The sequence below is a fragment of the Paenibacillus polymyxa genome (assembly GCF_015710975.1).
Classification (GTDB): Bacteria; Bacillota; Bacilli; order Paenibacillales; family Paenibacillaceae; genus Paenibacillus; species Paenibacillus polymyxa.
The window spans coordinates 1,755,001-1,812,671 of record NZ_CP049783.1; the positions used below are offsets into that span (position 1 = coordinate 1,755,001).

Genomic DNA, 57,671 nt, shown 5'->3' on the forward strand with positions numbered 1-57,671 from the left:
CGGAATTAGAGTATATCATTCTGGATTTTTAAATGCAAGTTTTTTTATTAAATTGTTTTCACACCTATATGTTTGTAGCTGGGCCCTAGGCTTTTGTTCAAATGGTTCCTAGATTGTATATTCATTTTTTCTTTAATATTGATGATTTGACAAACAAAGGATGGGTATAAATGATAAGGAACGCCCGCGCCATTCCCCTCAGCCTTTAATAGTGAAAAGGTAGATACTACGGAATTCCAACTTAATGTTTACATGAAAGTTCATCATGAACCAACCACACCAAAGCAATTTTACCTCATATGAAATAGATGTTGTGAATTGAATAATGACCTTATAGAGGAGTAGATGTTATATGAAACAACGAAGGCTGACCTGGACGAAAGTTGTGTTTTGGGTTATCTCTTGCTTACTGCTTGTTGTTATCTCTGGATTTGTGTATGAGTGGATTGCATCCAAACATGATAAGTCGCAACATCCTCCTCTGGGGAGAATGGTCGACGCTGGAGGTTATCGTCTCCATATTCATAAAATGGGTGCCGGCTCTCCAACGATAGTGCTTGAATCAGGGAGCGGGGAAAGTAGCCTTTCTTGGAGAGATATTCCCGAGAAGCTATCATCCTTTGCCACCGTTGTATCCTATGATCGGGCAGGCTATGCATGGAGCGAAGAGGCAAATACTCCACGTACCGGCGAAAACATCGTTCGGGAGCTTCATACCGCTCTAAAAAATGCAGACATCCAAGCTCCATATATCCTTGTAGGCCATTCCCTCGGAGGGATGTACTCAAGACTCTATGCACAGACGTACAGAGACGAAGTCGCAGGATTGGTTCTGGTGGATGCTAGGCCTGAGAATGATGCCCGGCGGACAAATAAGATCTATGCCAAAGAACGGCCTAAGGTCAATCCCTCGCCGCTCATATCCATTCTCCTAGAAAGATCGGGGGCTTTTCGTCTGTTCCCCAACTTAATGCTAAACGGTCGGGTGGAGTATCGAGATAGAAAATCTTTCGTGAACATTGTTGCTTCCCCCAAGTACTTTCGCTCTGTTGCCGAGGAGGGTGATCTGGCGAGCACTACCGAAGATGCCATACGCGGCCAGCATTTGGGCAACCTCCCTGTACGCGTAATTGCCCGAGGCATTCAGCAAAATTTGACTCAGTTCGGTATAAGTAAGCGTGGAAATGATCAGATCGAACAAAGCTGGCAAATCGGGCAGCGCGAGATGCTCCACATCTCTAACAACAGCAAGCTTATTGTCGCCAAAAAGAGCGAACATATGATTATCCATGATCAACCTGAGCTCGTCATTCAAGTCATCCGTGATCTCATCTCCAATATCCATTATTCTCGGTCAACCATTGCTAAAACAAACACTGATCATTAAGGGCACTACTCTCTGCATGTTGCGGATTTCATAAAATAAAAAGGACGCCCGGGTTCCTTTATAAAGGAACCCGGGCGTCTTTGTTGCCCACTACTATTCTGGTTGATTGATATTAAGACAAAATAGGCTTGTTTTTAGATGAGGCTTCTGCAATTTTACCAAGTATCTGTCTCAGTACTTTAGCATTCTCTCCAACAAAACCGGAATCAAGCAGCACATCGTGCGTTCCGATGACCCCGTATTCTTTGTATTGGCCAAGTGTTGCCTGTTGCCATAACAATTTATCTAATGATGTATCCGGACCAACACTATCATCCTCTGCAATCATAGCATGGATATTCGCATGAACTTCACCTGCGTTAATAAGCTCATCGCGGTAGCTGGAGTAAACCAACATTTTGTCCATGACTCGCTCCCTGTCGGCTGGATCGGCCAGGAATGCTTTGTACTGCTCCCTAATGCTGTCCAGCACCGTCTCGACAATCTCTTCAAGCTCCTCAGGTGTCGATTCATCCTTGGACATCTTTCTCATAGCATCTACCATAATAATGTCCCCAACATGGTAACCTCGGCTTTCCATGGCTTTAGCTACCTCAAAGGCAAGATTTCCTCCAAGTGAGTATCCCAAGAATATATATGGACCCTCTGCTTGAATATCTACGATGGCATCGATGTATCGATCCAACATATCTTGACCCTGGAAACGGTCGCCGATAAATTCCATCCCGTACACCTCGCAAAGCCCATCCAGCTCCTTGGCCATCTCATAGTACCCCAGAGAGTGACCTACCCGAGGAGGGAAGCAAAATACTTTAAGCGTTCCTTTTCCTGGGAAGTGGATAATTTCCATTTCTTGTTCATCGGCAGCAGTTGTTGCCTGCAGCTTGAAAATTTCATGCGCCATTTCTTCCACAGTCGGCAGATTAAATACGGCTTGAAGTGGGAGATGAACACCCATACTGGACGAGATCCTTTGGATCAAGCCCAATACTTTCAGGGAATGACCGCCAAGTTCGAAGAATTGATCCCTGATCCCGATTTCCTGTACTCCGAGCACCTCGGACCAAATCTTAGCAAGCTCTACTTCTGTCTGCGTACGCGGCGCGATATACTCGGCTGTGCTCCGCAGAAGTGTTTCCGGTGCCGGTAGCGCTTTGCGATCCAATTTGCCATTCGGATTCAGCGGCATTTGCCCCAACTGCACGAAAGCAGATGGAATCATGTAGCTTGGCAGCTCGCTGGCCAGTGCCTCGCGTAGTACGCCCGCTGCGAGCGCCTCCTCGGCCACAAAGTATGCACAAAGCTGAGTACTTCCGCTGGAGTCAGCCAGTGCTAGAACAACCGCTTCCTGCACCGATGGTACCTTCAGAATTTGTGCTTCCACTTCTCCCAGCTCAATGCGGTAACCGCGGATTTTTACCTGGTGATCAATCCGTCCCAAGTACTCAATATTCCCGTCAGGCAACCACCGAGCCAAATCGCCCGTTCGGTAAATCCGTTCACCCGACTTGTACGGATGAGGAATGAACTTCTCTGCTGTCAGTTCCGGCTGATTGAAATACCCTCTCGCTACCCCTTCACCTGCAATGCAGAGTTCCCCCGGCACACCTACTGGGGATACCTGAGAAGCGCTATCCATCATCCATACTTGGACGTTAGCGTACGGTTTGCCGATAGGCACATGCGTTAGAGTCGCAGTCTCACGACTCGTTGTATATCGAGTCGCATATACAGCCGCCTCCGTAGGACCGTAGATGTTCTCCAGTACGGCATAAGGAGACACTTTATAGTACTCTTCCACAAGTTTGGCAGGCAGCGTCTCGCCGCAGGCAAACAGATATTTCAGAGTAAGGAATCCTTGGGTACTGCTTTCTTTCAAATATTGAACGAGCACACTGAGCATCGAAGGTACCAAATTAAGATGCGTGATTCGGTTCGCATCCACAGCCTCCAGCAGTGCGACCGGATCTTTGTCCACGCCCTGCGGTAGGATCACGAGCGTCCCCTGTCCAAAGAACCAACAGAACAGCTCCGGTACGGAGAAGTCAAAGGTGAATGTCGTTTTGAGCAGGAATCGGTCACCTGCCAACATAGGATATTCAGCTTCCAACTGACTCAGTGTATGGACGGCGGAGCGATGCTCAATCATTACACCTTTCGGCTTGCCGGTTGAACCCGACGTGTAAATGATATACGCCAGATGTTCTGGTCCTGCAATTGGCTCCAGATTGGAGTCATCCGCATGATACGCCTGCGGATCATCCAGTGCCAGGATCGTGCCAGTGAATGGGAAACGATCCTTGAGATGGCTCTTCGTCAGCAGAAGCTTCGCTCCCGAATCCTCCAGCATGTGGTGAATACGATCCTCAGGGAATTCCGGATCAATCGGAACATAAGCGCCGCCCGCTTTTAGAATGGCATGGATACCTATGATCATCTCAAGCGAACGCTCGACCATGATGCCGACTGGCTGATCTGGTCTGACCCCTTGCGCGCGGAGCGTACGTGCGAGGCGGTTGGCCTGCTGATGAAGTTCTCCGTAGGTAAGCTCCGTTTCGCCGAAAATAAGTGCTGTATGATCCGGTGTGAGTGCAGCTTTTTCCTCAAATATGCCGTGAAGGGTCTTCTCACGCGGATAAGGAGCTGCTGTGTCTCCCCATACCTCTATAATTTGTGATTTCTCTTCTGGCGTTATCAGCTCCAGCTCATCAATACGGATAGCAGGTTGTACAGATACGTTTGTCAGAATTTTCGTCAAGTGCCCTTGAATCCGTTCCACGCTCTCCCGGTCATAGACACGGGCATTATAACGATACAAGAACTCCAGACTACGTCCCGGCAGCACAATGAGGTTAAAATCATAATTTGTCTGTTCAAACATCTGAACATCCGTAATTTTGTATTCAGCCTCATCATTGGCAATTTTCTCTTCCATATGCTCTTCTACCGGGTAATTCTCAAATACCATGATATGGGAAATCAAATCTTGCTTTTGTTCGCTCTGTGCCTGAATCTCATAGAGCGGATAGGAATCATAAGCATGCCCAGCCAAATATAATTCCTGCTGTCTCTTCATCACATGAGAGAACGTTTCGCTTCCTTCGGCCTGAACTCGAACTGGAACTGTATTAATGAAGAGACCGATCATGCTTTCGATGCCTGGAATCTCGGCAGGTCTCCCCGAAACCACACTTCCGAAGACGACATCCTGACTTCTATTGTAGCGTTGCAATACGATTCCCCAAGCAGCTTGCATCAGCGTGTTCATCGTCACTTGATGCTGTTTGGCCACTTGTTCCAAGCGCTCAGTCAAATCTGCATCCAACGTGAATACCAGCTTCTCCGACACGTAGGCTTCTGCTTTTGCCGATGGCTGTGTGATGGCCTGTGGCAGCTTCGTCTGCTGCTCGTAGCCTTCCAGATACCCTCTCCAGTAGGAGGATGCCTCTTCCTCGCCTTGTTTCTCTAACCATTGAATGTACTGGCTGTACGATGCTGCTACAGGAAGTTCAGGCTCCCTTTGCTCACGCAGAGCTCCGTACGTTTCAAACACTTCCTGGAGCACAAGAGGCATACACCAGCCATCCAAAATGATGTGATGAGAGCTCCACAATAGATGGTAGTGCTCTTTTGCAGTACGTAGAATAGCAACACGCAGCAAGGCTTCATTCGCAAGATCAAAACCTCTCGCTTTGTCCTGGTCCATATAAGCTGCAAGACGCGTTTCCATTTCGCCCGGTTCCAGCTCATGCAATTCCTCGTATACGAAATCGCATGCTCTTTCTTTGAACACAATCTGTATAGGGAAGTCGCCCCATCCAGCATGGAAATTCGTTCTCAGTATGGCATGCCGTTTCATCAGATGCTGTAAGCTGCGTTTGAAATCCTCAGGATAGAATACTCCCTGAATTTCAAATGTGGCCTGCTCAAAGTAGACCTCTGAATGAGGCTCCAGCAAGCTGTGGAACAGCATTCCCTTTTGCATCGGTGTCAGTTTATACACATTTTCAATGCTACCGATGTGCCGTGTCTGCTCTTCCAGCTCCTCGATTTCCTCCAAGCTGATATCGTTAAGGAGTACATCGCTTGGTGTAAGCTCGGTTCTATCCTTGCGTGCACAGTGTCCAATGACTTCACTGAGACGTTCCTTCAAGATACCGGCAAACTTTTCTACCGAATCCACATGGAACTGTTGATGGTTATAGCTGACCGAAAGCTGAAGCTGTCCTTCGGTAATCAGTCCATTAATATTCAAGGCCTGATGCTGCACCATCTCCTCACTGACCTCAGTTCCTGCTGAGTAAGGCGATACCTCCATCGTTCCCTCTGCAAGATCCTGGTCAAACTGCCCCAGGTAGTTGAAGGTAATCTCCGGTTCTGCCGAGAAGGAGGAGCCAGTGGATACGTCACTCAAATATTTCAAAATACCATATCCTACACCTTTGTTCGGGATACGACGCAGGCCTTCCTTAATACGCTTGATTCTGGCGCCGATCTCCATTTCGCCTCCCATCTCAAGGGCGACAGGATACTGACTTGTAAACCAGCCTATTGTGCGAGTGATATCTAATTCCGGTACAACAGGCTCCCGTCCATGTCCTTCGAGCACGATGCCTACACGTTCGATCCCTGTCCACTCGTGAACAGCCATACCTAGGGCCGTCAAGAGCAGATCGTTAACTTCCGTATTGTAAGCGCGATTCGCCTCTTTCAGGAACTGCTCTGTCTCTTCTGGCGACCATGTTACCGTAACAGCCTCGGTGTCTTTTATGAGAAGAGCGCCGTCTACCTTGTCTTTTGGAAGAAGGGCAAATCCCTCTCCTTCTACCTCTGCCCAAAAACTACGTTCTTGTTTAGCCGCCGGGCTGTTGGCATATTGCGTAATCCCATCAACCCATGCCCGGTACGAATCTGTCTTTTGTGGGAGCTTGACCGCTTCTCCACGTGCTGCTTGTTCGTAGCCTTCCTGCAAGTCCTCAAAGAGAATACGCCAGGATACGCCATCCACAGCCAAATGATGAATAACGATCAACAAATGTTCGCCTTCCGCACAGCGGAACAAACCTAGTCTAAAGAGAGGCCCATCCTCCAGAGAGATGCTGCGCTGAATGGCTTCTGCACCAGCTTCTATTGCCAAAGCCGGGTCTTTTTCATCCTGCAAATCGTGGATTTGGAGGCTATACAGCTCACCTTCGCCCAAACTGCGGTTCCACGCTTCTACTCCGTGCTCTCCTTGGCGGAATACCAGTCGCAGCGCATCATGGTGTTCTGCAATTTTTTGAATAACCTTGGCGAGCGCATCGGTATTAAAGCCTTCGCGTCGGTACAGCATGACCGACTGATTAAAGTGATGTAGATCCTTTGACTGCTCTTCGAAAAATCTGCGCTGGGCAGGTCCCAGTTTTACCGTTCCGTGTACCTCGCCCTGATCTGCAATTCGGCTGACTGCGCTAACACGCTGAGCCAGTTCCGCAATTGTTGGATAGCTGAATAAATTCTTCATCTCCAGTTTGTAGCCTGCGTGGAGAAGTCTTGATGAAACCTGAATCGATTTGATCGAGTCGCCTCCAAGTTCAAAGAAATTATCATGCATGCCAACAAGCGGTACGCCGAGCACACCTTGCCAAATCGAAGCCAAAATATTCTCCACATCCGTCCGCGGAGCAGCAAAGGCGGCTCCTGCTTTCACACCCAAGTTTGGTTCAGGCAGTGCCTTACGATCCAGCTTGCCATTTGGTGTCAAAGGCATTACGTCCATTTGGACAAAGTAAGACGGAATCATATATGCAGGCAGCTCGGCAGACAGTTCATTTCTCAGCTCGCTGACAGACATTTCCCGATCAGCTACAAAGTAAGCACATAGAGACTTCTGTCCATTGGCGTCTGCCCACGCAACAACGAGAGCTTCCTCCACAAGTGGCATATCCAGCAACTTGGCCTCAATCTCACCAAGCTCAATACGATAGCCCCGTATTTTAACTTGATGGTCAATACGCCCAATGTACTCAATGTCTCCATTAGGAAGGCGACGAGCCAAATCTCCGGTCCGATACATATTTCCTTCCGCAGCGAACGGATCCCTAATGAATTTTTCTGCGGTAAGATCCGGACGATTCAGGTATCCACGGGCTACTCCGTCCCCGGCGATGTACATTTCGCCCTCCACACCTAACGGTACAAGACGAAGCTGTTCATCCAGGATATGAATGTATATGTTGTCGGACGGCAATCCAATCGGTACAGATTCCCGTGTATCCTTCGCAGGATCGTACAGGTGAATCATGCAGCCAACGACGGTTTCGGTTGGGCCGTATTCATTGTAAATTTTGATGTTGCCGCCAAAGAGATCGGTAATCGTTTTGGACAAATGAGTGGTCAGATTCTCTCCACCCACAATAAGCTGCTGAATACGACTCTCCGCTGGAATGGTCATGTCTTTTATGAGACTGAGATGCGTCGGCGTCAGCTTGAGAATATCGACCGCATTTTCGCGCAAAATATGCTGAACGACCTCTGCCTTATCTATACCATCATAAATCCGTACTATTCCTCCGTTTATTAACGGAGTAAACATTGATGTCATCGTCAAGTCAAACGAAATGGATGAGTACAGCGGGAAGTCCGTTGGTTGCCCTGCACAATAGACCTTATTGGCCCACCAGATGTAGTTCACGATCCCTTTATGGTTAATCATGGTTCCCTTCGGATTCCCTGTTGTACCTGAGGTATAGATTAAATACACTAGGTCGTTTCCTCTTACAGGAATATTAGGATTATCCACTCCGGTTCCGTAGATGTGCGGAGAATCCAATTCCATAACCATTCCCTCAAAGGAGGCCAGCTTCGTCAGGTGGCTCTGTGTGAGCAGAATCTCAGCGCCGGAGTCCTTCAGAATATACTGAATCCGCTCCTGCGGATATTCAGGATCAATCGGTACATAGGCTCCGCCCGCTTTGAGTACACCCATGATGGCAACCAGCAGTTCCACTGACCGATCCGCCAACAGACCCACTACTTGTTCACTCCGCAGTCCCTGGTCTATCAAGGTCGAAGCCAGTCTGTTCGCCCGCTCGTTCAACTCCCGATACGTGATCTGGATATCGCCGCTTACTGCTGCGATCTTATCTGGCGTACGGACAACCTGTTCCTCAAACAAGGTATGCAGACCCTGATCACTTGGATAGGCATGAGCCTTGCCACCCCAGTCAAGCAGCTTCGTCCGTTCCTCCGGTGTTACAATCTCCAGCTCCTGTATCGTCGCTTGTGGACGAGTAGCTACCTGATCGAGCATTTGCAACAAATGTCCTCCGATTCGCGCAATGCTTTCTTGCTCATAGACCGAAGCGTTGTAGCGAATGCAGACCTTAATGTCCTCGCCTGGAATGACAACGAGGTTAAAGTCATAGTTGGTTTGCTCAAACATGGCGAAGTTGGCGACTTCGAGATTGTCCTCTGTGTGATTACCCGACTGTTCTACCTGTTCGTCGAGCGGATAATTTTCAAAGATCATAATATGAGAAATCAGGTCTTGCTTTTGGGTTGTTTTCCCCTGAATCTCATACAGCGGATAGGTGTCGTAGGCACGACCAGCCAACGAATGTGCCTGTGTACGTTTCATCACCTCGACAAAGGCCTCGTCTTTGGATGACTGTACGCGGATAGGTACTGTATTAATAAACAGACCCACCATATTCTCGATCCCTGCAATCTCAGCAGGTCTACCTGATACAACGCCACCGAAAACAACATCCGAGCTGGCATTGTAATGTTGGAGAATCAGGCCCCAGGCTGTCTGCATGAGTGTGTTGACGGTCACATGATTGCGCTTCGCGACAACATCCATTTTATGGGTCAAGGACGCGCCCAAATGGAGAACATGCTCATTCAGAACGTAACCCTCTACTTTAGCTTGAGATTTCGTTTTAGCTTCCGGCAATACAGTATTACCGTCATAGTCTTCGAGATATTGGCTCCAATATGTTGAAGACTCTTGATCATCCTGTGCATCAAGCCATTCTATATAACGGCTGTAGGGCTGAGCCGGTGGTAGTACAGGCTGTACTTGCTGACGCAGGGCAGAATAATAATCGAACAGCTCCTGTGTAATAATCGGGATGCACCAGCCATCCATGACAATATGATGGAAGCTCCACAATACAAGGTGGCTTTGTTCCTTTTGCATGACAGTCACTCGCATCAGCGGATCTTCTGACAAGCTGAATCCCTTAGCCATATCTTCAGTAGTATAAGCCTGAATTTGGGCTTCTTGCTCCTGCAACGTACCGGCACGCAAATCTACGTAGTTCAGAGGGATTGGCCGTTGCTTAAAGACAACTTGCAGCGGTACATCAGTGATATTGTTGTAAAAGCCGGTACGCAATATGGCATGTCGTTGCGCCAAAGCCTGGAAGCTCTCGAAGAAGATATCTACATCGAAGCTGCCACGTAGCTCAAACGTTGCCTGCTCAAAGTATGAAGAGGAGTCCGGCTCCAGCAAGCTGTGGAAGAGCATGCCCTTCTGCATTGCCGTTAGCTTGTACACATCCTCAATCTCTCCAATATGGGCCGTTTGGGCTGTGAGTCGATCAAGCTGCTCCAGGGTCAGTCCTTGGAACAGAACATCACTCGGCGTAAGCTGCGAACGCTCCTGAGTCACACAATGCTGGATGACCTCGCTAAGACTTGACTGTAATAATTCAGCAAAATGACTTACCGTCTCCTTACGGTACTGCCTGTTGCTGTACGTAATCGTCAGTGATAGCTGGCCTTCGGCAATCATGCCATTCACATCCAGAGCATATTGCTGTGGTGTGTGATCACTGAGCGCCTTACCGACTGAATGTGTAGACAGGCTAAGAGCATTGCCTTCCAAATCCTGATCAAACTGTCCAAGGTAGTTGAAGGAAACCTCCGGTTCTACGCTGAATCGAGTACCTTTTTCCGGTGCCATATACTTCAGCAGACCGTAGCCGATGCCTTTGTGCGGAACTTCTCGCAAATTCTCCTTGATGCGCTTGATTTGGGCAGATACTTCCTGCCCACCTTGCAGGTTCAGCAGAACAGGGTATTGGGTGGTGAACCAGCCCACGGTGCGGGTAATATCCAGATCTGGTACGATCATTTCCCGGCCATGCCCTTCAAGGTTAACCAAAATCTGTTCCATGCCTGTCCAGCGCTGAATAGCTGCTCCCAGCGCAGTCAAGAGCAAATCATTCGTCTCCGTATGATAAGCCCGGTTTGCTTGTCGCAACAGCAGGTCTGTTTCTTCAGCAGACCACGTTACCGTAACCGACTCGGTATCCCGAATGGTGCCCGGTTCCTGATCCTCATCCTTTGGCAGTGGAGCCAGCATCGTCTCCTCAATCTGCTGCCAGTATGAACGTTCCTCGTCCAGGGCAGGGCCTGCTGCATACTTCGCCGCTTGCTCGGACCATACAAGATACGAATCGGTCTTTTGCGGAAGAACAATCGCTTTTCCATTCAATGCCTGCTCGTATCCTGTTGCAATGTCTTCAAACAGGATGCGCCAGGATACGCCGTCAACCAAGAGGTGATGAATGACAATCAACAAATGATCGCCATCATTACAATGGAACAAGCCTAGCTTGAACAGAGGGCCGTCTTCCAAGTGGAAGCTTGCCTGGATGGCATCGGCCTGGGCTTGAACAGCAGCTGCCTGGTCTTCTACCTGTCTCATATCGACGATGTCCAATGTGTAGAGTTCGCCTTCGTCAATTCCCCGATTCCAAGCTGCATATCCAGCTTCTGTAGACCGGAAAACCATACGTAGCGCGTCATGATGAATCGCAACTTGGTCCATTGTCAACCGGAGTGCAGCCTCATCAAAGCCGTCTTTCCGATGGAGCATGACAGCATGATTGTAATGATGTGGCTCCGCTGTGTGACGTTCAAAGAACCAGCGCTGAATTGGCATTAACTCCGCTGCACCTTTGATTTCACCCTGCTCTGCTGTGCGTCCGGCTACTTGAAGATACGGGCTTAGCTCAGCAATTGTCGGATATTTGAAGAGATCCTTCATCTCTAATTTATATCCTAATTGGAACAATCTAGAGGACACCTGAATCGCCTTAATGGAGTCACCACCCAGATCGAAGAAGTGATCATGGATGCCGACCTGCTGTGCTCCTAACACACCTTGCCATACAGAAGCCAAAGCTTCCTCAGCTGTGTTCCTCGGCGCTTCATAAACCGCTCCAGTCTGCACATTGGTCTCAGGAGCTGGAAGTGCTTTGCGATCCAGCTTACCATTTGGTGTCAACGGCATCTGTTCCAATTGCATGAAGTAAGACGGAATCATATAAGCCGGCAGCTCAGCAGCCAAGGCTTTTCTCAATTCGCCTACTGTCAGCATCTGATCGGCAGTGAAATAGCCCACCAGTACTTTTTGTCCACTTCCATCCTCCCGGGCAAGCACAACGGCCTCCCTCACAGACGGAGCATGGAGCAACTTCGCCTCCACTTCTCCCAGTTCGATACGGTAACCCCGGATTTTAACCTGATGGTCAATCCGTCCCAAATACTCCATGCTGCCATCCGGCAACCAGCGTGCCAAGTCACCTGAGCGGTACATGCGCTCGCCCGCTTCAAACGGATGAGCTACAAACTTCTCTGCCGTCAATTCCGGTCGGTTCAGTTAGCCACGCGCCAGGCCTTCGCCCGCCACATAGAGTTCACCCGGAATGCCAATCGGTTGTGGACGGCGTTGTTCATCCAGAATGTACGCACGTAGTGTCGGAATCGGGATACCGATATTGCTGCGGCCCTGTCCAATTTCCAGTTCCGTAATTTCCTTATACGTTACATGCACGGTCGTTTCCGTGATGCCATACATGTTGATGAGCTGTACTTGCGGATATTTCGCTCTCCAGTCCTTGAGCAAGGCCGGGCTTAATGCCTCCCCGCCGAAGATAATCATGCGAAGACTCAATTCTGCAGCGCGATGACTAAGTTCTTCTTGTAGTAACTGATAGAAGTATGTTGGCGTCTGGTTCAACACGGTAACCTTCTGGTCCTTAAGCAACTGCAAGAAACGCTCTGGGCTCTTCGCAGTAAGCGATGGAACGATGACCAGACGACCTCCGTTCAGCAATGCCCCGTACATCTCCCATACGGAGAAGTCGAAACAGAATGAATGGAACAGCGTCCACGTATCCTGAGGACCGAAATCAAACATATTTTTATCATTAAAGAGCAAGCGGACTACATTTTTGTGCTCGATCAGCGTTCCCTTTGGCTTGCCTGTCGTACCCGATGTGTAGATAACGTAGGCAAGATGATTCGGTCCAGCCGTAGGCTCCAGATTTGAGACATCTTCCTTGTAGGAAGCCGCCTCGTCCAGATTAACAATGTCCCCGGTGAAGGAGATACGTGTCTCCAGATGCGCTTGTGCCAGCAGCAGCTTGGCTCCCGAATCCTCAAGCATAAAGCGAATGCGGTCCTCTGGATATTCAGGGTCGACAGGGACATAAGCCCCGCCCGCCTTCAAGATGGCCAAAATCCCAACGACCATTTCAAGGGAACGATCCGCCATGATTCCAACCAAACCGTCTGGTTGCAGACCACGCTCGCGGAGCGTTCTGGCAAGTCCATTGGCCCGCTCATTCAGCTCGCTATAGGACAAGGTTGCCTCTTCACATACGACCGCTACTGCATCCGGATTACGGACAGCCTGTTCCTCGAACAGTGCATGAATCGTTTGGTCACGAGGATAATCTGCTTTGGCTTCGTCCGCATCTTTCATCAGCATCGACTTTTCCTGCGGTGTCACGATATCAAGGGATGACAACGACAATCCCGGATTGGCGATAGCTTCCTGAATAAGCTGTACAAAGTGGCCTGCCATCCGCTCAGCGGTCTCCCGCTTGTAGATTGCAGTCGCGTATTCCAACGTGCAGTTCAATGCCCCATCCGCTTCACTCACTGTCAGCGTGAGGTCGAACTTGGCAGCAGGATGGCCCTGATCGTAAGGAGTGAAACGCAATCCCTCTATTTCTTGTTCTCCCTGCTCGATATTTTGCAGAACAAACATAGTATCAAATAGTGGGTTACGACTCAGGTCACGCTGAAGCTCCAGCTTCTCTACCAGCTCCTCGAACGGATAATCCTGATTTTCATAGGCCCGCAGTGCTGTTTCCTTCACTTCCTTCAAGTAAGCCTCGAAGGACTTTTCGCCCTCTGGATAAGTACGCAGTGCCACTGTGCCTACGAACATACCGATGAGTCCTTCGAGTGTGGCATGGGATCTTCCCGCCACTGGTGAACCTACAATGACATCTTCCTGCCCCGTGTACTTGTGCAAGAGCGTCGTATAGGCTGCCAGCAGCACCATGAACAGCGTAGAACCTGTTCGGGTAGCCAGCTCCTGGAGTGAAGCGCTCAGAGAAGCATCAATCTGGAAGTCAATCCGATCTCCCGCAAAGCTTCGTACCGCAGGACGAACTTCATCTACTGGTAAATCCAGCACTGGCAAGCTTCCGCGGAATGCATCCAGCCAGTAAGCTTCCTGGGCTTTGAGACGCTCGCTTCCGAGCTGCTCTTGCTGCCATACCGCATAGTCTGTGTACTGGATCTGCAACGCAGGCAATACGTCCTCTTCTTGGTAGAAGTGAAGGAACTCTTCTATGAGAATATTCATAGAAACCCCATCCGAGACAATATGATGCATATCGAACAACAGTAAATGGCGCTCGTGTGCAATTCGAATGAGACCTACCCGCAGCAATGGTGCTTCGCCAAGGTCAAAAGGATGAACAAACTGCTGAAGGGCAGCTTCTGACTCTGTCTCGCTCAACTCCGCATATTCCACCGTAAACGGAACATCCGGTAGGATCTGCTGTACAGGTTCACCGTTAACAGTCACAAAACGGGTTCGCAGTGAACCATGACGATGAATCAGACGACGGAATGCCTGCTCCAGTCGTTCCCGATTCAGGGCTCCCTCAACCATAAGAATACCTGGCATATTGTAGCTCAGCTCTCCGCCTTCCAGCTGGCTAAGGATAAACAGCCGTTTTTGGGCTGAGGACAATGGGTAGTGCTCTCGCGCTCCCGCTGTAGGAATTTCTTCAAAATTCAGCGGTGTATAGCCCTCAATGGCACGAGCCAAGCCTTCAATGGTAGGCGACTCGAACACTTCTCTTAGGCTAATCTCACGGTTCATCTCCTTACGAATTCGTGAGACTAGCAGAGCTGCACGCAGTGAATGGCCTCCAAAATGGAAGAAATTATCCTTTACTCCCGCGCTCTCTACACCCAGCACCTCTTGCCAGATTTCGGCTAATTGAATTTCTACAGGTGTCTGTGGAGCCTCAGATGAAGCAACTGCCCATCCTTGCTCACCCTGCAGCGCTTTTCGATCTATTTTTCCGTTCGACGTCAGAGGCATGTCCTCCAGTTGTACGAAGCGGGAAGGGATCATATATCCAGGTAACATCTCCGACAGAACTGCCCGGAGCTCCGATACCTCAAGCTTCTGAGCAGCTACAAAGTAAGCGACTAGATCTTTGTAGCCATCCTCACTTTCCACAGCCAAGGCCACGACTTCCTGAACGAACGGCACTCTGAGCATGTGTGCTTCGACCTCGCCCAGCTCGATCCGATAGCCACGAATTTTGACTTGGTGATCTATCCGACCTAAGTACTCGATAGTTCCATCTGGTAACCAACGAACCAAATCACCCGTCCGATACATACGCTCTCCTGGAGTAAACGGATTGTCCACGAACTTCTCATCCATTAACGCAGGCTGGTTATGATAGCCCCGGGCTAACCCGATACCTGAAATGCATAGCTCTCCAGCTACGCCGACAGGCAGCACTCTGAAATGGTCATCCAAGATATACACACGATGGTTAGCAATGGGTTGTCCAATGGACACCCGTTCCATCGTTTCTTCACTGTCCGGGACAGTCCACATTGTGGTGCATACAGAATCCTCTGTTGGGCCATAGCCATTGAAGTACTGTACGTGCTTCCTCCATTTTTCGATCAACTCGACCGATGTGGCCGATCCGGCGGTTAGCAGGCATCGCAGTGCTGGCAGGCGCTCCGGCTCAAGGTGAATAATGTAAGCTGGTGGCAGAGTCGCTATCGTAATTGCCTTGCTGTTCATGAACTGCTCGAACAGGGCATGATCTAAAATATCTTGCGTAGAAGGAATGCATAGAGTAGCCCCGTGGCTCAGTGCCGTTATAATCTCGGAAACCGATGCATCGAACGACAGACTTGCAAACTGAACGATCCGATCCTGCGGTGTAACTTCGAAGAGTCCCCGATATACGTCCGACAGATTTCGTAGTCCGCGGTGCTCTACTAACACGCCCTTAGGCTGACCCGTCGTGCCCGAAGTATAGATCACGTAAGCCAGGTCATCAGAGTTGGCCGTATCCTTCAAATTCGATTCATCGGCATCATAGGTCGACGGTTCTTCCAGCAACAGGACATTTCCCATCCAGTCTATATGCTCCAAAAGATGCGCTTGGGCAAGGATCATCTTCGTCCCCGAATCTTCGAGCATGTAGTTGATTCGCTCTTTCGGATACTCTGGATCCATTGGAACGTAGGCGCCCCCGGCTTTCATAATGCCGTACATCCCAACGATCATATCCGTTGACCGTTCAACAAGCAGCCCCACCAGGTCTCCCGTCTTGATTCCCTCAGCACGCAGTCTTCTCGCCAATCCATTGGCTTTTGCGTTCAGCTCGGCATAGGTCAGCATCTCGTTCTCAAACAGAATGGCAGTCGCGTCCGGCGTTCGAGCCGCCTGTTCCTCCAACAGCCCGTGAAACGTGGTACGGTGTTTGGAGCTGGCTTCCGTTTCTCCCCATACGCTCAGAATCTGTTCTCTCTCCTGCGGCGTAACCAATTCCAGAGCATCCACGGAAATTGCAGGATTCTCCACAATTTGTTCCATGAGGTGAAACAAGTGACTCTTGATTTGTTCAATCGTGGCTGAATCATAGACGAGCGCATTGTATTGGAACAACAATCTCATCTCTTTGCCCGGTAGAACAATTAAGTTAAAATCGTAATTCGTTTGTTCAAGAAGCTCCGCTTCCTCAATCTCAAAGGCAGCCTCGCCATCTCCTAGACGCTCTACTTCCTCTTCCACAGGATAATTCTCAAATACCATAATATGTGAGATTAGATCCTGCTTTTGGTCCGTCTGAGCCTGAATTTCAAACAACGGGTAGGTGTCATACATATGAGAAGCCATATATTGCTCCTGCTGTTGCTTCATCAGGACTGTGAAGGGGAGATGTCCTTCCGTCTTCACACGAACTGGAATTGTATTAATGAACAAACCGATCATCCGGTCAATTCCCGGAATTTCAGCCGGTCTGCCTGACACTACACTTCCATATACAACATCCCGACTACCGTTATAGCGTTGAAGCGCAACGCCCCAGATGGACTGCAGCAATATATTCATCGTGACATGAGCATCTCTGGCCACCTTTTCCAGACGTTCAGTCAATTCCCTGCTGACAGGATAGTTCAGCTTTTCTGCTACATAGCCTTCTCCTTTGACTGCTCCACCGACTTGAGGTAAAAGCGTCTGTTGCTCATAACCGGCCAGATATCGGCTCCAATAGTCGGCCGCAGCTGCTTCATCCTGCTGTTCCAGCCATTCAATATATCGGCTATACGGCTGGACCTCTGCCAGCTGAGGCTCTCTTCCTTCCAGGAGGGCAAAATAGTGTTCAAACACCTCCTGTGTAATTAATGGAACACACCATCCATCCATGACGATGTGGTGGAAGCTCCACAAGAGACGGAAGCTCTCTTCATCTGTTTGCAAAATCGATACACGGAGAAGCTCATCTTCAGCCAGGTTGAAGCCCTGTGCTTTGTCCTCAGCGGCAAATGTCTTTAGATAAGCTTCACGCTGTGGTGCATTCATCTCACGCAGGTCTTCATACACCAGTTTGGCGCCTCTGTGCCGAAATACGACTTGTAAAGGCTCACTGCCCCAACCACTGTAGAAGTTCGTGCGCAGAATGGCATGACGCTCCACCACTGCATCCAGACTATGTCCGAAAGCGGTCGGATCAAAACTACCCTTAAAGTCAAAGGCAGCCTGCTCAAAATAAGCACCTGTATGCGGCTCGAACATATCATGAAACAGCATGCCCTTCTGCATCGGCGTCAGGCTGTATACATTCTCAATATCGCCTATGTGGCTGGTCTGCTTAGAAAGCTCCTCCAGATCAGCAATGCTCAGCCCCTTGGCAAGCACATCGCTTGGTGTCAATACAGTTCTTTCCTGGGTTACACAATGCTGAAGAAGCTGCCGTAGGCTTTCTTCAATATATCCAGCGAGCTGTTTCATTGTAGATGACTTATACTGTTTTCCGTTATAACTCATCGTCAGAGTCAAGGCTCCGTCTGTCACCATGCCATTAATATCTAGCGTATAGGCTGGCTCTCCCAACAGGCTTTGCGCGCTTCCGGTCGGATAAGGAGAAACCTGCAACGAGCTTCCTTGCAAATCCTGATCAAACTGCCCCAGATAGTTAAAAGAAATCTCAGGCTGCAAGCTGAAACTGTCTGCGTCCTCCTGACTCGCCATCGTTTTGAGCAACCCATATCCGATACCTTTATTCGGAATACGGCGCAGCTCTTCTTTCACTGATTTGATTAAGGCTGACAACTCAAGATCATTTCCCAAGTCTAAAATGACTGGGTATTGGCTTGTAAACCAGCCAACAGTACGGGTAATATCGATATTCGATATAATCGGCTCACGACCGTGCCCCTCAAGATTCACAGCGATCTTACCAATACCAGACCATTTGGATACCGCCATGCCTAGAGCAGTCAATAGCAGATCGTTCGTCTCCGTTTGGTAAGCACGATGGGCTTTTCTCAGCAGTTGATCGGTTTCTTCTACCGTCCATTGTGCTGTCACCACTTCGCTATCCTGCAATAAAAGGCTTTCCACAGCCTCATCCTTCGGCAACTGCTCGAGTGGCTGATCCCCAAGCTTGCTCCAATACGCCCGATGCACCTCGATTTCTGGTCCTTCCGAATAACGGGCAATAGCGTCTCCCCAATCACGGAAGGAATCCGTTTTCTGCGGAAATGTCAGTGCTTGTCCTTGGATCACCTGTTCATAGCCTGCTGCGAAGTCCTCGAACAAAATCCGCCAGGATACTCCGTCCACCACTAAATGATGGATCACGATCAGAAGGTGGTCTCCATCCTGACAATGGAAAAGCCCTAACTTCATCAGTGGACCTTCTGCCAGATTGATGCTGCGCTGGATGTCATCCGACAGCGTTGTAATGGCTGCAACCGGATTAGATTCGCTCCGTAAATCAGCAGTGATCAGGCTATACAGCTCTCCTTCTCCAAGATCACGGTTCCAAGCCTCGTAGCCCTGCTCGGTCTGACGAAAAGCCATGCGAAGGGCATCATGATGCTCTGCCAATTTTCTCAGCACTTGATGCAAGGCCGTTTCCTCAAATCCCTGTTCACGATACAGCATAACTGCTTGATTGAAGTGATGGGGCTCTGTCTGCTTCCGCCCAAAGAACCACTGCTGGACTGGAGTCAAGCGAGCCGCTCCACGCACAACTCCCTGCTCAGCCATATGCACGGCTGTTTGTATTTCTGCACCTAGCTCGGCAATGGTTGGGGATTTGAACAGTTGCTTCATCTCTAACCGATAACCAGCTTGCAGTAACCGTGACGACACCTGAATGGCCTTGATAGAGTCTCCACCCAATTCAAAGAAATTGTCATGGATCCCCACCTGTTCGGCACCCAGCACTCCTTGCCAGACAGATGCCAAAGCTTCCTCAGCCGGTGTACGAGGAGCTGTATACTTCCGTCCTGTATGCGCACCTACTTGCGGAGCTGGCAGAGATCTGCGGTCCACTTTTCCGTTCGACGTTAATGGCATTCGATCCATCTGGATAAAGTAGGATGGCATCATGTAGCCCGGAAGTACCTGCGATAGGGCAAGGCGTACTTCGCCTGCCGTGAGCGTACGATCTGCCACATAATAAGCGCAAAGCTGCTTCTCTCCAAGCTCATCCGCACGAACGACGACTACGGCTTCAACTACTGACTCCACCTTGGCTAATTGAGCCTCGATTTCGGGGAGTTCGATACGGTAACCGCGTATTTTGACCTGCTCATCAATTCTTCCCTTAAATTCCAGGTTCCCATCTGGAAGCCAGCGAACCAAATCACCAGTTCGATAGCAGCGTTCCCCTTCCTTAACAGGACTAGGGACAAATTTTTCTGCTGTGAGGTCAGGACGATTGAGGTATCCGCGCGCTACACCTTCACCACCGACAATCAGCTCGCCCCAAGCACCAATGGGCTGTAATTGCAGCGATCCATTGACTACATAAGCGGTCGAGTTACTAATCGGGCGCCCAATCGGCACGCCCCCTTCAACACGACCCGGAATCTTGTAGGTGGTGGAGAAGGTCGTATTCTCTGTCGGACCATAGCCATTGATAGGGACAAGATCAGGATTAGCCTCAATGACACGGTTTATATGAGATATGGACAGTACGTCACCACCTACCAGCAATGCTTTCAGTCCTCTGAACAGGTACTCGTCCTGCAGTGAAAGCTGATTGAAAAGCGGTGAAGTAAGCCACATGGTCGTAATTCCGTATTTGGCAATAGCTGCTTTGAGCCGATCGGCAATCAGGATATCGTCGTTCTCTACGAAATAAAGCTGTCCACCATTAAGCAACGCTCCCCATATCTCAAAGGTCGAGGCATCGAAGGCCACGGCTCCTGTCTGCAAAATTCGCGTGGATTCGTTCAGCTCCACATAATTGGTTTCTTTGACCAGACGGACCACGTTCCGATGTTCAACCATAACGCCCTTCGGTCTACCTGTCGTACCCGAGGTATAGATCACATAAGCGAGTCCCTGTGGTCCCTGAACTGTCTCCTCAGCTTGGACAGGATCAGACGCATAAGCCTCTTCACTGCTGAGGTCAACAATCGGTATACCGTAGTCTACATTTATAAGCTCGCCCTTTTGTACCAGTAGTAGCTTGACATCGGAATCTTCGAGCATATAACGAACCCGATCTTCCGGGTAATCAGGATCGATTGGCACATAGGCTCCACCAGCCTGAAGCACGGCGAGCATACCAACCACCATCTCGATACTCCGTCCGCCCATAATAGCCACCGGTTGCTCCCTTAGCGTCCCCAAACGACGCAGTGTTTGGGCCAAGCGGCTCGCCTTGTCTTCCAACTCAAGGTATGTTAACCGGACATCGCCGAATACCAACGCCGTCTGCTCCGGTGTATGCTTGACTTGTTCCGCGAACAATTCATGAATGGTCTTATCCCTTGGATAAGGAGTAGCTGTCGCGTTGAATACTTCAATGATCTGTACTTTCTCCTCCGGTGTGATCATTTCAATTTCGGCCAATTGCAACTGAGGATTGGCCGCGACTGCATGCAGAACCCGAAGCAAGTGGGTTGCAAGTCGCTCTACAGTTTCCCGCCGATACAAAGCTGTACTATATTCGAGGCCAAAGGCTAGTTCAGCGCCCTTCTCCTCTACATTAAGGGACAGGTCAAATTTGGCTGTGACGGTGTCCATCGGGTAAGGAGTAAAGTGCACGCCATCCATGTCTTGCTCTTCCTGCTCCGTATTTTGCAATACCAACAGGGTGTCAAAGAGCGGATTGCGGCTGACATCACGTCCTACGCCCAGTTTTTCGACCAATTTCTCAAAAGGGTAATCCTGATGCTCGAACGCCTTGAGCGCTGTTTCCTTGACTTCCAGAAGATAATCCTGAAAGGTTTTTTCTCCTGCCGGGTAGCTGCGCAAAGCCAGTGTATTGACAAACATACCAATGATGCCCTCAAGCTCCGCTTGTGGTCTGCCGGCTACTGGAGAACCTACGACGATGTCCTTCTGCCCTGTATATTTGTGCAGCAGCACCGAATAAGCGGCCAGCAATACCATATACAGTGTAGTACCTGTACGGGATGCAAGCTCTTGTATCGCCTTATTGCCAGACTCGTCCAATGTAAAATCAATACGGCTGCCCTCGAAGCTCCGAACCGAAGAGCGCTGGAAGTCCGTAGGCAAATCCAATACCGGCAACTCTCCTTCAAAGGTTTGCAGCCAATACGCTTCAAGGTCTTGCCATTCTCTTTCCGACTGTTCCCGTTGCCATACCGCATAATCCTTGTATTGAATATGCAGTTCTGGTAGTTGTTCTCCTTGATATAATTGCGTGAGTTCCTCCACTAGTATTTGAATGGAAACCCCATCTGAAATGATGTGGTGCATATCAAACAGCAACAGATGACGCTCCTCCTGCAGCTTCACTAAGCTAACACGAAGCAATGGAGCCTGGCTCAGATCAAAGGCACGGGTAAAGCTGTGAATGAGCGTATCCGTCTCCTCCGCTGAAGCCTCTGTATAGCCCAACGTGAACGGAACATCCTTATGCACATGCTGAACAAGCTCTCCATCCTGCATATAAAAGCAGGTTCTCAGCGATTCATGGCGCTGGATCAGTGCCTTGAACGCAGACTCCAGCCGCACGCGATCCAACGGTCCGTCCACGGTGAAGGCACCTGGCATATTGTAGCTGAGCTCTCCCCCATCCATCTGTCTCAGCACGTATAACCGCTTTTGCGCTGAGGACACTGGGTATGCTTCGCTTTCTTCAGCCTGTGGAATGGACTCGTACACGGTTGGAATGCGTTCCTTCACCAGTCGCGCCAGGGATTCAACCGTAGGCGATTGAAATACTTCACGCAGCGAAATGCTGCATCCCAGCTCTTTGCGAATCCGCGTAACGAGCAATGTTGCCCGCAAAGAGTGACCACCGATCTCAAAGAAATTATCGTGGACGCCAACGCGGGCGGCTCCCAGGATATCCTGCCAAATAAGCACCAGTTGTGCTTCCACTGCAGTTCTTGGAGCCAGATAATCCTCGCCGGATTGTACGCTACCCTCAGGAGCCGGCAACGCGCGGCGATCCAGCTTGCCATTAGGTGTAAGCGGCATTTGCTCCAACCGAACAAAATAAGAGGGAATCATGTAAGCTGGTAATTCCGTTGCCAGCTGAGACCGCAATTCCCCTGGCGAAAGATCGCTGGAGGCTACATAGTAGGCGCACAGCAATTTTTGTCCCTGTTCGTCGTCCCGGGCGAGGACAATCGTTTCCCGTACGCCCGGAGCTTTGAGAATTTGGGCTTCGACCTCGCCCAGCTCAATTCGGTAGCCGCGAATTTTGACCTGATGATCGATCCGGCCCAAATATTCAATATTGCCGTCAGGCAACCAGCGAGCCAGGTCCCCAGTTCGGTACAGGCGTTCTCCCGCTCGATACGGATGTTCTACAAATTTCTCAGCCGTCAAATCTGGCCGGTTCAAATACCCACGGGCAAGACCATCCCCCGCAATGTATAGCTCTCCCGGAACCCCGACAGGCTGCAAGCGTCTGTGCTCATCAAAAATATAAGCGCTAAGCGTTGGAATGGTTCTACCAATATTGCTTTTGCCTGCTTCTATCTCATGTTCTGTGATTTCCTTGTAAGTGACATGAACCGTCGTTTCCGTAATTCCGTACATATTAATCAGCTGCACATCAGGATACTTTGCCCGCCAGTTTTTCAGAAGAGATGGGCTCAAAGCCTCTCCGCCAAAAATAATTTTTCTAAGGCTAAGTTCTGTGGACGATTGTGCCAATTCTTCCTGTATCACCTGATAAAAATATGTCGGCGTTTGGTTTAAAATGGTGACTCGATTGTCCTTCAACAGCTCTAAGAAAGCTGCCGGACTCTTAGCTGTAAGGGATGGGACAATTACCAGTTTTCCTCCGTAAAGAAGCGCCCCATACATCTCCCAAACAGAGAAATCGAAGCAGAACGAATGGAATAGAGTCCATGTATCATGGGAACTGAAATCAAATAAATTGTTATCGTTAAAGAGCAGACGAACTACATTTTTGTGCTCGATCAGCGTTCCCTTCGGCTTGCCAGTTGTACCCGATGTGTAGATAACATAGGCCAAATGGTTCGGTCCCGAAATGCTCTCCAGATTAGAAGCATCTCCTGTATACGTTGCCGCTTCGTCCAAACTCACAAGCTTTCCGTCAAAAGTGGTACTCTCCCATAGATGGCTTTGGGTGAGCAATAGACGGACTCCCGAATCCTCTAGCATGTAACGAATGCGTTCTTCAGGATATTCAGGATCAATTGGCACATAGGCCCCTCCTGCCTTCAAAACCGCCAACATGCCGACGACCATATCTAGGGAACGATCCGCCATAATCCCCACGAGTACATCTGCACCAACGCCTTCGGTGCGCAAATATCTCGCAAGCTGGTTAGCCTGCTCATTTAGAGCTAGGTATGTAATGCTCTGCTCGCCCATCTGAACAGCTACGTGGTCCGGCGTGCGCTCAGCTTGTTCCTCGAATAAGCCATGAATGGTCTTATCACGCGGGTAATCCACTACATCGCCTTCCGAAAGAGCCAGAATGGATTGCTCTTCTGCTTCTCCCAATAGATTTACTTCTGCAATGGAAAGCTGCGGTGTATGAATGATCTGCTCGGCGATCGTAAGCAGTTGGGACACCATGTCCGTTACTTCACTGCGTTCGAACAGCTCTGTCCGATAATCGATATCCAGTACAAGCTCGCCTTCATCCAAGATTTCCACGATATGAAGCACGAAATCATTCACTTCATCGCCGCAAAAATCATAATCCGTCAAAATGCGCACGTCATCCAAGTCAACCCAGTTGATAAGGCGGTATTCCATGGAAACACCAAAAAGCCGCTGAATATCCTTGTTGCCGTGCATTTCTCTAAGATCCTGAATTAACTGATTGTATGGATATTTCTGATGCCGCAAGACTGACATTTGGTCCCTGGCTACTTCCTGCAGGAAGCTTAACACCTCTACATCCTTGTCAACGTATGTTCTGGCGGCAGCCGTGCTGACAAACATACCGATCTTTTGCTTCTCTTTCTTGTTCCCCCGGTTAGCGAACGAGGTACCGATCACCACATCTGGCTGATTCGTCACTTTGTGTATGTAGATATACATCGCACCCATGAAGAATTGGAACAGAGAAATCCTGTTTTGTTGGCAAAATGCCTGTAGCTCGTTATATAGCGTCTCCGGCACAGTAAAATGTTCTCGAACAGCTTGGGTACTTAGCGATAACGGGTTATATGACTTCCAGCCTGTGAGTTCAGGCAAATCGGAGAATTTATCCAGCCAGTATGCCTTATCCTTTTGGTACCTGTCAGAAAGCTCATATGCGTTCTCATCTGCAATATATTCAATATAAGAGCAATCATCGCTCAGCTTAGGTTCATTTCCTTGAATTAAATCCATATAAAAGGCTGTCAGTTGATTTCCATAAACCACCATAGAGATCCCGTCAGAAATAATATGATGCATTTTGATATTAATCCAATACTCTTCCTCACTAATCTTCACAATCAAAAACTGGAAGAGTTCAGAGTCCAGCAATGGCAAAGGTTTGCTTTTGTGCTGCTCAAGTAAGGCTTCCACCTCGGAAATACTATCGATATGAGTAAGATCCAAGCACTCCAACTGTCTTTCTTCATAAGGAACGACATACTGCTGGGGCACTCCATCCACTGAAGTAATACGAATGCGGAACGCATCATACTGTTTGATAATCAAATTGATGGACTGCATGAAGGCAGCGATATTGATGTGACCCTTCATCTTGGCTGTACCGGATAGCTGTGACACGGATGTATCTGGATAGAGTAATTCGGTATACCATATACGCTTTTGCGCATTCGTTAAATCAAATAACTGCATGTTATTCATCTCATTTCACTCCTATTTCCGTGATGTGAATATCCTCCCGCTGCACTTGGCAGTCAGGAGGACAAAAAGACAGTTTAACGCGCGCTTCCACCCCGTCATTGATCAAGTGAAACAATTTCTTCCGCCTCAGCCACCAATCGTTCGCCTACGGTAGCCCGGCCACTTCCGAGAATATAACCACGCCGACGCTTGACCACTTCAAAATAGAGATCTATTCGGTCCCCAGGCTTCGCAAGGCTATGAAAGCGAACGCCATTGAGGTTGGTTAGGTATGAAATACCTCTTTTGTCAATCGCAGCGAATGCCGCTAATTGTGCAAGCGACTCCACGATCAGCATAGGAGGCATGTATGGATTAGCTTCTGTAATAAACCATTCGCTTGAGGTAACAAGCTTGTACCCCTTTGCCCATTGCGACGTTTCGTACCCGGTCACGCCATCGAGCAGAAGAAATGGGGACCTGTGCGGAAGCACATCCTGGATATGGATTAGCTCTTCGCTCACAGGCTTATACCCCCTCCCACTTACGAACGGCAAGACAGACGTTGTGTCCCCCAAAACCAAAAGAATTACTAATCGCCGCACGGACTTCACGTTCCTGATATACATGCGGTACAAAATTCAGTTCAGGGGCTTCGGGATTGTCACAATTGAGTGTCGGTGGTACTTTGCTGTGGATCATGCTCTGTACCGTTGCAATTAATTCGACTGCCCCAGCACCGCCCATTAAATGGCCTGTCATGGATTTAATAGACGATATTGCCAACCGAGGCGCATGCTCTCCGAATACTTTTTGAATAGCATTAATCTCCATGCGATCATTAAATGGCGTACTCGTACCGTGGGCATTGACATAGTCAATCTCCTGCGGTGTTAAGCCCCCATCTTGCAGCGCTATATTGATCGCTTCTGCCGGGCCGGAGCCCGAGGGATCTGGAGCCGTGATATGATATGCGTCCGTTGTGCATCCATAACCCGCTACTTCGGCCAAAATGGTTGCGCCCCGGTTCAAGGCATGTTCCAACTCCTCCAGCACTAGAACCCCTGCCCCACCACCGATGACAAAACCGTCGCGATCCGTATCAAACGGGCGACTGGCTTTCTGTGGCTCTTCATTACGTCTGGAAAGAGCGTGAATATTCGCAAAAGATGCCAAATCAAGCTGACTAAAGTTGGCCTCTGCTCCTCCAGCCACTACGACATCAGCTGTGCCGTACTGGATCGTACGTAATGCTTCACCGATGGCATTGCTTCCTGTGGCACAAGCAGTGACCACAGCAAACGAAGGTCCCTTAGCACCAATGGCAATAGAAATTTCGCCAGGCGCGGAATTAATCATCATCGAGGAAACAAAATAAGGAGAGACCCTTTTAGGACCAAGCTCCGTTAATTTTCTGTAGTTCTCCTCTATGACATCGAGGCCGCCTGCTCCAGAGCCGACGATGACACCCACACGACCTGCATTTCGTTCGTCTATGACTAACCCCGATTGCTCGACTGCCTGACGGGCAGCCGCCAAAGCGAATTGAGTGAACTGTGCAACCTTTTGGGCTTCCTTTTTGCTCATATACTCCAACGGGTCAAAGCCCGTAACTTGTGCACCAATTTTTGTTGGTATATTTGCTGTATCGAAAACAGTGACAGGTCCGATTCCACTCTTTCCTTCCAGCAGTGAATTCCAGAAATCTGTAAGATGAAGCCCGATCGGCGTTACGACTCCCTGTCCTGTCACTACAACACGTCTTCTCACCATACCCACGTCCTTCGCTGAAATTAATTCTTGGAAGCCTGTTGCTCGTAGAGAGGAAAGTCGCCATATACATGACTAATTTTCTCATGCACATCTGCAAGATCAGCAAACACCTCGACGACCACAAGCTTGTTCTCCTTGTATTTTTGCCAAGCAAGCTGAAGCTGCTCCCGAGCCTCCCCCTTGCTGCGGATTGCCAGACTTTCGACAAATTCATACTGGGGAATTTGGATTCCTGTCTTGACCGCCTCCGAAACAAATGGGAAGGCTTGTCCTGAGATATGCTTATAATTCATCTGGTTTTGCAGCCAACCGTAGCCGCCATTATTAAGTACAAGATAAATTACTGGTATTTGATACTGTACCGCCGTCATAAAATCTGAACAAAATAGATTGAATGCACCGTCACCTACAAGCGCTACTACCGGGCGTTCTGTCGCCACACTTGCCCCCAGAGCAGCGGCCGCACCGAATCCAAGACTCGTTTGGTCACTGGGAACAATGGAAAGTGAGCCTGAGGTAAAACGGAAATATGGATAAAAGTAGGACCACATATCCTGCAATCCGTTCTCTTGTAGAAGCACTAGGTCTTCAGGAAACTCCGTCTGAATCATGTCCAACAGTTCTGGAACATGGATGCCGGGGGCCTTTTTCAACCCTTCCAAATAATTAGTCCTCTCTGAAAAAGCCTTTTGTTTACATCCTCTGATCGTTTCAAGCCACGCTCCACCGGGCTCCTGTCCGCGCCGTTCTAGCCATTGCTCCACTGCCGCATATCCATCGCCAAGCACCTTGATGCCTCTGAATTCGTGCGCAAAATCCTCCAGCTCTACATTGACTTGAATTAAAGGCGTATCCTGTAGCAAAATATCCCACTCGAACGTAGCCGTTTCTTCCAATCGACTACCAAGCGTAATGACCACATCGGATTCCTGCCAGATTTGTCTCAGACTAAGATCGGTATAAAGACCGGCAACACCACAGAAAAGTTCATGGTCTTCATTCACTACACCTCGTCCCGAGGCAGTTGCGAACACAGCCGCTCCATGTTGGTTAGCGAACCGCTCAATCACATCGCTTGTCCCTGACTTCATTCCGCCTCCGACTAGAACGAGTGGTCTACGGGCATTCTCAATGATGTTCCATGCCGCATCCAGTTCCCGAACAGACGGAGAGCACGAGAGCTTTTCTGGCGGGGCAAACTGAATCCCTGTTGGCACAGACTGGTCCATCAGGTTCTCGGGTAATTCTATATAGACAGGACCTGGTGCTCCATTGATAGCCAAAAAGGCAGCCCGCTCCATCGCCCATACAAGCCGATCCACATGCTCAACACGATAAGCCCATTTGACGAGCGGCTTCACGAGTGAGATTTGATCGGCTTCCTGAAAGGATCGGGTACCCAGCTTGTCTCCTCCGGTACCGAGCGCCAAAAGCAGGAGCGGGGCACCCAGGTTCTTGGCTTCCAGTAGCCCCGTAAGTGTATTGCTGAGCGCAGGACCTTTTCCCACAACACATACGGACATCTGGTTAGTTGTGAGCGCATAGCCTGCAGCCATAAACACAGCATTACGCTGATCTTTGCACAAAATAAAATCCATACCGGATGAGGGGAGTGACGCTACAATATTGAGATCGTCACTTGGTAATCCAAAGAGGTGCTGGGCCCCAGCCGATTGTAAGTAGCCAATGATGGCATCCCAGGGGGATATGCTCGCGGTCATACCAAACTCCTCTTTTCTGACAAATATTCTGCGACAATTTCCGAGATCAAGATCGGCTTCGAAACGAGCTTATAATCGTAAAAAATATAGTTCGACATCGTGCCATAGCCACCAAAAGGCTTATTGCCTTGATCCACATCCTCAAGGGTTTGATTAATGGTCAATGTGTGCTTCTTTCGTAGAACGTCTGCCAGATGCTCTGACCCGTATAAGCTGCAACCCATTGCCCGTTCGCTGAAATAACTGGAGGAAATGCGCTTGATCAATTGCTCGTCGTCTTGGTAGCTAACTACATTGAACACAGGCGAAAAATACTCAATAATCTCCAAGTTCTGATCCAATTCGCTATATACAACCGTTGGCTCCATTTTTTTCGTACGGAAATCAATGCCGCCGCCGTAAATAATAAACTTATCGTTCGTATTAAAATATTCAGAAACCGAATATAGCGTGTCTTTATAGAATATAGGGGAGTAGTTCGCGTTCGGATCATTGTTGGCCCCAAATACGAGTTCGTCAATCCGTTGAATCAGCAAGTTTTTAAATGGCTCGCTCACCTCTTGATGTACCAGGATGATGTCGGGTCCCAGGCAGTCCTGTCCAGAGTTGAACAATCTCATGCGGATCACATCGGTAACCGCCAGCTCCAGATCGGCATCTGGTCCAATGATGAAAGGATTGATCCCTTGTCCATAAAAAATGTAGAGCTGATCCTTGCGAATCTGTTTTTTGATCTTCTCCGCATTGGTATAGCTCCCGGTGAACACCACAATATCAGCTGGCATCACGGAATTCTCCATGAACACCTTCTGGCTAACTTTGCGAATATAGATAGGTAATTGGTGTACTGCTTGCAGCTTTTCATGCAGCATATCGACATACTCGTTTACGTGAGAAGAAGGACGAAAGTCTATATTTTCAACGTACAGGGATGGAATCAAGAGGTATAATGCATAGGAGTACAAAATGACGTTGGAGGGCATGAATACAGCCATAGATCGTTGCCAGCTTGGCTGATGGGTCTGCACTTCTTGCAATGCACCTTGAAGTGTGAGGATCGTGGAGTCAATTTCTGCATTGGCGGCCCGATAGGATGAAAATTGTGTGAGAATATCCATCACTTCTTGCCGATTTTCAATCAAATAATTGAGGCATTTCAGAATAGATTCATGCCTTTTCAAAAACAGCGTGTTTTCTGCCAGTTCTGGATTTATACTCATGGCACATTCTCCCTTTCCTATATGCGATTTTGGTAAATATCTTGTTATGCTTTGCGAGAAGCAGCTTTCTCTAGAGCAGTGCGCTCCATCTCCAGACGATCTACTTTTCCATTGCGATTTAAAGGAAAATGGTCGAGCGGAAGCAAAAGATCGGGAAACATATAAGAAGGGAGTACCCGATTCATCTCTTTGCGGAGCACAGGTAAGACCTGTGAGGATTCACTTTCGATGAATGCAACAAGCAAGGTCCCTTTTGCCTCATCCTCCAAAGTAATCACACAGGATCGGTAACCTAGTGAACCAATCCGGTCTTCGATATAGACTGGGGAGACCATGTAGCCCATCCGGTTGACTGTCTTACCACTGCGACCAATAACATACAGCATTCCGTCATCCAGATAGCCTAGATCTCCCGTCTTAAACCAGCCATCCTGGAGAACAGATTGTGTCAGGTCGGGACGATTCAGATAACCTTCCATGCATCCGGCACTTCGTATCCACACTTCGCCTACGATACCGTCCACCTGATGGTTGCCAGTAGAATCAAGTATTTTCAAATCCACACCAGGTAATGGTTTGCCACACCCCTTCGGACACTCCAGCGTCCCCAGCGTGACGTTGCCCAGTTCAGAAAGGCCATAACCATTCAGCAGGGGCTGTCCAAATATGTTGTTAAATTTCTCTTCGAGGTCTTGAGTAAGTGGAGAACCGCCTACGCACCACATGCGGACTGGGGATTGCTTGATCAATTCCAGTTGTTCGGGTTTTCGGCTTAGCATACGCAACAAGGTGTAAAAAGCAGAGGGGTTAGCGTCTACGACCGTCGCCCGGTCTTTCGTAATACTTGCAATGACGCTCCAGAGTTTTTTTGGATTGCAGATGATGAGAGAACATGAGGTTAACCACCAGGAGAAGATAAGTGAAATTCCATAAAAATGAGAGAAAGGCACTACGGGGAGCATATGGTCAGACGGTATGTAGTTCATAGCGTGTATGGAATGTCTGATATTCTCCATAAAAGCTGAACCAGCTTTCACGATTCCCTTGGGTTTTCCCGTCGTACCTGAAGAATACAGAATGAGCGCATCCGGTCTCTCGCACCACTTGTTAAAGTCGAGGGCTTCGGGCTTTGGCTCTCCCACCCAATGCGGGTGTACTGCTTCTTCTTGAATGAGATCTTGAATCAGAATAACGAGAGCATGAGGAACTTCTAAATCGGAATCCGTCAGAATGCAACAGGCACCCGCCTCATCATAGATTTGGGCCACCTCATCAATTACCGTCTGCTCGTCCACCACAGTTACCGAAACTGCGAGATGACACAGGGAAAACAGAGAAACAACAAACCAATAGGAATTGGCCGCTTTCAGAATCACTCTACCGTCTTTAGGAATTCCTCTGAGAGCCAACATCCGTGAGAAGATCGTCACATCCCGCTCCAGACGTTTCCTGCTCATAATTCCTTCAGGTGAGATAATACGGCAATCCGTATGCGTAATAAGCACAACGTTCCCTCCTTACATCCCCGTAATATGGTATCCAGCATCTACATGGATAACTTCACCCGTAATGCCTCTCGATAAATGGGAAAATAGGAATAACGCCGTATCTCCGACTTCAGACGTATCGACCGTCTTGCGTAGGGGCGTAGTTTCTTCAATATGCTTTAGCATTGTGTTAAAATCTTTAATGCCATAGGCGGCCAAAGTACGTATAGGACCAGCCGAAATCGCATTTACACGAATGCCGTAAGTACCCAGATCATTCGACAGATAGCGCATGCTGGCTTCTAGTGAGGCCTTTGCTACACCCATAATGTTGTAATTCTTGATGGCTCGTTCTGCGCCGATATACGTCATGGTGACGATACTTCCACCCTCCGTCATCAGCGGGTATACGCGGCGGGATACAGCAGCCAGAGAATAGGCACTGATTTCTTGAGCAACCGCGAATCCCTCGCGAGAAGTATCGACGAACGAGCCTTCCAAATCCTCAGCCTTAGCAAACGCAACACTGTGGAAATATCCGTGTAAGACGCCTACCTTCTCCTTGAGAAAGTCCGCCAGTGCATCCAATTCTTCATCGCTCTGTACATTGCAAGGACAGACAATGGAACCCGGAATGGTTTCAGCGAGCTTTAGCACCCGTTCTGCAACCCTCTCATTTTCGTAAGTAAAAATGAGATTTGCTCCTTCCGCAGCTAAAGATTGGGCTGTCCCCCAGGCAATACTCCTGTTATTAGCCACACCCATAATCAAAATGTTCTTTCCACTCAGTAGTACTGCCACAGAAACCACCTTTCCTTTTTACATTTTTAAACATAATAACAACTTAATTGAGTTTGTCTACATATATAGACATATATAATCTTTCCTGGAATATTATCTCGTCAGTTGCCAAACTTATATAGGCGCCGTTTTAGGCAGATGGCAAGAATATTTTAAAAATTGTGAATGTGGTTTCTGTTGGTCTGTGTTCAAATCGAAAGGAGTCCATGCGTGTGAAAAAAGTGGTGAGGCAACGATAAGATGACTGTCAAAGCGATTTTAATATAAAAATATCATACTCTTATAAATATTTCCATTCCGACGATAGACTCATCCCATTATCGAAAGTAACCACTTCATTTCACCATCAATGACTCTCCCGATTTGAACATCCTGAGTGACCAGCCTGATTCGTTTCAAGCTTGCGGCTCTATTCCTCTTGGCTAAGCCTTATGTTTATGTTTTTTAGGAGCTAAGGTATAGCTGAAGGAGACAACAAAGTCGATTGCCAGAACGATCGCCCATGTTTGCATGATGCCCTCCAGTGCCGCCGTACGCTGCGCATCACCTACATATACAATGATGGCGAGCAACAAAGCGTTGCCTATAGCCCAGCCCAACAGGTGAAGCAACCAACCTATACGCTCCTCTTTTGCATGAGCAGCACCATACTTGCGTTCAGGCTTGGGTCCTTTACCAAACCAATGAGAGAATCGTACATCGGCCCACTTAATTAACCTATGACCAAATGCCACTGTAATACCAAAATAACAGGCTGCCAGGCCAGTAGCAGTCGTAATCTCCATGCCACTTCTCACCGTGATGAACACCGCAATCAGCAACAGGATATCAATAATTGGGGTAAAGAGTAAAAGAAGGCCCCCTAATTTCTTCAACCCAAACATATACCTTGCGACTAACCCTGCAACAACAAAAACCCAAAATAAAACCTCAGCACTAATAATAAATAAATACATAATGGACGATTCCTTTCAAATTTGAAATTGGTATTTCCCTAAGTCCCCCCCTTCATGCCCACTATCATACAATATTATACATAATATTCCTAGTATTTTGTCTATAATTACATAAAAGGAAACAAATAGCCGTTTTTTTACAATAAAATTGCAGCTATTTAGTCCATTTCCTCTTATTCTCAAATTGGGCATTTTTCATAATATGCAACAAATAAAGGATTATGTTATGTGCAATAAAAAAAGATGCTCCCCTGTCATCAGCACGGGTGCATCTTTTATATAGATAAACTATCCAATTACAATATGTCCTTCAGGACGACGGTACAACGTCTTGGTCGAACGTGGGCGAATGGCATAGGCAATCGTAAGAGGACCAATTCGACCAATAAACATCGTCACACACATAATCAGCTTGCCTGCGTCAGACAATCCTGGCGTCACTCCTACAGACAGCCCCACCGTTCCGATGGCAGAAGCCGCCTCAAATGCAAGAGAGAGAAATGGGGCATCCTCGGTCATTAAAAGCAGTATCACCACAATCGAGAAGATAAATAGCGCCATTACAATAATGGTCAATGCCCGCATCATGATATCCTGAGGAACCCTATGACGGAAAAACACAATTTCCTTCTGTCCTCGCATGACGGCAATTAACGCACCTACCATAAGCAGAAACGTAGTTGTTTTAATTCCTCCTCCAGTAGAGCCTGGAGAAGCACCGATAATCATCAGCAGCATAATAAAAAATTGACTGGCCTGCCTTAACCCGCTGATGTCGACCGTGCTTGTTCCCGATGATCTCGTGGAGACGGATTGGAAGACAGCGGCATATACTTTGCCTTCCCAGTTCAGTCCACCCAAGGTTCGTGCATTGGTAAACTCAAAAATAAATATAACCAGCGCACCAATGACAATGAGCGCTCCCGACACGCTTAGCACCATTTTAGAGTGTAAAGTCAGTCTCCGGGTACGACGAAAATCGAACAAGTCGCTGAGGACAAGAAAACCCAATCCTCCCGAAATCACAAGCACAGATGCAATCATATTGAAAACAAAATCTCCAGCGTATTGCTGGAAGCTAGTTCCGAACAGATCGAATCCCCCGTTATTAAAGAGGGATACGGAATGAAAAATCCCATAATATATCGCCTGTCCGACCGGCATCTCTCGCATCCACCGCAAAGCTAAGACGACAGCCGCGATCGCTTCAATTGTAAAAGAAAAGATCAGCACCTTGCGAATAATGCGCACGATCCCTTCCATGCTATCGGCGTTAATCGCTTCCTTAAGCAGCAGCCGATCCTTCAACGATAGCCGTCGTCCCATCAACAGCGCAAACAAGGTCGCTAAGGTCATAAACCCTAGCCCACCTAGCTGCATCAGCACCAAAATGACCGTTTCTCCAAATACCGTATAGGTCGAATCGACGTCAACGACGACCAACCCTGTGACACAAGCAGCAGAGACGGACGTAAAAAGCGAATCAATCCAATGCGGAGCATGTCCACCATGATTGGCAATAGGAAGCATCAGCAGCAAAGTACCCGATGCAATAATCAATACATATCCGATGACCAATATAAAAGGAGGCGATGCGAACCGACTAAGCTTGACGCTGCGTTTCATCAGAACTATTCCTCTCCATCCGTTCTTATGAAAAAGAGGAACAAGACACGGGAACCCCGGCTGATCCTCTATATTCATAATGTGATGTTATTCTACTGTACGGTTACGCATATGCGGGAAAAGCAGCACATCGCGAATGGAAGGCGCATCTGTCAGCAACATAACCAAACGATCGATGCCGATGCCCAGTCCGCCTGTTGGCGGCATACCGTATTCCAAGGCGCGGATAAAGTCATCATCCATTTGATGAGCTTCATCATTGCCATGCTCACGTTCCAGCAATTGCGATTCAAAACGTTGGCGCTGGTCAATTGGATCATTCAGCTCAGTGAACGCATTCGCATGCTCACGAGCGACCATGAACAGCTCGAAGCGATCCGTAAAACGCGGGTCCTGTTCATTTTTCTTCGCCAATGGCGAGATTTCAACCGGATGTCCAGTAATAAAGGTCGGCTGAATAAGCGTTTCCTCTACAAAATGCTCAAAGAATGCATTCAGGATATGACCAAATGTCATGTGCGGTTCAACCGGAACCTTATGCTCTTTCGCAAGGCGATGAGCTTCTTCATTACTCATTTGCACACTAAAGTCTACGCCTGTTACTTCTTTAACAGCATCGACCATGGAAACTCTGCGCCATTGCGGCGTCAGATCGACTTCCTGACCTTGATACTGAATGTGCTGTGTGCCCAGTACTTCCTGCGCAATATGTGCAATCATGTTTTCCGTCAATTGCATGATATCTTTATAATCAGCATATGCCTCATACAGCTCAATCAACGTAAACTCAGGGTTATGACGAGTCGATACACCTTCGTTACGGTATACACGTCCGATCTCATATACTTTCTCCATTCCGCCAACAATTAGTCGCTTCAAATGAAGTTCAATAGCAATACGCATATAAAGCTGCGTGTCCAATGCATTGTGGTGTGTAATAAATGGCTTCGCCGCCGCCCCGCCAGCAATGGCATGCAACGTTGGAGTTTCAACTTCCAAATAACCGAGCGAATCCAGATAACGACGCATGGATTGAATAATACGGGACCGCATAATGAACGTTTTTTGTACTTCTGGGTTCATAATCAGATCTACGTAACGCTGACGATAACGCAATTCAACATCCTTCAAACCATGATATTTCTCCGGCAATGGATACAAGGATTTGGACAAGACTTCAATATCCAATACTTTGATCGTCGTTTCGCCTGTCTTGGTTTTAAAGAGCACGCCCTTAACACCAACAATATCGCCGAGATCCAAAATACCAAATGCTTTATAATTCGCTTCAGGTACAGTGTCTTGACGAACATAGATTTGAATACGTCCGCTAAGATCCTGTATATGAGCAAAGCTGGCTTTCCCCATCACTCGTTTAGCCATAATGCGGCCTGCTATGCTAACTTCAATATTTTTTTCTTCCAATTCTTCCTTGGTCAAGCTGTCATACTTGCTCAGTAGTACGCCCGCTTCATCCGTGCGTATGTATTTGCGTCCAAAAGGATCAATGCCCAATGAGCGAAGCTCGTCCAATTTGGCACGACGAATTTGCAATAATTCACTTAATTCCTCGCGATTTTCCTGTAATTCCTGGTTAGTAGTTTCATCCGACATGGTGCTAAATCAGCTCCTTCAATATGAATAGACGGGCCGGGGTCCGTCTCGGGTGTAGAGAAAAAAAGCTTCCACAAGGAAGCTTTTACATTAAATTCCAAAGTCCGTGTTTTTATTTCTTGATATCCACGATTTTATATTGAATAACACCTGCTGGAACGGTTACATCTACAACAGTTCCTTTTTTCTTACCGAGAATAGCCTTGCCAACCGGGCTTTCATTGGAGATCTTGTTTTGGAGCGGGTCGGATTCGGCAGAACCTACGATAGCATACTCTGTAATATCCCCGAATTCCAAGTCTTCAACGGTTACAGTTGCCCCTACTCCCACAACATCGGTGTCAATTTCATCGCTATTGATAATACGGGCATTACGTAGCATCTTCTCTAAAGTAATTACACGGCCTTCAATAAAGGCCTGCTCATTCTTCGCATCCTCGTATTCGGAGTTTTCACTAATATCTCCGTATCCGATGGCTACCTTAATCCGTTCAGCCACTTCGCGGCGTTTGACAGACTTTAAGTTCTCAAGCCATCTTCGAGCTTTCTAAGGCCTTCCTGTGTCAGAATGACTTCTTTATCGCTCATCTCAACCGATTCTCCTGTCATGGGAAAAGTTTAAAAGTGCATCGGAATGCACGCTTTCAAAACATAATATGCCACTCTGAGGGAATGAGAACATTTCCTGCTGTTGTCTTGAGAGCTGCATACAATTTGTAGTATACATCAAGATTTTATACTGAACGATTATAGGGCAAGCAATTGGAAAAGTCAATCGCATGCACAAGCCGGAACTGCTTCCTTATTGCGCAACAGTAACAGGAGAAGCAGCGCTTGTAGAAGACCCCTCGTTTTCCACCATGTGCAATTGAGATACAAATTGATTCAAAATACGTACCATATCGTCGCGCTTTGTTTCTTCCATAATTACATCCTTAATACGTGCAGAACCTTTAATCCCCTTGAGGTACCAAGCCAGATGCTTGCGCATTTCACGAACAGCTACTGCTTCGCCTTTCAGCGCCACCAGACGGTCCATATGCAGAATGGCAATACGGATTTTTTCTTCCGGTGATGGATCGGGCAACAGCTTACCCGTCTGCAAATACTCAATCGTACGGTACAGCATCCATGGATTCCCCAGAGCGCCGCGTCCAATCATAACGCCATCACAATTGGTCAAATCCAACATTCGGCGGGCATCTTCCGGAGTTAACACATCACCATTTCCAATGACAGGAATGGATACTGCTTCTTTAACTTCTTTTATAATATCCCAATTCGCATGCCCCGTATACAATTGCTCACGTGTACGGCCATGTACGCTGACGGCCTGACCTCCGGCACGTTCAACAGCACGAGCGTTCTCTACAGCGTAAATATGCTCGCTATCCCAACCGATACGCATTTTCACGGTAACCGGCTTGCTCACGGATTCCACTACCGCCGATACCATTTCATAAATCTTGTTTGGATCGAGCAGCCAACGAGCACCTGCATCACATTTGGTCACTTTGGGAACCGGGCAGCCCATATTGATGTCAATAATATCTGCATTCGTCTCCTGGTCTACGACTTTCGCTGCTTCCACCAAAGATTTGCGGTCGCCTCCGAAAATTTGCAAGCTAAGCGGCTTCTCGCGCTCATCTACAAACAGCATCTCGCGTGTACGCTTGTTGCCGTGAATGATGGCCTTATCACTAACCATTTCTGCACATACCAAGCCTGTACCGAATTCCTTGGCGATCAAGCGAAAAGCAGGGTTGCACACGCCTGCCATTGGTGCCAGGACGACTTGGTTTTTCATTTCAATGTCGCCGATTTTCAGCATATCCGTTCCCTCCTTTACTCCTTCTTTATATATCGTATATTTATCTTCATTCCGTCAATTCCCGGACTTCAATCTCTAGCGTTTGGGCAATGATGTTTAGCATGTCTGGGTCTACTGCACGGTTACCTCGCTCTACAGCACCTAATACAGTCAAAGATATGCCCGTTCGGTCTGCCAACTCCTGCTGGGTGAACCCTTTTAGCTTCCGAAAGGCGCGGAGTCGTTGCGCCAGCTGCAAGTTTTCCAAAGCTGTATGCCGTCCTTTCCATCCACAGAATTCAATGCAGTATGCACGATACTGTACAGACCGGACGAATCTTGGTTCGGAACAATGTCAGCCAAGGGAACCAGCACAAAAGCACGCTCCAACATACGAGGGTGAGGAAGCTCCAAATCCGTCGTAGCCAGTTGTTCCGCTTCCATCCACAACAAGTCCAGATCAATGGTTCGTGGACCGTTAGGAATATGTCTTACCCTTCCCAGACGACTCTCCACGTCCAGCATATAAAACAAAAGCTCCTCTGGAGCAAGTGTTGTCGATACGGCTACCGTCATATTCAAAAAAGAAGGCTGATCCAGATATCCAACAGGCTCTGTTTCATACAGACTGGAGCAGCGTAGCACTCGTATCGCCGGATGTTCGTCCAGTGCGGTAATGGCTTCATACAGGGTATGCTCACGCTCCCCCAAATTAGCCCCTAAAGCAATATAAGCCTCTGATGCCTCAGAGGTCGAATGTGCATTCATGTATCGTTCCTACTTTCTTGCGCGATAAAGCTCAACCGTCACACCCTGAAAATGAATATCAAACGGCGGATGCGGCTTCGTCACTTTGACAGTCAGTGCATTGACACTAGTATAAGTGTCCAGTAGGGAAGATGCAATACGTTCGCCTAAAGCTTCAATCAATTGGTAAGATTCCTTTTCTACGATATCTTTCACGGTATAATGCACCTCAGCATAATTAACCGTTTTGTCCAAAGCGTCCTGCTCCCCTGCTTCACGCAGATCAAGCTCCAGTTCCAAGTCAATATAGTAACGCTGTCCCAGCTTACGTTCCTCGGGAAAAACGCCGTGATATCCGTAATACTCCATGCGATGCAATTTCATTTTATCCATCTTAAGTAAGTCCCCCTGTTTTTTTGATTTTATCTATATAAGTTCCACATAAAGGATTCGTGAAGCGGGCTTTACCCACCATAACTCAGTGGATTTTTAGACCCGTACACCATCGCATCACACATACGTACAGTGCGCTTGATTTGTGCCACATCGTGTACACGCACAATCTGGCACCCTTGGGCAATCCCAAAGGCCACGGTAGCCGCAGTTCCCTCCACTACATCATCCACTGGCAAATCCAGAGCTGTACGGATAAATTTTTTGCGCGACGTAGCCAACAACAGCGGAAATCCCAGCTGACTTAATGTATCAAGAGAAGTCATGGCATGAATATTTTCATCATAGTCTTTGGCAAAACCGATGCCTGGGTCTAAAATGATCTGCTCCTTACGGACCCCTGCTTTCAGTGCTAATTGGATACTTTCTTGTAAATCGGACAGCATATCAGAAACCAAATCGGTATAGTTACGGTCGTGACGATTATGCATCAAAATGACCGGACAATCGAATTCAGCTGCTACTCGTGCCATATCGGGATCTGCCTTAAACCCCCACACATCATTAATGATGTGTGCGCCTGCTTCAAGCGCCTGTCTGGCTACTTCAGCTTTGTAAGTATCCACAGACAATGGGATATGCGGTGCAATACGATGGATTGCCTGGACGACCGGAATGACCCTAGCCAGTTCCTCTTCCACACCTACTGGTTCATGACCCGGACGGGTAGATTCCCCACCAATATCAATGATATTCGCTCCATCCTCCACTAGCTTCAGTGCATGTAAAACAGCAATCTCTGGATTATAATGTAAACCTCCATCCGAAAAAGAATCCGGGGTCACATTAAGTATGCCCATAATCTGGGTGGAATGCCCGAGTGTAAGCTTGGCATCCCTCATTTGATAGCTGCGTTCATAAAGAGTTGGTATATTCACTTCATCCCTGCTTTCTGCCTATAATCATGCAACAGCAAAGCTGTTATGGACTCGGTCTGCGCCAAGGGCACCGATAAGTGACTTGCTACGCCTCCCGGCTCCAACAATAAATCCACGGGTCGTATTTCTTGTATAGAGTTGGTCATAAAAATTTCATCAGCCTGTTTCAGCTCATCCCAGTGGTATAACCCTTGCTCACATGGAATGCCCCGCAGGTTCGCCAACTCCAAAATGAACTCACGTGTAATGCCTGGCAGAATTCCTGTAGCCAAGTCAGGGGTATACAGCGTATTATTCCGCACAAAAAACAGATTGCTAACTATTCCCTCTGCCAGAAAACCATTGGCCGTAAGCATTATTCCTTCAGCCTTATAATGGACAGCCTCGGCATACTGCTGAAGTTCCCGCTTCGCAAGAATATTATTCATATAATGGAGCGATTTTAATCGAACCTCACCCTCCGGAGTATTTCTGGGGGTTCGTAGCAACTGAAGCGCCGAAGGCGCTGAGGACTGCTCGGTTTGTGTATTTGTAGAGGGCAGCGGCTTGGCGAACAAAATATGGTTGGGCTGCGTGTAGTCACCAGATGGCAAGCCCAGTGCCTCTTCACCGGCTGATACGGTGTAGCGGATATAGGCTTCATCCAGCCCATTTGCCACCATCAGATGCTGGATGTGTTTCGTAAGCTGCTCCTTATCCGGTTGAAAAGGAATGCCGAGCATTCGGCAGCCTTCCTCCAGTCGACGTAGATGCCGATCCAGCAGGAAGGGAACCCCGTTATAGGTGCGGAATGTCTCAAACAAGCCCATTCCGTATAAAAAGCCGTGATCACTTACGTGAATCACGGCTTTTGCGGCTTCCGTGAGGACGCCATTGACTCCGATATATCTCATAAATCAGACGCCTACCTTGCGTTTTAGGAAATTGCGCAACAGTTGATGCCCGTAGTCCGTAATAATGGATTCGGGATGGAACTGGACTCCTTCTACGGCAAATTCTTTATGCCGCAAACCCATAATTTCACCCTCTGCGGTTTCAGCGGTAATCTCTAGACATTCAGGCAGGCTCTCGCGCTCTACAAGCAATGAATGATACCGGGTGGCTGTAAATGGAGAAGGCAGGCCTTCAAATACTGAGGTATTGTGATGGAGAATCGGTGACGTTTTGCCATGCATGAGACGATCAGCCCGGATAACCTTACCGCCAAAAGCCTGTCCGATGGCCTGGTGACCGAGACACACGCCAAAAATCGGAATCCGGCCTTTAAAATGGCTGATTACATCCAGCGATATTCCCGCTTCATTCGGCGTGCATGGACCCGGCGAGATCAAAATGTGATCTGGTGCCAGCTCTTCTATGCCTTTCACATCAATCTCATCATTCCGTTTTACGGTTACTTCTTCGCCAAGTTCACCCAGATATTGAACAAGATTGTACGTAAATGAATCATAATTATCAATCACCAAAATCATTAGACTCACCCTCCTGTGATACCGCTCCTGCTCAAAGCGGCTTCTTCTTCCCCACATTGTACCGCCTTCATGACAGCTCTGGCCTTGTTCCGACACTCGCGATATTCTCTGTACGGGTCTGAATCAATGACGATACCCGCACCTGTCTGTAAATAGGCAGTATTGCCCTGAACAGCTAATGTTCTTATTATAATATTTAATTCCATATTACCATTATAGTCAATCCATCCAAGGGACCCCGTGTAAGGACCCCGACGGACGGGCTCTAACTCTTCAATAATTTCCATCGTACGCACCTTAGGAGCTCCGGTAATGGTTCCACCCGGGAAGGTAGCAGCAATTACGTCTATAGCTGTACGACCCGTGGCTAACTTCCCCTCAACCTGAGAAACCAGATGCATAACGTGCGAATAATATTCGACCGTCAGCAATTCAGGAACATGCACCGATCCGTATTCAGCAATCCGGCCGATATCGTTACGCTCCAGATCGACGAGCATAATATGCTCGGCTCGTTCTTTTTCACTTGATAGAAGCTCTGCGGCCATAGCGGCATCTTCATCCGGTGTTAGTCCCCTTCTTCTCGTACCTGCAATAGGTCGAGCACTCACACGTCCATCTTCCAGCTTCACCAGCAATTCCGGTGAGCCACTGACGATCCGCAAATCTGGCATGCGCAGCATCCCCATATAAGGGGAAGGATTCAGCAGACGAAGCCATTCATATATATTCTCAGGAAGGGCTGCAAGCGTACGTTGCTGACGAATCGACAAGTTCACCTGAAATACATCTCCTTGAGCAATGTATTCCTGCACACGTTTCACAGCATGTTCAAAATCTTGTTGACTGAATGCCGTTTTCCAGCCTTCAGATTCCTGGTGAACAGCCTCTAATCCTTTTTCGGACAGCCGAGCACAACGAAGAGGGTAAGCCGGATCAGTCTCTCCCGCATGTATAATGTTCTTCCACTGAGTCAACATGCGTTCTGTACGTTGGACCGCTTCCGCATAATGCTTGCCAAGTATCGATGCGGTCTCATTCAACATAACCTCATTTGCCAAATCAGTCTGACTACTGAATTCACTCAAGCGGACAGGGTTAGGCATATGAACAGCACAGTATAGGCATGATGTTTCATGATCATAAATCCATAGCTCATTCACCCGCATCCACACATAATCAGGTATATCGGTATCGTCTGCAGCTTGAGTTGGCAAACGCTCTAACGAGCGAGCTACATCGTAGCCCAGGTAGCCTGCAAATCCCCCAGAGAAAAAAGGCATGCCAGGTACACGTGGCGCACGGTAAGGGGCGATCCAATCGTTCATGACTGTCAAAGGTTGTCCATGTATAGCACCATGCTCCCCGCTTTGCAAATCAGTCCAAACTGCTTGTTCTCCCTTGCCTTCCAATATAGCAACCGGATTCAAGGCCAGATACGTATATCTTCCACCTTTAGCGCTCTCCAGCAAGAAAGCATATGGCGCCGAATCCTCCCAAGCCCTCCGCCACGATGGAGGCAATCCGCCTCCGGGCAATGGGTACTCAGCAATATAGGGAAGCATACTCCAGCCCTCCTTCTGCCAGGTTTGCCACTGCGCCTCCGTCACTCTAGCTGTCCATTTCATCTGTGTGCGCTACCCCTTCCATTACTTTGCCAAAAGTCTGCATTCTTCTCGTTACAAAGAAACCCTCATCCCCCGGTTACAGGGGAAATGAGGGTTTCCTTACGTATAGTATACACAATTACGACATAATTACAGCTCGAAATTGTATAGTGGTGTACTCAGGTAACGTTCGCCATTACTTGGAATAATGACAACAATCCGCTTACCCTTGCCCAATTGCTTAGCAAGATTCAAGGCCGCGTGAACAGCCGCGCCAGAAGAAATACCGGACAAAATGCCCTCTTCCTTGGCCACTCTACGCGCTACCTCGAAAGCTTCATCGTTTTCTACATGAAAAATTTCGTCATAGATATCGCGATTTAGAATTTCAGGAATAAAGTTGGCACCCAGCCCTTGAATTTTGTGAGGTCCTGGCTTGCCGCCTGCTAGCAATGGGGAAGAAGCGGGCTCTACAGCCACGATTTTAATATCAGGGAATTCTTTTTTAAGCACTTCTCCAGCACCGGAAATAGTTCCACCAGTCCCTATACCTGCTATAAAAGCGTCCAGAGTGCCGCCAATAGAACGAATCGCTTCTACGATCTCAGGACCCGTCGTTTCACGGTGAATTTTGATATTAGCTTTGTTCTTGAACTGCTCGGCAGCGAAATAATCCGGGTTTTCGCTCAATAGCTCTTCCATTTTCTTAACAGATCCGTTCATACCCTCTGAGCCAGGTGTTAACACAAGCTCGGCTCCATAAGCACGCAACAAATTACGACGCTCTATACTCATCGTTTCTGGCATAACAATTACTGCTTTATACCCCTTCGCAGCAGCAACCATAGCCAAGCCGATTCCTGTGTTACCGCTAGTTGCTTCAATAATAGTACCGCCCGGCTTAAGCAGACCTTCACGCTCAGCTTCTTCCACCATACTAATCGCAATACGGTCTTTTACACTGGAGCCCGGGTTCTGATATTCCAGTTTCAAATAAATTTCGGCGCTATCTTCCGGTACAATCCGGTTGAGGCGAACGAGGGGAGTCTCCCCGATAAGGTCGGTGATGTTATTAACAACTTTAGCCATGATAATTCCTCCCTGACTGTAGATGATATATTAAAAATTGCGAAAACATATTGTAGATGATTCTAGGTAAATCATTCTTCGTGTTATGCCGTTCATTTAATTTCCGATAAAAATAGTTGGTTTTATACGCTAATCATAACAATCTTCAATTCCATTGTCAATACGAGTAAATAAGCTACAATGCTGTTCGCCCGCGTTATCCGCACCGTGCTTCCTTCAAATCTAGATTCTTTTACGACGCTATAGAGAAGCGGAAGGTACCTCTTTCCCAGATAAAATACGAGCTCCATATTTATCACGCAGACTCTTCTCGACCTCATCCAAAGGAACGGCTTGTGCCAGCGCAAGCGACCGGCGAATTTGCTGACGAATCTGCCGCTTATCCGAAGAACTCTTTAGCCTGACATCCTGTACATAAATGACCGCATAGCCATCGTTAATGGAGATGGGACCTGCAACGTCCCCGGAGCTTAGTTCTCTTGCCGCCTTCATGATCGCCTCCGGTTGATATGGGTCATATTCATCCACCCATCCCAGCTGTCCGCTATGATCCTCGCCGAGAAGATTACCTGAGCCTGAATGTTCCCGAAGCAGCGTGTCGAAGCTTTCTCCTTGCTTAACCCGATCCAGCAACACCTCTGCTTCCTCTGCTTTGGCCACATAAAGAGCTGCCAGTTTGATCTGCTTACCAACGGCAAATTCCTCAGGGTGCTGTTCCCAATACTCGTCAATCTCCGTTTCCTCAACCTGAATACCTTGCGTGGCTATTTTCTCCAAGCCAATTCGGTACTCCGCTTCATTCCGCAAGTCAACCGGATCTAGGCCAAATTGTCGCTGCATTTCCTCAAAGTAGGCGTGTTCTGAGTCGTACCCTTTGCTATCCTGCTCCAGCACCTGCTGTAAATCCTCTTGGGTGATCTTGATACCGAGACGCTTGGTTTCAGCCTGCACGGCTTTACGATTCAACATTTGCAACAGCGTATTCGTTCCATATCGCTTTTTCAGTTCCGCTACCCACTGTTCCTCCGATATGCCTTCCTGACCCATCTCCGCCACAGTATGATCGCCGTCATCCTTGCTTACATCACCCGGCTTTAACAGCCCCCGAAGCATGATAAGACCACCCAAGGCGGCGACGCTAACGGTCAGAATAATGACAGCTGTCCATAATCCCTTTTCCCGTGTAGTCATCGCTTACACCGCCTATCCGGTTAGGCCTTGGCTTGATCTAACAGATTTTGCAATTCATCCTTATTAAACTGATAAGCCTCGTTACAAAAGTGACACACGACCTCAGCCTGTCCTTCTTCCTCAATCAATTGCTTCAATTCACTTTCTCCCAGACTGATCAATGTTTTCTCTACGCGCTCGCGTGAGCACTCACATTGAAAATGGATATCCATTTCATCAAGGATTCGAACGTCCGGCAGCATCCAACGCAGCATTTCGTCAAGCTCTAGCCCTTGATCCAGCAGAGCGGTAACGGGTGGAATGGAGCCGACTGCATTTTCGATAGCAGTAATCTCATCATCATTCAAACCTGGAAGCAATTGAATAATAAACCCGCCGGCCACTATAACGGAGTTATCCGTATCTACCAGCACACCCAAACCCACCGCTGACGGAGTCTGTTCGGATTTGGCAAAATAATAGGTAAAGTCTTCACCAAGTTCACCTGAAATAATCGGGATACTACCGCGATACGGCTCTTTTAATCCCAAATCCTTGATGATATGAATAAATCCCTCTGTACCTACTGCACCCGCTACATCCAGTTTGCCCATACTATTGCTTGGCAAATGCACATGGGGCTCAGTAACATACCCTCGCACTTCCCCTACAGCATTGGCATCCACGACGATTTGACCAATCGGCCCATCACCTTTGACTTGAATGGTCAGTCTTTCTTTGCCTTTGAGCATGGAACCCATAATTGCACCTGCTGTGAGAGTTCGTCCCAAAGCAGCAGTTGCTGTAGGATAAGTATCATGTCTTCTCCGCAATTCTTCTACCAATTGAGTTGTCCGAACCGCAAAGGCTCTAACCCTTCCATCCATGGCTGTACCGCGAATAAGTCGATCCTGCTTATTTTCCATATTGATATCCTCCCCTATTATCCAAGGCAGCCATGCTGCTTATTTTCGTTAGTATTTCCTCATCCTTGAAACATCATTTCCCACTATATAAACAACCTGTCTTAACAGATCACCGAATTGTTCAAAAACGTAACATATTTCAGTATAGACGAAAAACGCCGCTAATCCAAACCGATAAGATCATCGGCTTGACTCAGCGGCAGCTTATATCCACTTTTTATTCGGCGTTACGTTGGTAAATGATGCGTAATCCTTCGAGCGTCAACATCGGCAACACTTTCTGAATGCTCTCTGTCTCTGATGCGATTAGCTCTGCAAGACCTCCGGTAGCAATAACTGTAGGTTCTGCCTGCATTTCTTCCTTAATGCGCCTCACAATGCCATCCACTTGTCCAGCGTAACCGAAAATAATCCCGGCTTGCATGGCATGGACCGTATTCCGACCAATAACCTTTTTGGGTTTCTCCAACTCGATACGAGGGAGCTTGGAAGCCCGTTGATACAGTGCCTCTGTCGAAATGCCGATACCCGGCACAATGACTCCACCCAGATAGTTTCCCTTATCGTCAATACAATCAAACGTCGTCGCCGTTCCAAAATCCACCACAACGAGAGGCCCGCCGAACCGTTCTACAGCCGCAACAGCGTTCACGATCCGATCCGCACCTACTTCACGCGGATTCTCGTAACGCAGGTTAAGACCGGTCTTGATTCCCGGTCCGACGATTAACGGCGTTTTGCCTATATATTTATCGCACATTTCCTCTAATACACGGACCAACGGCGGAACGACAGAGGAAATAATAACTCCCTGAATGTCATCCTTTAATACGCCGCCCATACTAAAAAGATTATGTATGAGTACGCCGTATTCATCCGCTGTTGCCTGTCTGGAAGTGCTGATCCGGTAGTGGTGCAACAGCTCGCGCCCTTCATACATCCCCAGAACAATATTGGTATTACCTACATCCACTACAAGAATCAATCGGTGTCACCTATCTTTCTTAGCGTTAAGGTCAAGGCTGATATCCAGGTTATGAAAAGAGTATGTCAGCCTGCCTACAGAAATCACATCTACGCCGCTCTCAGCCATCTCACGCACTGTATCCAACGATACATTGCCTGAGGCTTCTGTTTTGACGTGTGGGGCCTGTTCACGAATGAAGCGAACGGCTTCCTTCATATCTGGGACGGACATGTTATCCAGCATAATAATATCCGCCCCAGCCTCCAGAGCTTCCCGGACTTGCGTCATGTTTTCCGTCTCTACTTCGATCGTCATTGTATGCGGTATATGCGCGCGCGCTCGGCTGACCGCCTGTGCAATCCCACCCGCGCCCTTAATATGATTATCCTTAATCATAACCGCATCGTACAGACCAAAGCGATGATTCGAACCGCCACCTACACGCACAGCATACTTCTCTAACAGTCGATGTCCTGGCGTTGTTTTACGTGTGTCCACCAAGCGCGTGGAAAGTCCATGCAGTTGATCTATAAAAGTCCGCGTCCGCGTTGCAATACCGGACATCCGCTGAAGTAAATTTAATGCCAATCGCTCCCCGGTCAAAATCGCATGAGTACTCCCATTCACTTCTGCCAAAACGCTCCCCTTTTCAATCCATTGGCCATCGGTCACCAACGGAGTGAACGACAAGGAAGGGTCCACTACTCGAAATACAAGTTCAGCCACAGGTAAACCCGCAATCACGCCGCTCTCTTTGGCATGAATGACAGCCTTGGATTGGTGACCCGGCTCAATCGTCCAACGTGTGGTCACATCGCCAGAACCTGTATCTTCTCGCAGCCAGCTGCGAATTTGTGCCGTCAGTTCTTCCTGATATCCGCTAAACTCTCCATAAAGCTCGCTGTTAGATGTCATGAACGCTCTCCTCCGTTATGCCTTGCTCACGTCTCTGCTGAACATGCTTTCGCCACATGCGATCATCTGTCTCAGGGAAGTCCTCACGATAGTGTGCTCCCCGGCTCTCCTCACGCAGCAACGCACCATCTGCTACTAATAAAGCACAGGTGAGCAAATTGGCGAATTCGATCTCTTCCCGGCTGGTGATCACAGCCTGAAAAACAGGCACTAGCCCGTGCAGCTCTTCTAAAGCTGCTTGCAGCCCTTCACTATGCCGACGAACTCCAGCATAATGAACCATCGTTTCTTGCAGCTTATGTCGCTGTCCCACGACGGATGAAGCCTGGAACTCTGCACGGTTATCACTGTAAGATATCAAAGTATGGCCGACCAGCGGTGGCAATGAATGCAGCCGCTCGATAATCCTACTGGCGAACACAATAGCTTCAGATAGCGAATTGCTCGCCAGACGATTAGCGCCGTGAACACCTGTGGAAGAAGTCTCTCCACAAGCGAACAAACGCCTAACAGAGCTTTCCCCGTATAGATTAGTCTGGATACCACCCATCATATAATGGGCAGCAGGAGCAATGGGAATCCAGCCTGTCGTCATATCCAACCCATATGACAGACATGTCCGATAAATCGTTGGAAAACGTTGCTTTACCCGCTCAGGCGGCTCGTGTGTAATATCCAGGTATACAAACGTAGACTGAGTGCGTTCCATCTCATGGATGATCGCACGAGCTACGATATCTCTGGGTGCAAGCTCCTGTCGGGAATCGTACTTGTCCATGAAGCGTTCTCCATGAATGTTGCGTAACACGGCCCCTTCTCCCCGTACGGCTTCGGAAATTAGAAACCTTGGAGCGCCCGGATGGCACAACGCCGTAGGATGAAACTGTACGAACTCCATATCCCGTACAACTGCCCCCGCACGATAAGCCATAGCAATACCGTCCCCAGTTGCGATACCCGGGTTAGTCGTGTAACGGTATAATTGCCCGCTACCTCCTGAGCACAAAATGGTTGCATTGGCAGTGATATACGACCTTTCCCCATCTGGCATTTGAACGAGGGCCCCAATACACTCACCATGCTCAGTCAGCAGGTCAATGACCATGCACTCTTCCCACACCTCAATACCGGGATGGGCGACAACCTGCTGTGACAAGGCACGCACGATTTCATAACCGGTGGCATCTCCATTTGCATGCAAAATGCGACGATGACTATGCGCCCCCTCTCGGGTTAGCGCTAGTTCACCATTCACACGGTCAAAGGCTGTCCCCAATCGTATTAACTCTTTAATACCTTCTGGGCCTTCATGAACAAGCGTTCTGACCGCCTCGGGTTCACACAGACCTGCACCAGCAATCAGAGTATCTTGCATGTGGTAAGCCGGTGTATCCTCGTCCGATGTGACAGCAGCAATGCCGCCTTGAGCATAACGTGTGTTGCTTTCCATTAAAGTTTTCTTGGTAATCAGCAACACTTTCCGATTCTCCGCAGCCTTAATCGCTGTATATAAGCCCGCAATACCGGAGCCGATGATTAAGACGTCGGCTTCGTATTGGGTCAATTCCGCTACATCAAAATCAACTAGATATCTTGGAATCATGCCTTTCACCTGATTTCACAGAAGAATAGCGCACACCATAGATCGTACAGTATGCGCTCACGGATATGTTCAAAATGATAGTAAGTCGATTGCAGCGGCTGTTGGCCTTTTAAGCTAGGAAGGCGACAGCCGTTTATTTAACAATAAATGTACACAACGTTCCTGTGTCTGTCAAATCACGTCAGCAATAATCTTCCACATTTAAAAAAGCTTCGGAAAACCAATAGGATCTGGTTCCCCGAAGCTTACATATATGCTTATTCAACTATCCATCAGATAATCAGGTTGTTGTCGGTGGAGTACCGCCGGAATTGCCTGAATTGTTATCATCCTCTGGTTTTTGCAGATTAGGGATATCGTTCGGTTGATCTGTTGTATTCTTAGGCTCGTCATCCTTACCTTGAATACGTACACGAACATCACCGATGTTGTCGATCACAGGCTCACCGTTTTCCGGTGTTCCTTCTCCCTCATTCGTATTGCCGTTCAAAGAACCTGTCTCGATCAAACGTTTGATTTGTTCAAGCTCCAGGGTTTCTTCTTCCAACAAGGTTTGAGCGATCAAATGAACCTCTTTCGAATACTTCGTCAAGAGTTCTCTAGCACGCTCATAGGAGTCAGTGATGAAGCGATTCATCTCCTGGTCAATCTCATAAGCAATCTGATCACTGTAGTTTTGCTCATGACCAATATCACGTCCAAGGAATACTTGACCTTGGGAAGTTCCGAACTGCATCGGGCCGAGCTTCTCACTCATACCGTATTCCACGATCATGCTACGCGCAATGCCTGTCGCTTGTTGGAAGTCACTATAAGCCCCTGTTCCGATCTCACCAATAAACAGCTCCTCGGAAACACGTCCACCCAACAATCCAGTGATTTTGTCCAGCAATTCCTGCTTGGTTGTCAGCATGCGGTCTTCCTTCGGAAGCATGATGACATATCCGCCTGCACGTCCACGTGGAATAATAGTTACCTTGTGAACCATATCGGCATTCTCCAGGAAGTAACCGATAATCGTATGCCCTGCTTCATGATAAGCAACAATCCGTTTCTCGCGGTCACTGATTACGCGGCTGCGTTTTTCAGTACCTACGATCACGCGGTCGATAGCTTCATCTACTTCTCGCATCGAAATATCTCTACGGTTGCGACGAGCGGCCAGCAAGGCAGCTTCGTTCAACAAGTTTTCCAGATCAGCGCCCGTAAAGCCTGTTGTACGTTTCGCAATGACGTCCAATTTAACATCCTTCGTTAATGGTTTGTTGCGTGCATGTACATGCAATACTGCTTCGCGACCTTTAACATCTGGACGGTCAACCGTAATTTGACGGTCAAAACGTCCAGGACGAAGCAAGGCTGGATCTAGAATGTCCGGACGGTTAGTAGCAGCAACGATGATGATGCCCTCGTTTGCGCCAAATCCGTCCATCTCTACGAGCAATTGGTTGAGCGTTTGCTCACGTTCATCATGTCCGCCACCCAATCCGGCGCCACGTTGACGTCCAACGGCATCAATTTCATCAATAAAAATGATACAAGGAGCGTTCTTCTTCGCATTCTCGAACAAGTCACGAACACGGGAAGCACCGACCCCGACGAACATTTCTACAAAATCAGAACCTGAGATACTGAAAAACGGCACTCCGGCCTCGCCTGCAACAGCTCTCGCCAAGAGTGTTTTACCCGTACCTGGAGGGCCCACTAACAGAACACCTTTTGGAATACGAGCGCCCACGGCTGCGAACTTACGTGGGTCCTTCAAGAATTCTACGACTTCGACAAGCTCCTGCTTCTCTTCGTCAGCCCCTGCTACGTCTTCGAAGGTAACTTTCTTCTTCTCTTCGTTATACAGACGGGCTTTGCTCTTGCCGAAGTTCATTACTTTGCCGCCACCGCCCTGTGCCTGATTAAACAGGAAGAAGAACAACAGGAACATGATCACCAAAGGAATGATAGAAGTCAAAAATGTCAGCCAAATGCTTTCGCCTTCCATTTTCTTCTGTACGTATTCAAACCCGTTCGTTTCGCTGGCATTCACCAGTTCACTTAGTGCTTGATCCGTTGGTGGAACGTATACGGAAAAATTGGTTGATTTAGCATTAGCCGGCTGCTTCTTATATGCACCGGTTACAAGATAGGCGTAACCGTCAAATTGGACCGTTACTTTAGAGATATTATTAGCTTTAACCTCTTGCCGTAATTGGTCATATCTAGGGAGATCGGAGGCTTCGTTACTGTTGCTAACAAACTGAACGATACCCACCACAACTAAAAAAAGAATCAAATAAAAACCAGAATTCCGGATGAACCGATTCATCCCCTACCTCCTCTCGAGACACTTAAGTTATTTTACCATAGCCTGTAAGCCCTTCTCAACAAAGGACCCTATTTAGTCCTAGGACTGGAGGCTGAGATTAGCTGGTGTAGATTTCCGGCTTTAAAATCCCTATGTATGGGAGGTTCCGGTAGTGCTCGGCATAGTCCAGACCATAGCCGACAACAAACGCATCCGGAAGTGTAAATCCGGTGTAATCAGCTTCAAGATTAACTGTCCGGCGTGCAGGCTTGTCGAACAAAGTTACGACACATACCGAATTGGCATTACGATTTTTAAGCAATTCAATCAAATGTGTCAGTGTCAGACCACTGTCGATAATATCTTCGACAATCAGAACATCGCGTCCTTCTACGGAAGCGTCCAAATCTTTGATGATTTTAACGACGCCTGATGATTTGGTGGATACTCCATAACTAGATACAGCCATGAAATCAAGTTCCAACGGCACTGTAATGGATTTAACCAAATCGGCCATAAAGATAAACGCACCCTTCAGCACGCAAATCACCAATGGATTTTTCCCTTCATATTTCACGCTAAGCTGTGCGCCTAATTCCTTGATTTTACTCTGAATTTCTTCTTCACTGATCAATACTTCCTGAATATCATTTTGCAACGGTGTAAACCTCCTAAGTTTATACTATGAAAGCCGTTCCTGCGCAATTACCGGTACCCCGGACTCTCTCGTCTTTGCCATGACATATATATAACCGAAGACGTGTGCTTTTGCACCGCAGCATGTACAGAACGTCGTACGCCCGGAATCCAGAGAACAACTCCAGAATGGTCGCAGACGATGGGAAGAACGGAACGCATTGAAGGAGGTATTTTTTCATCAATAAAAATATCTTTAACCTTTTTTCTTCCGTTTAATCCCATTACATACATGGTATCTCCAGGTAATCGCGAGCGTACAGTCAACGGCAGAGTCAATTCATCTGCGTCGAACCATGCTTCTTCCTCATTCGCCGGATGTTGTCCATCCAAATAGGAAGCTCTTTGCCACCGGAGTATACCACCCGCTTCAGGCAACTCAAGCTCACCGGAAATAGGCAATACGCTCAGTCCATAGCTCCATTCACCCATAACGACTTGCGTACGGTCAAACAAAACCGCCTGGTCATATTCGCGGACTCCAACCGCACCGCCGCCCAAGTCCAAGCTCCATGTAGAAGTTGTCTCCTGGAGAAGTCTTAGTCGAACGGTCTCAATTTTACGAAAATCAAAATTTCCACTGTCCGAAGGCAGATAATTTAATATTAGTTTAATCAACCTCCGTTGTAAAGCAACGGATAGCTCACGGTATGATGCGATGGAAAACATGTACCTGCCATTATTGAAATGCACCATTTTCTCGTATACCGACAGTGTAGCTGCCTCCATAAAATCATTTTCGTCAGCCATCGTTTCGGCTAGCCGGTTCAGGGACGGTGTCAGTTGCTCATTATATTGCCCCAAAAAAGGAAGCACATCCATGCGGATGGCATTACGACGGTATTTGGTCGATAAATTAGTGCTGTCTGTCACATAGGAAAGACCATAAAAGTTACAATACTCAATCAAGTCAGCCTTGTACATACGAAGCAGCGGGCGAATGAGTTGCACATTTTTTTCGGTGCGTGCCAAACGCATACCCGCCAAACCCGCCGGTCCGCTACCGCGCAGCAAGTGCAAGAGGACTGTCTCCGCTTGATCATCGCCATGGTGAGCCATAGCAATATGCTGTGCCTCCCACTTCGTAGCCGTATCATGTAAAAAGCTGTACCGTAGCTCACGGGCCGCTTCCTGTGGACCCTTGCCGCTTTTCTTTATATAAGCGGGTGCATCAACCCGGATCATTTCAAATGGAAGCTTGAGCTTTCGGGCAATATTGCGTACCTCTTCAGCCTCCGCATCCGATTCCTCTGGCCTGAAGCCATGATGAACATGAGCGCAGACAAGTTGTAATGGCATATGTATAACGGATATTTCATGTAAAATGTGCAAAAGGGCCACCGAATCCGGTCCGCCGGATACAGCAACCACAATGCGGTCTCCGGGGCTCCACAGGGAATGTTCTCGCGCCAAAGCGAGCACTTCCTGTACAACACCGGTCGGTTTTGTTGTTCCCATTCACGACCCTCTTTTCTCCCGACCGTAAAAATGATGATCCTATGTTATCTTATGTAAGTCATGCTGCTACCTTAACGCAATCCAGAGCGCTCCAGCAAGCAGCAAAAGCGATACCGTGAAAGCATATCCCAACCAGCGTGGATTTCCTCTTTTGACAGATGATTGCCTGACATGCGCGGAAGCCAGACGCGACCAAGCTCGGGCCGCTGCACGAGTATCGGAATATTCCCCACGTACTGCACCCAGCAGCCATTCGGCGTAGGGGCGTAATACACGACTGCGACGAATAATGACTGTCAATTCTGCCGTATTACGTAGCTGCGGCAGCCTACTCGCAGCCGCCTTTAACGATTCGCTCTCCAATATATGAACCGTTAAAAGAGCAAAGGCAAACAGATCATACTGGGGATCAGCATTTCGGCTACCAGCATTCCAAAATCCCCTATCGTACCATTCTGTAAATTGTTTAACACTCCGACCTGCAAGGGACACGCCACCATAATCAATCAACTCAGCCTCTCCATAGGCATTGACCAATATATTTTGAGGCTTCAGGTCGCCAAACACCCATCCTGCCTGATGGAGATCGGCCAGACGATTCAGTATGCCAGTCCCAGCCACACCATACCATTCAGACCCTTTGGCTGCCACAAATTTATGAAGCGGATCTCCTTTAACGTATCGCATAACATAAAAGGGGATCTCCCCATTGCGTAACACTACATCATCCACTTCAAACAAGAAGGAAGGATTCCCATTCCGCTGGAGGGCAGCCTGAGTCCCTTGAGACTGTAATGTGGTCAGCACATTAATCTCCGATTGCAGATCAAGCGTGTTCTTTCCCATTTTGAGAGCAAATTGCCGATCGGCCTGTGCTTCTTTTACCAAATATACAGTTCCGTTCGCTCCCCGGCCCAGCAAGCGCTGGATGACATAGCTACTCCGCTTCCACTTGCCCTTGATGACCGTTCCGGGTGCAAGAACGGGATCAGACGACGTAGTCACCGAGCATCCCTTCTCCTTTGCCATAGGATTCTTCCAGATCTTTCTGTTCCCCTAGTGTAACATATCGGTAATAATCAATCACTTGTAAAATGGCTGGTCCTGTCGGTGTCGCTCCTTTCATCCGCAAGCGTCCGAATATCGATTTGATCTGGTCTAGCTCAGAGGTCCACCCGATATCCATGACTGCGTCTTCTCCCATTCGTCCACCCGGAAAATGAAATACAGATATACGGCTGAGTCCGCTTCTGGACTGTAAACTGAGCAGCAAATCGCGGATACTATCCTCTACAGCAGGCAGCTTAGGCTTCATGCTTGCACTTGCATCAATGAGTAAAGCAATTTCCAGAGGGCTTGTTTCTGTCAGTTCATCCATTACCTCAACTACCTGAGCTCGTTTGGCCGGAGGCAGTTCACCGATATGCCGGGCGCCGCCCTCACCCAAAATGTGCGTTAACTCTCTATTAACCGCCTGCTGAATCGTTTGAACCACTGTTTTGCGCGTCATCATTTGCATGGTTTGCGCCAACTGCTTCGTACCGACGATTTGGCTAAACCCTCCCCCTGCTTTAGCAATTTCCTGAATTTCTGCGCTCCCAAGCTCGCCGATAGTTCCATAATCTATGACTCCGGCGACGTTCACTGTAATTCCCTCACGTAAAGCTTGGGCAGCCGCCATTACTGGGCTAACCCCTACGTTAGAGCATCCATCTGTAATGATCAAAATTTGCTTCATCGCTTTTTGACCTCCGCTTCCTCTTAATCTATTCCGATAGATTCTATCTTTGCCTAATCCGGAACGATTCAAACGAAGGATGCGGATTTTTAAAAATGAATAAGCAATTTCCCGGGCAATGTCAGTCTAGCTCACCGTCCGCGGACGTTCCAACCACCTCATGCCAGGTACATGAAGGGTGGCCCACTCTGGGCGAAAGTGATCAATTTTACTAACAACTACAGTCATATCATCATAGATTTGATTTTGTTGGTATCGAATAACCCGTTCTAGCAAACAATCGGCCAGTTCCTGTGGATCCTCACTTTCAATTTCCTGAATCATGCGTTTCATCCATATTTCTTTATTGACTGCATAACCCGGTGAATCGTATATACCGTCTGTTATCATAATGAGAATATCTCCTGGCTGGAGTTGCAGTGACACCAAATCAACCTCGATATCCTGTATAATGCCAATCGGTAAATTGCTTGCAGATACGGGAATGACCTCCTCCCCTCTTTTAATAAAGCTCGGTGTAGATCCAATCTTCATAAAGGTTGTCCGGGCCGTATACTGATCAATCAGCGCCATATCCACCGTAGCATACATTTCCTCAGGTGATCGGAGCATCAGGACAGAGTTAACCGACTTGATCGCTAATTTTTCGTCCATACCTGATTGCAGTAGTTCTTCCAAAATGTTAAGTGCTGCACTGCTCTCTTGCTGCGCACGCTCTCCGTTCCCCATACCGTCACTTAAAGAGACTGCGAAAGTCCCATTCCCTAACTCCATCATGCTATAACTGTCTCCTGAGAAGAAATCGCCTCCTTTGGCCGCACTAGCTACTCCTGTAGCAATCTCATACGTTTTAGCAGAGCCGAACATGACTGTAGCCAAGCCTTGGCGGCGATCTGCCGCCGTTTCGCGCATGACAGCTATATGCTCGTCCAGTATGTCCGACAGCAGTGGAGCAATGATTTTCCGACATTCATCAAATCCCCTTGTATAGGCATGGACAATCTCTATTTCAACCTGACCTGCATCCAGGCTAATAATCTCAATGGATTGGATGGACAAGCCGAGTCGATCAAGAGCCTCTCGGATTTGCTCTTCCTGCCGATGCATGGTCTGCCCTTCTCGCTGAATTTCCCGCGCTAAATCCTCCATAATTTGCGATACACCGGATAGCTGGTCAGCAACAAGCTGACGACTATCGTATACTTGGCGCTTCCACTGCATATTATGTTGGTAGAGACTATACTGCTGCTTCATTACCTGCAGGACAGCGCCCGTCTTGGCACATGCCTTGCTCCATTGTGGCGGCATCTGCTCCGGCTCCAAATCAGGATTATCCTCAATGGCGCTCATCATTTCCGTCATATACTGATGGGTTTGCATAAACTTGCCGTCCCAGCACTGCTCGCACTTAAAGCAAGAGGCACAGGTTCCTTCCGC

General features: G+C 48.1%; 30 protein-coding genes and 2 pseudogenes (1 of these 32 running past the window's edge). 1 reads left to right on the forward strand and 31 read right to left on the reverse strand.

Features of this window, described 5'->3' with window-relative positions; translation table 11 throughout:
• The first annotated feature begins 352 nt into the window (after positions 1–352).
• On the forward strand, positions 353–1,387 hold the full coding sequence (locus G7035_RS07960; RefSeq protein WP_016818884.1) for an alpha/beta hydrolase: 1,035 nt from the start codon (positions 353–355) through the stop codon (positions 1,385–1,387).
• 112 nt (positions 1,388–1,499) lie between these two features.
• On the opposite strand, the pseudogene G7035_RS27805 reads toward G7035_RS07960, so the two are convergent.
• The 31 genes and pseudogenes from G7035_RS27805 to spoIIE form a co-directional block, all read right to left on the reverse strand.
• Positions 1,500–25,229, reverse strand: a pseudogene (locus G7035_RS27805) (non-ribosomal peptide synthase/polyketide synthase).
• Between the two features lie 95 nt (positions 25,230–25,324).
• A complete protein-coding gene (locus tag G7035_RS07970; protein ID WP_019685751.1) occupies positions 25,325–25,732 on the reverse strand; it encodes a 3-hydroxyacyl-ACP dehydratase FabZ family protein in 408 nt (135 codons plus the stop codon).
• Between the two features lie 4 nt (positions 25,733–25,736).
• The gene (gene fabF, locus G7035_RS07975) at positions 25,737–26,981 is read right to left on the reverse strand and encodes a beta-ketoacyl-ACP synthase II (protein WP_019685750.1); all 1,245 of its coding nucleotides are present in this window, start codon (positions 26,979–26,981) and stop codon (positions 25,737–25,739) included.
• A 20-nt stretch (positions 26,982–27,001) separates the two neighbouring features.
• Positions 27,002–28,702, reverse strand: coding sequence for a thiamine pyrophosphate-binding protein (locus G7035_RS07980; protein WP_019685749.1), 1,701 nt, complete (start codon positions 28,700–28,702; stop codon positions 27,002–27,004).
• Positions 28,699–29,922 (reverse strand): aldehyde dehydrogenase family protein, encoded by a 1,224-nt coding sequence (locus tag G7035_RS07985; protein WP_016818889.1) that lies wholly within the window; start codon positions 29,920–29,922, stop codon positions 28,699–28,701. The genes G7035_RS07980 and G7035_RS07985 overlap by 4 nt, the downstream gene beginning before the upstream one ends.
• 44 nt (positions 29,923–29,966) lie before the next feature.
• On the reverse strand, positions 29,967–31,427 hold the full coding sequence (locus tag G7035_RS07990) for a class I adenylate-forming enzyme family protein (RefSeq protein WP_019685748.1): 1,461 nt from the start codon (positions 31,425–31,427) through the stop codon (positions 29,967–29,969).
• Positions 31,428–31,439: 12 nt separating this feature from the next.
• A complete protein-coding gene (gene fabI, locus G7035_RS07995) occupies positions 31,440–32,210 on the reverse strand; it encodes an enoyl-ACP reductase FabI (RefSeq protein ID WP_017427043.1) in 771 nt (256 codons plus the stop codon).
• A 422-nt stretch (positions 32,211–32,632) separates the two neighbouring features.
• Positions 32,633–33,166, reverse strand: coding sequence for a hypothetical protein (locus tag G7035_RS08000; RefSeq protein ID WP_196478896.1), 534 nt, complete (start codon positions 33,164–33,166; stop codon positions 32,633–32,635).
• A gap of 288 nt (positions 33,167–33,454) precedes the next feature.
• Positions 33,455–34,792 (reverse strand): TrkH family potassium uptake protein, encoded by a 1,338-nt coding sequence (locus tag G7035_RS08005; RefSeq protein WP_016818893.1) that lies wholly within the window; start codon positions 34,790–34,792, stop codon positions 33,455–33,457.
• A gap of 87 nt (positions 34,793–34,879) precedes the next feature.
• A complete protein-coding gene (lysS, locus tag G7035_RS08010) occupies positions 34,880–36,406 on the reverse strand; it encodes a lysine--tRNA ligase (protein ID WP_016818894.1) in 1,527 nt (508 codons plus the stop codon).
• A 112-nt stretch (positions 36,407–36,518) separates the two neighbouring features.
• Positions 36,519–36,994 (reverse strand): annotated as a pseudogene (gene greA / locus G7035_RS08015) (transcription elongation factor GreA).
• A 214-nt stretch (positions 36,995–37,208) separates the two neighbouring features.
• A complete protein-coding gene (gene dusB / locus G7035_RS08020) occupies positions 37,209–38,237 on the reverse strand; it encodes a tRNA dihydrouridine synthase DusB (RefSeq protein WP_019685747.1) in 1,029 nt (342 codons plus the stop codon).
• Between the two features lie 46 nt (positions 38,238–38,283).
• Complete coding sequence (locus tag G7035_RS08025; protein ID WP_080561116.1) at positions 38,284–38,484, reverse strand: helix-turn-helix domain-containing protein; 201 nt, start codon at positions 38,482–38,484, stop codon at positions 38,284–38,286.
• A complete protein-coding gene (gene folK / locus G7035_RS08030) occupies positions 38,436–38,984 on the reverse strand; it encodes a 2-amino-4-hydroxy-6-hydroxymethyldihydropteridine diphosphokinase (protein WP_017427046.1) in 549 nt (182 codons plus the stop codon). Before folK ends, G7035_RS08025 begins: the two co-directional genes overlap by 49 nt.
• A gap of 9 nt (positions 38,985–38,993) precedes the next feature.
• Complete coding sequence (gene folB, locus G7035_RS08035; RefSeq protein ID WP_013368705.1) at positions 38,994–39,356, reverse strand: dihydroneopterin aldolase; 363 nt, start codon at positions 39,354–39,356, stop codon at positions 38,994–38,996.
• Positions 39,357–39,427: 71 nt separating this feature from the next.
• Positions 39,428–40,294 carry a dihydropteroate synthase gene (gene folP / locus G7035_RS08040; RefSeq protein WP_019685746.1) on the reverse strand — a complete coding sequence of 289 codons (867 nt, stop codon included), beginning with the start codon at positions 40,292–40,294 and terminating at the stop codon, positions 39,428–39,430.
• Entirely contained in the window at positions 40,291–41,187 is an 897-nt protein-coding gene (locus G7035_RS08045) for an aminotransferase class IV (protein WP_019685745.1), read from the reverse strand. The genes folP and G7035_RS08045 overlap by 4 nt, the downstream gene beginning before the upstream one ends.
• Before the next feature lie 3 nt (positions 41,188–41,190).
• Positions 41,191–41,766, reverse strand: coding sequence for an aminodeoxychorismate/anthranilate synthase component II (gene pabA / locus G7035_RS08050; RefSeq protein WP_016818899.1), 576 nt, complete (start codon positions 41,764–41,766; stop codon positions 41,191–41,193).
• 5 nt (positions 41,767–41,771) lie between these two features.
• Positions 41,772–43,394 carry an anthranilate synthase component I family protein gene (locus tag G7035_RS08055; protein WP_019685744.1) on the reverse strand — a complete coding sequence of 541 codons (1,623 nt, stop codon included), beginning with the start codon at positions 43,392–43,394 and terminating at the stop codon, positions 41,772–41,774.
• Between the two features lie 129 nt (positions 43,395–43,523).
• A complete protein-coding gene (gene cysK, locus G7035_RS08060; protein ID WP_019685743.1) occupies positions 43,524–44,462 on the reverse strand; it encodes a cysteine synthase A in 939 nt (312 codons plus the stop codon).
• Positions 44,463–44,702: 240 nt separating this feature from the next.
• Positions 44,703–45,653, reverse strand: a complete 951-nt coding sequence (locus G7035_RS08065) for a peptidyl-prolyl cis-trans isomerase (protein WP_019685742.1) — start codon at positions 45,651–45,653, stop codon at positions 44,703–44,705.
• A gap of 20 nt (positions 45,654–45,673) precedes the next feature.
• The gene (gene hslO, locus G7035_RS08070; RefSeq protein WP_016818903.1) at positions 45,674–46,558 is read right to left on the reverse strand and encodes an Hsp33 family molecular chaperone HslO; all 885 of its coding nucleotides are present in this window, start codon (positions 46,556–46,558) and stop codon (positions 45,674–45,676) included.
• 217 nt (positions 46,559–46,775) lie between these two features.
• A complete protein-coding gene (locus G7035_RS08075; RefSeq protein ID WP_013308148.1) occupies positions 46,776–47,543 on the reverse strand; it encodes a type III pantothenate kinase in 768 nt (255 codons plus the stop codon).
• Between the two features lie 6 nt (positions 47,544–47,549).
• On the reverse strand, positions 47,550–48,440 hold the full coding sequence (nadC, locus tag G7035_RS08080; RefSeq protein ID WP_016818905.1) for a carboxylating nicotinate-nucleotide diphosphorylase: 891 nt from the start codon (positions 48,438–48,440) through the stop codon (positions 47,550–47,552).
• The gene (gene nadB / locus G7035_RS08085; protein WP_019685741.1) at positions 48,430–50,043 is read right to left on the reverse strand and encodes an L-aspartate oxidase; all 1,614 of its coding nucleotides are present in this window, start codon (positions 50,041–50,043) and stop codon (positions 48,430–48,432) included. The genes nadC and nadB overlap by 11 nt, the downstream gene beginning before the upstream one ends.
• Before the next feature lie 280 nt (positions 50,044–50,323).
• Entirely contained in the window at positions 50,324–52,363 is a 2,040-nt protein-coding gene (gene ftsH / locus G7035_RS08090) for an ATP-dependent zinc metalloprotease FtsH (protein WP_017427052.1), read from the reverse strand.
• Between the two features lie 97 nt (positions 52,364–52,460).
• Complete coding sequence (gene hpt, locus G7035_RS08095; RefSeq protein WP_013368693.1) at positions 52,461–53,000, reverse strand: hypoxanthine phosphoribosyltransferase; 540 nt, start codon at positions 52,998–53,000, stop codon at positions 52,461–52,463.
• Positions 53,001–53,047: 47 nt separating this feature from the next.
• Positions 53,048–54,496, reverse strand: coding sequence for a tRNA lysidine(34) synthetase TilS (gene tilS / locus G7035_RS08100; protein WP_019685740.1), 1,449 nt, complete (start codon positions 54,494–54,496; stop codon positions 53,048–53,050).
• 66 nt (positions 54,497–54,562) lie between these two features.
• Positions 54,563–55,501: a protein kinase domain-containing protein gene (locus tag G7035_RS08105; RefSeq protein ID WP_016818909.1), complete on the reverse strand. Its 939-nt coding sequence runs from the start codon at positions 55,499–55,501 to the stop codon at positions 54,563–54,565.
• The gene (locus tag G7035_RS08110; protein WP_016818910.1) at positions 55,485–56,234 is read right to left on the reverse strand and encodes a vWA domain-containing protein; all 750 of its coding nucleotides are present in this window, start codon (positions 56,232–56,234) and stop codon (positions 55,485–55,487) included. The genes G7035_RS08105 and G7035_RS08110 overlap by 17 nt, the downstream gene beginning before the upstream one ends.
• Positions 56,235–56,360: 126 nt before the next feature.
• Positions 56,361–57,671, reverse strand: partial view of a stage II sporulation protein E gene (spoIIE, locus tag G7035_RS08115; RefSeq protein ID WP_019685739.1) — the 3' portion only. The gene runs 1,197 nt beyond the window's last position; 1,311 of the gene's 2,508 nt are visible here — the last part of the coding sequence; the start codon falls outside the window, past its right edge; the stop codon is at positions 56,361–56,363.

What these genes read in the sequence shown, in the direction of transcription:
- G7035_RS07960 (WP_016818884.1), top strand. Translation starts at nt 353, where the DNA reads ATGAAACAACGAAGGCTGACCTGGACGAAAGTTGTGTTTTGGGTTATC.
- fabF (WP_019685750.1), bottom strand. Translation starts at nt 26,981, where the DNA reads ATGGTGAGAAGACGTGTTGTAGTGACAGGACAGGGAGTCGTAACGCCG.
- G7035_RS07980 (WP_019685749.1), bottom strand. Translation starts at nt 28,702, where the DNA reads ATGACCGCGAGCATATCCCCCTGGGATGCCATCATTGGCTACTTACAA.
- G7035_RS07985 (WP_016818889.1), bottom strand. Translation starts at nt 29,922, where the DNA reads ATGAGTATAAATCCAGAACTGGCAGAAAACACGCTGTTTTTGAAAAGG.
- G7035_RS08000 (WP_196478896.1), bottom strand. Translation starts at nt 33,166, where the DNA reads ATGTATTTATTTATTATTAGTGCTGAGGTTTTATTTTGGGTTTTTGTT.
- G7035_RS08005 (WP_016818893.1), bottom strand. Translation starts at nt 34,792, where the DNA reads ATGAAACGCAGCGTCAAGCTTAGTCGGTTCGCATCGCCTCCTTTTATA.
- lysS (WP_016818894.1), bottom strand. Translation starts at nt 36,406, where the DNA reads ATGTCGGATGAAACTACTAACCAGGAATTACAGGAAAATCGCGAGGAA.
- dusB (WP_019685747.1), bottom strand. Translation starts at nt 38,237, where the DNA reads ATGCTGAAAATCGGCGACATTGAAATGAAAAACCAAGTCGTCCTGGCA.
- folK (WP_017427046.1), bottom strand. Translation starts at nt 38,984, where the DNA reads ATGAATGCACATTCGACCTCTGAGGCATCAGAGGCTTATATTGCTTTA.
- folB (WP_013368705.1), bottom strand. Translation starts at nt 39,356, where the DNA reads ATGGATAAAATGAAATTGCATCGCATGGAGTATTACGGATATCACGGC.
- G7035_RS08045 (WP_019685745.1), bottom strand. Translation starts at nt 41,187, where the DNA reads ATGAGATATATCGGAGTCAATGGCGTCCTCACGGAAGCCGCAAAAGCC.
- pabA (WP_016818899.1), bottom strand. Translation starts at nt 41,766, where the DNA reads ATGATTTTGGTGATTGATAATTATGATTCATTTACGTACAATCTTGTT.
- G7035_RS08055 (WP_019685744.1), bottom strand. Translation starts at nt 43,394, where the DNA reads ATGAAATGGACAGCTAGAGTGACGGAGGCGCAGTGGCAAACCTGGCAG.
- cysK (WP_019685743.1), bottom strand. Translation starts at nt 44,462, where the DNA reads ATGGCTAAAGTTGTTAATAACATCACCGACCTTATCGGGGAGACTCCC.
- G7035_RS08065 (WP_019685742.1), bottom strand. Translation starts at nt 45,653, where the DNA reads ATGACTACACGGGAAAAGGGATTATGGACAGCTGTCATTATTCTGACC.
- hslO (WP_016818903.1), bottom strand. Translation starts at nt 46,558, where the DNA reads ATGGAAAATAAGCAGGATCGACTTATTCGCGGTACAGCCATGGATGGA.
- nadC (WP_016818905.1), bottom strand. Translation starts at nt 48,440, where the DNA reads ATGACATCTAACAGCGAGCTTTATGGAGAGTTTAGCGGATATCAGGAA.
- nadB (WP_019685741.1), bottom strand. Translation starts at nt 50,043, where the DNA reads ATGATTCCAAGATATCTAGTTGATTTTGATGTAGCGGAATTGACCCAA.
- ftsH (WP_017427052.1), bottom strand. Translation starts at nt 52,363, where the DNA reads ATGAATCGGTTCATCCGGAATTCTGGTTTTTATTTGATTCTTTTTTTA.
- tilS (WP_019685740.1), bottom strand. Translation starts at nt 54,496, where the DNA reads ATGGGAACAACAAAACCGACCGGTGTTGTACAGGAAGTGCTCGCTTTG.
- G7035_RS08110 (WP_016818910.1), bottom strand. Translation starts at nt 56,234, where the DNA reads ATGAAGCAAATTTTGATCATTACAGATGGATGCTCTAACGTAGGGGTT.